The organism is Canibacter zhoujuaniae (genome assembly GCF_011752015.1).
GTDB classification, from domain to species: Bacteria; Actinomycetota; Actinomycetes; order Actinomycetales; family Microbacteriaceae; genus Canibacter; species Canibacter zhoujuaniae.
Map to the genome: position 1 here is coordinate 173,015 of NZ_JAAIKA010000002.1, position 57,671 is coordinate 230,685.

At 54.5% G+C, this 57,671-nt stretch carries 42 protein-coding genes, 1 tRNA gene and 3 rRNA genes (1 of these 46 cut by a window edge); 39 read left to right on the plus strand and 7 right to left on the minus strand.

What is annotated here, in order from left to right:
- Positions 1-420 precede the first annotated feature (420 nt).
- The 5 genes from HCQ99_RS05450 to HCQ99_RS05470 all read left to right on the plus strand — a co-directional run bounded on the left by HCQ99_RS05450 (position 421) and on the right by HCQ99_RS05470 (position 7,099).
- A 16S ribosomal RNA gene (locus tag HCQ99_RS05450) occupies positions 421-1,944 on the plus strand.
- Between the two features lie 497 nt (positions 1,945-2,441).
- Positions 2,442-5,554, plus strand: a 23S ribosomal RNA gene (locus HCQ99_RS05455).
- 128 nt (positions 5,555-5,682) lie between these two features.
- A 5S ribosomal RNA gene (gene rrf, locus HCQ99_RS05460) occupies positions 5,683-5,799 on the plus strand.
- Together the 16S, 23S and 5S rRNA genes form the textbook arrangement of a ribosomal RNA operon.
- Before the next feature lie 176 nt (positions 5,800-5,975).
- Positions 5,976-6,479, plus strand: a complete 504-nt coding sequence (gene tpx, locus HCQ99_RS05465) for a thiol peroxidase (protein ID WP_166987078.1) — start codon at positions 5,976-5,978, stop codon at positions 6,477-6,479.
- A gap of 59 nt (positions 6,480-6,538) precedes the next feature.
- Positions 6,539-7,099 (plus strand): hypothetical protein, encoded by a 561-nt coding sequence (locus HCQ99_RS05470; RefSeq protein WP_166987081.1) that lies wholly within the window; start codon positions 6,539-6,541, stop codon positions 7,097-7,099.
- Here HCQ99_RS05470 and HCQ99_RS05475 read toward each other — a convergent pair.
- Positions 7,096-8,718, minus strand: coding sequence for a helix-turn-helix domain-containing protein (locus HCQ99_RS05475; RefSeq protein ID WP_166987084.1), 1,623 nt, complete (start codon positions 8,716-8,718; stop codon positions 7,096-7,098). The two genes, HCQ99_RS05470 and HCQ99_RS05475, sit on opposite strands and share 4 nt — an antisense overlap.
- Positions 8,719-8,838: 120 nt before the next feature.
- Here HCQ99_RS05475 and lysA point away from each other — a divergent pair, with 120 nt between their 5' ends.
- From lysA to argH, 8 genes are all read left to right on the plus strand, one after another.
- A complete protein-coding gene (gene lysA / locus HCQ99_RS05480) occupies positions 8,839-10,146 on the plus strand; it encodes a diaminopimelate decarboxylase (RefSeq protein WP_166987087.1) in 1,308 nt (435 codons plus the stop codon).
- 57 nt (positions 10,147-10,203) lie between these two features.
- On the plus strand, positions 10,204-11,130 hold the full coding sequence (locus HCQ99_RS05485; RefSeq protein WP_166987090.1) for a transporter substrate-binding domain-containing protein: 927 nt from the start codon (positions 10,204-10,206) through the stop codon (positions 11,128-11,130).
- 2 nt (positions 11,131-11,132) lie between these two features.
- Complete coding sequence (locus tag HCQ99_RS05490; protein WP_243854525.1) at positions 11,133-12,083, plus strand: amino acid ABC transporter permease; 951 nt, start codon at positions 11,133-11,135, stop codon at positions 12,081-12,083.
- The gene (locus HCQ99_RS05495; protein WP_166987093.1) at positions 12,080-12,850 is read left to right on the plus strand and encodes an amino acid ABC transporter ATP-binding protein; all 771 of its coding nucleotides are present in this window, start codon (positions 12,080-12,082) and stop codon (positions 12,848-12,850) included. The genes HCQ99_RS05490 and HCQ99_RS05495 overlap by 4 nt, the downstream gene beginning before the upstream one ends.
- A 145-nt stretch (positions 12,851-12,995) precedes the next feature.
- Positions 12,996-13,901 (plus strand): transporter substrate-binding domain-containing protein, encoded by a 906-nt coding sequence (locus HCQ99_RS05500; RefSeq protein WP_166987096.1) that lies wholly within the window; start codon positions 12,996-12,998, stop codon positions 13,899-13,901.
- A gap of 214 nt (positions 13,902-14,115) precedes the next feature.
- Positions 14,116-16,020: a translational GTPase TypA gene (gene typA / locus HCQ99_RS05505; protein WP_166987099.1), complete on the plus strand. Its 1,905-nt coding sequence runs from the start codon at positions 14,116-14,118 to the stop codon at positions 16,018-16,020.
- Positions 16,021-16,107: 87 nt separating this feature from the next.
- Positions 16,108-17,040, plus strand: a complete 933-nt coding sequence (gene argF, locus HCQ99_RS05510) for an ornithine carbamoyltransferase (protein ID WP_166987102.1) — start codon at positions 16,108-16,110, stop codon at positions 17,038-17,040.
- Positions 17,037-18,467: an argininosuccinate lyase gene (gene argH, locus HCQ99_RS05515; protein WP_166987106.1), complete on the plus strand. Its 1,431-nt coding sequence runs from the start codon at positions 17,037-17,039 to the stop codon at positions 18,465-18,467. The genes argF and argH overlap by 4 nt, the downstream gene beginning before the upstream one ends.
- 213 nt (positions 18,468-18,680) lie before the next feature.
- On the opposite strand, the gene HCQ99_RS05520 is transcribed toward argH, so the two are convergent.
- Positions 18,681-20,768, minus strand: coding sequence for a hypothetical protein (locus HCQ99_RS05520; protein WP_166987110.1), 2,088 nt, complete (start codon positions 20,766-20,768; stop codon positions 18,681-18,683).
- Positions 20,761-22,617 carry an HSP90 family protein gene (locus HCQ99_RS05525; protein WP_166987113.1) on the minus strand — a complete coding sequence of 619 codons (1,857 nt, stop codon included), beginning with the start codon at positions 22,615-22,617 and terminating at the stop codon, positions 20,761-20,763. Before HCQ99_RS05525 ends, HCQ99_RS05520 begins: the two co-directional genes overlap by 8 nt.
- A 100-nt stretch (positions 22,618-22,717) precedes the next feature.
- Here HCQ99_RS05525 and HCQ99_RS05530 point away from each other — a divergent pair.
- From HCQ99_RS05530 to HCQ99_RS05540, 3 genes are all read left to right on the plus strand, one after another.
- Positions 22,718-22,790 (plus strand) — tRNA-Lys (locus tag HCQ99_RS05530).
- Between the two features lie 167 nt (positions 22,791-22,957).
- Positions 22,958-24,109, plus strand: a complete 1,152-nt coding sequence (locus tag HCQ99_RS05535) for a class I SAM-dependent methyltransferase (protein ID WP_166987116.1) — start codon at positions 22,958-22,960, stop codon at positions 24,107-24,109.
- A 53-nt stretch (positions 24,110-24,162) separates the two neighbouring features.
- Positions 24,163-24,801 carry a hypothetical protein gene (locus HCQ99_RS05540; protein ID WP_166987119.1) on the plus strand — a complete coding sequence of 213 codons (639 nt, stop codon included), beginning with the start codon at positions 24,163-24,165 and terminating at the stop codon, positions 24,799-24,801.
- Between the two features lie 153 nt (positions 24,802-24,954).
- Here the strand turns inward: HCQ99_RS05540 and HCQ99_RS05545 are convergent, their stop codons facing one another.
- Both HCQ99_RS05545 and HCQ99_RS05550 read right to left on the minus strand, forming a co-directional pair.
- Complete coding sequence (locus tag HCQ99_RS05545) at positions 24,955-25,911, minus strand: NUDIX hydrolase (protein WP_166987122.1); 957 nt, start codon at positions 25,909-25,911, stop codon at positions 24,955-24,957.
- On the minus strand, positions 25,908-28,019 hold the full coding sequence (locus tag HCQ99_RS05550; protein ID WP_166987125.1) for an RNA degradosome polyphosphate kinase: 2,112 nt from the start codon (positions 28,017-28,019) through the stop codon (positions 25,908-25,910). Before HCQ99_RS05550 ends, HCQ99_RS05545 begins: the two co-directional genes overlap by 4 nt.
- 56 nt (positions 28,020-28,075) lie before the next feature.
- Between HCQ99_RS05550 and HCQ99_RS05555 the strand changes: the two genes are divergently transcribed.
- From HCQ99_RS05555 to HCQ99_RS05565, 3 genes are all read left to right on the plus strand, one after another.
- A complete protein-coding gene (locus tag HCQ99_RS05555; RefSeq protein ID WP_166987129.1) occupies positions 28,076-28,390 on the plus strand; it encodes a hypothetical protein in 315 nt (104 codons plus the stop codon).
- A 146-nt stretch (positions 28,391-28,536) separates the two neighbouring features.
- Positions 28,537-29,676: a CAF17-like 4Fe-4S cluster assembly/insertion protein YgfZ gene (gene ygfZ, locus HCQ99_RS05560; protein ID WP_166987131.1), complete on the plus strand. Its 1,140-nt coding sequence runs from the start codon at positions 28,537-28,539 to the stop codon at positions 29,674-29,676.
- 56 nt (positions 29,677-29,732) lie between these two features.
- Positions 29,733-30,476, plus strand: coding sequence for a phosphoglyceromutase (locus HCQ99_RS05565; RefSeq protein ID WP_166987134.1), 744 nt, complete (start codon positions 29,733-29,735; stop codon positions 30,474-30,476).
- Positions 30,477-30,557: 81 nt separating this feature from the next.
- On the opposite strand, the gene HCQ99_RS05570 is transcribed toward HCQ99_RS05565, so the two are convergent.
- Positions 30,558-31,046: a CarD family transcriptional regulator gene (locus HCQ99_RS05570; protein ID WP_166987137.1), complete on the minus strand. Its 489-nt coding sequence runs from the start codon at positions 31,044-31,046 to the stop codon at positions 30,558-30,560.
- Between the two features lie 159 nt (positions 31,047-31,205).
- On the opposite strand from HCQ99_RS05570, the gene HCQ99_RS05575 reads away from it, so the two are divergent.
- The 3 genes from HCQ99_RS05575 to rlmB all read left to right on the plus strand — a co-directional run bounded on the left by HCQ99_RS05575 (position 31,206) and on the right by rlmB (position 34,261).
- Complete coding sequence (locus HCQ99_RS05575) at positions 31,206-31,700, plus strand: DNA modification methylase (protein WP_166987140.1); 495 nt, start codon at positions 31,206-31,208, stop codon at positions 31,698-31,700.
- A 129-nt stretch (positions 31,701-31,829) separates the two neighbouring features.
- Positions 31,830-33,278 carry a cysteine--tRNA ligase gene (gene cysS, locus HCQ99_RS05580; RefSeq protein WP_166987143.1) on the plus strand — a complete coding sequence of 483 codons (1,449 nt, stop codon included), beginning with the start codon at positions 31,830-31,832 and terminating at the stop codon, positions 33,276-33,278.
- Positions 33,275-34,261: a 23S rRNA (guanosine(2251)-2'-O)-methyltransferase RlmB gene (gene rlmB / locus HCQ99_RS05585; protein ID WP_166987146.1), complete on the plus strand. Its 987-nt coding sequence runs from the start codon at positions 33,275-33,277 to the stop codon at positions 34,259-34,261. The genes cysS and rlmB overlap by 4 nt, the downstream gene beginning before the upstream one ends.
- Here the strand turns inward: rlmB and HCQ99_RS05590 are convergent.
- Positions 34,258-34,647, minus strand: a complete 390-nt coding sequence (locus HCQ99_RS05590; protein ID WP_166987149.1) for an Rv3235 family protein — start codon at positions 34,645-34,647, stop codon at positions 34,258-34,260. The two genes, rlmB and HCQ99_RS05590, sit on opposite strands and share 4 nt — an antisense overlap.
- A 162-nt stretch (positions 34,648-34,809) precedes the next feature.
- Here HCQ99_RS05590 and HCQ99_RS05595 point away from each other — a divergent pair, with 162 nt between their 5' ends.
- The 17 genes from HCQ99_RS05595 to HCQ99_RS05675 form a co-directional block, all read left to right on the plus strand.
- Positions 34,810-36,309, plus strand: a complete 1,500-nt coding sequence (locus HCQ99_RS05595) for a sensor histidine kinase (protein ID WP_166987152.1) — start codon at positions 34,810-34,812, stop codon at positions 36,307-36,309.
- 13 nt (positions 36,310-36,322) lie between these two features.
- On the plus strand, positions 36,323-38,104 hold the full coding sequence (locus tag HCQ99_RS05600; RefSeq protein ID WP_166987155.1) for a proline--tRNA ligase: 1,782 nt from the start codon (positions 36,323-36,325) through the stop codon (positions 38,102-38,104).
- A gap of 152 nt (positions 38,105-38,256) precedes the next feature.
- Positions 38,257-38,547, plus strand: a complete 291-nt coding sequence (locus HCQ99_RS05605) for a WXG100 family type VII secretion target (protein ID WP_166987158.1) — start codon at positions 38,257-38,259, stop codon at positions 38,545-38,547.
- Positions 38,548-38,557: 10 nt separating this feature from the next.
- Positions 38,558-42,517 (plus strand): FtsK/SpoIIIE domain-containing protein, encoded by a 3,960-nt coding sequence (locus tag HCQ99_RS05610; RefSeq protein ID WP_166987161.1) that lies wholly within the window; start codon positions 38,558-38,560, stop codon positions 42,515-42,517.
- Positions 42,514-42,813 carry a hypothetical protein gene (locus HCQ99_RS05615; protein ID WP_166987164.1) on the plus strand — a complete coding sequence of 100 codons (300 nt, stop codon included), beginning with the start codon at positions 42,514-42,516 and terminating at the stop codon, positions 42,811-42,813. The genes HCQ99_RS05610 and HCQ99_RS05615 overlap by 4 nt, the downstream gene beginning before the upstream one ends.
- Positions 42,810-44,369, plus strand: coding sequence for an alpha/beta hydrolase (locus HCQ99_RS05620; protein WP_166987167.1), 1,560 nt, complete (start codon positions 42,810-42,812; stop codon positions 44,367-44,369). Before HCQ99_RS05615 ends, HCQ99_RS05620 begins: the two co-directional genes overlap by 4 nt.
- 72 nt (positions 44,370-44,441) lie before the next feature.
- Positions 44,442-45,437: a transcription termination factor NusA gene (gene nusA / locus HCQ99_RS05625; RefSeq protein WP_166987170.1), complete on the plus strand. Its 996-nt coding sequence runs from the start codon at positions 44,442-44,444 to the stop codon at positions 45,435-45,437.
- Positions 45,438-45,487: 50 nt separating this feature from the next.
- Entirely contained in the window at positions 45,488-45,748 is a 261-nt protein-coding gene (locus HCQ99_RS07055; protein WP_166987173.1) for a YlxR family protein, read from the plus strand.
- A gap of 76 nt (positions 45,749-45,824) precedes the next feature.
- Positions 45,825-48,539: a translation initiation factor IF-2 gene (infB, locus tag HCQ99_RS05635; RefSeq protein ID WP_243854524.1), complete on the plus strand. Its 2,715-nt coding sequence runs from the start codon at positions 45,825-45,827 to the stop codon at positions 48,537-48,539.
- A gap of 123 nt (positions 48,540-48,662) precedes the next feature.
- Entirely contained in the window at positions 48,663-49,145 is a 483-nt protein-coding gene (gene rbfA, locus HCQ99_RS05640; RefSeq protein ID WP_166987176.1) for a 30S ribosome-binding factor RbfA, read from the plus strand.
- A complete protein-coding gene (gene truB, locus HCQ99_RS05645; protein ID WP_166987179.1) occupies positions 49,135-50,145 on the plus strand; it encodes a tRNA pseudouridine(55) synthase TruB in 1,011 nt (336 codons plus the stop codon). Before rbfA ends, truB begins: the two co-directional genes overlap by 11 nt.
- Positions 50,142-50,507, plus strand: a complete 366-nt coding sequence (locus tag HCQ99_RS05650; protein ID WP_166987182.1) for a hypothetical protein — start codon at positions 50,142-50,144, stop codon at positions 50,505-50,507. Before truB ends, HCQ99_RS05650 begins: the two co-directional genes overlap by 4 nt.
- Before the next feature lie 33 nt (positions 50,508-50,540).
- The gene (locus HCQ99_RS05655) at positions 50,541-50,969 is read left to right on the plus strand and encodes a hypothetical protein (RefSeq protein WP_166987185.1); all 429 of its coding nucleotides are present in this window, start codon (positions 50,541-50,543) and stop codon (positions 50,967-50,969) included.
- Complete coding sequence (locus tag HCQ99_RS05660; RefSeq protein WP_166987188.1) at positions 50,962-51,894, plus strand: bifunctional riboflavin kinase/FAD synthetase; 933 nt, start codon at positions 50,962-50,964, stop codon at positions 51,892-51,894. The genes HCQ99_RS05655 and HCQ99_RS05660 overlap by 8 nt, the downstream gene beginning before the upstream one ends.
- Before the next feature lie 176 nt (positions 51,895-52,070).
- Complete coding sequence (locus HCQ99_RS05665; protein ID WP_166987626.1) at positions 52,071-54,161, plus strand: DEAD/DEAH box helicase; 2,091 nt, start codon at positions 52,071-52,073, stop codon at positions 54,159-54,161.
- A 52-nt stretch (positions 54,162-54,213) separates the two neighbouring features.
- Positions 54,214-56,940: a penicillin acylase family protein gene (locus tag HCQ99_RS05670; RefSeq protein ID WP_166987191.1), complete on the plus strand. Its 2,727-nt coding sequence runs from the start codon at positions 54,214-54,216 to the stop codon at positions 56,938-56,940.
- A gap of 1 nt (position 56,941) precedes the next feature.
- Positions 56,942-57,671: the 5' portion of a 6-phosphofructokinase gene (locus tag HCQ99_RS05675; protein WP_166987194.1), read on the plus strand. Its footprint extends 299 nt past the window's final position; 730 of the gene's 1,029 nt are visible here — the first part of the coding sequence; its start codon is at positions 56,942-56,944; its stop codon lies off the right edge, out of view.

Sequence of the window (57,671 nt, forward strand, 5' to 3'; positions counted from 1 at the left end):
CCGGGTGTTGGTGTTGTTTGCGTGGGGCCGGTCAGGGTGCGTAGAGTAGTCATCTGTTGGCCGAACGTCAGGAAACGGAAACACGGTCAGCGTCTTGGTGGGAAACACTGTTTACACATTTTATGGCTTTTGTTTGTTGGCTTTTTGTGTTATGGTTGTTTTTCATTGTTTTGATCCTGCGGGGTTCGGAGGCTTCTTGGTTGGAGCGTGTACGGGTTCTGTTTGGTCTTTGAGAACTCAATAGTGTGCACTTGATTGTCAAATGCCAAATTTTATTTGAACCTCGTGCCAGTTTTTATGCTGGTGGGGATTCCTTATTTTTGGATGAACATTCTTGATGATTTTTTGATTGTCAGAATCGTTTGTCAGGTCAAACTCGCATTCAGTGTTGTTTTCCCGATGCTGTTTGTTTTTTTGTTTTTTACGGAGAGTTTGATCCTGGCTCAGGACGAACGCTGGCGGCGTGCTTAACACATGCAAGTCGAACGATGAAGCCTAAGCTTGCTTGGGTGGATTAGTGGCGAACGGGTGAGTAACACGTGAGTAACCTGCCCCTCACTCTGGGATAAGCGCTGGAAACGGTGTCTAATACTGGATATGACCTTTTACCGCATGGTGATTGGTGGAAAGATTTTTTGGTGGGGGATGGACTCGCGGCCTATCAGCTTGATGGTGAGGTAATGGCTTACCATGGCGACGACGGGTAGCCGGCCTGAGAGGGTGACCGGCCACACTGGGACTGAGACACGGCCCAGACTCCTACGGGAGGCAGCAGTGGGGAATATTGCACAATGGGCGAAAGCCTGATGCAGCAACGCCGCGTGAGGGATGACGGCCTTCGGGTTGTAAACCTCTTTTAGTAGGGAAGAAGCGTAAGTGACGGTACCTACAGAAAAAGCACCGGCTAACTACGTGCCAGCAGCCGCGGTAATACGTAGGGTGCAAGCGTTGTCCGGAATTATTGGGCGTAAAGAGCTCGTAGGCGGTTTGTCGCGTCTGCTGTGAAATCCTAAGGCTCAACCTTAGACTTGCAGTGGGTACGGGCAGGCTTGAGTGCGGTAGGGGAGATTGGAATTCCTGGTGTAGCGGTGGAATGCGCAGATATCAGGAGGAACACCGATGGCGAAGGCAGATCTCTGGGCCGCTACTGACGCTGAGGAGCGAAAGCATGGGGAGCGAACAGGATTAGATACCCTGGTAGTCCATGCCGTAAACGTTGGGAACTAGATGTGGGGACTGTTCCACGGTCTCCGTGTCGACGCTAACGCATTAAGTTCCCCGCCTGGGGAGTACGGCCGCAAGGCTAAAACTCAAAGGAATTGACGGGGGCCCGCACAAGCGGCGGAGCATGCGGATTAATTCGATGCAACGCGAAGAACCTTACCAAGGCTTGACATATAGGAGAACACTGTAGAGATACAGGACTCTTTGGACACTTCTATACAGGTGGTGCATGGTTGTCGTCAGCTCGTGTCGTGAGATGTTCGGTTAAGTCCGGCAACGAGCGCAACCCTCGTCCTATGTTGCCAGCGGGTTATGCCGGGGACTCATGGGATACTGCCGTGGTCAACACGGAGGAAGGTGGGGATGACGTCAAATCATCATGCCCCTTATGTCTTGGGCTTCACGCATGCTACAATGGCCGGTACAAAGGGCTGCGATACCGTAAGGTGGAGCGAATCCCAAAAAGCCGGTCTCAGTTCGGATTGGGGTCTGCAACTCGACCCCATGAAGTCGGAGTCGCTAGTAATCGCAGATCAGCAACGCTGCGGTGAATACGTTCCCGGGCCTTGTACACACCGCCCGTCAAGTCATGAAAGTCGGTAACACCCGACGCCGGTGGCCTAACCTTTTTGGAGGGAGCCGTCTAAGGTGGGACTGGTGATTAGGACTAAGTCGTAACAAGGTAGCCGTACCGGAAGGTGCGGCTGGATCACCTCCTTTCTAAGGAGCATTTGTCGCCGCATGTTATTCAGGCTTGTGTCTGTTTTGTGGTGGTTGCCAGTTTAAATGCCGTGTGTGTGTTTGCTGGTGGCTCATGGGTGGAACGTTTGATGATTGATTGGGATTGTTTCTGGATGCTGTTTAGTACGCTTCATTTTTTTTGTGGGGTTGGAACGGGGTGTTTGGTTTTCGGTTCTGGTTGTTGGTGCATACTATTGGGGTTCTGGGAGACCGGGGCCAGGTTTTTCTGGTTTGGGTTTCTTGCACTCCTTCTGGTGGCTGCTGGTTTGATGGTGGTTGCTGGTTGGGTGTGTGGGTACGTTGGAAACTACACAGTGGACGCGAGCATCTGCAGTGATGCAAGCTTTATGGATGCTGCAATTTTTTGTTGTGGTGTTTGTTTTGTTTGTGTTGTTGTGATACTTAATTTTTTTTATGGTCTAGAGATGGATGCTGCAACTTTTTGTTGTGGTGTTTGTTTTGTGATTTTGTTTTGTTTGCAAGTTCTTAAGAGCGAACGGTGGATGCCTTGGCATCTAGAGCCGAAGAAGGACGTAGTAATCTGCGATAAGCCTCGGGGAGTTGATAAACGAGCTGTGATCCGAGGATTTCCGAATGGGGAAACCCAGCATGCGACTTTATGTTTGTGTGTTACTCCCGTCTGAATATATAGGGCGGGTAGAGGGAACGTGGGGAAGTGAAACATCTCAGTACCCACAGGAAGAGAAAACAATAGTGATTCCGGGAGTAGTGGCGAGCGAAACTGGATGAGGCTAAACCGTGCGTGTGTGATACTCGGTAGGGGTTGCGCGTGCGGGGTTGTGGGACGCATTTGATTGTTCTACCGGACTTTCGACGTGATTGTTAAGGATATAGGAGAACACCTTGGAAGGGGTGACCGGAGTGGGTGAGAGTCCCGTATCTGAAATGTTCTTACAGCGTTATGTGTATCCCGAGTAGCACGGGGCCCGTGAAATCCCGTGTGAATCTGCCAGGACCACCTGGTAAGCCTAAATACTACTAGATGACCGATAGCGGACAAGTACCGTGAGGGAAAGGTGAAAAGTACCCCGGGAGGGGAGTGAAATAGTACCTGAAACCGTTTGCTTACAATCCGTCAGAGCACTGTTTTTGGTGTGATGGCGTGCCTTTTGAAGAATGAGCCTGCGAGTTAGCGGCATGTGGCGAGGTTAACCCGTGTGGGGTAGCCGTAGCGAAAGCGAGTCTGAATAGGGCGTTTTAGTCGCGTGTCCTAGACCCGAAGCGAAGTGATCTAGCCATGGCCAGGCTGAAGCACGTGTAAGAGCGTGTGGAGGGCCGAACCCACTTAGGTTGAAAACTGAGGGGATGAGCTGTGGTTAGGGGTGAAAGGCCAATCAAACTTCGTGATAGCTGGTTCTCTCCGAAATGCATTTAGGTGCAGCGTTACGTGTTTCTTGCCGGAGGTAGAGCTACTGGATGGCCGATGGGCCCTACAAGGTTACTGACGTCAGCTAAACTCCGAATGCCGGTAAGTGAGAGCGTAGCAGTGAGACTGTGGGGGATAATCTTCATAGTCGAGAGGGAAACAACCCAGATCATCATCTAAGGTCCCTAAGCGTGTGCTAAGTGGAAAAGGATGTGGAGTTGCTTAGACAACCAGGAGGTTGGCTTAGAAGCAGCCACCCTTGAAAGAGTGCGTAATAGCTCACTGGTCAAGTGATTCCGCGCCGACAATGTAACGGGGCTCAAGCACACCACCGAAGATATGGCAGTTAACAGTTAGATAAGCCTTTGTGGTTCAGTTTGTTGACTGGGTAGGAGAGCGTCGTGTCGCGAGTGAAGCAGCAGAGTGATCTAGTTGTGGATGTGACACGAGTGAGAATGCAGGCATGAGTAGCGAAAGACGGGTGAGAAACCCGTCCTCCGGAAGACCAAGGGTTCCAGGGTCAAGCTAATCTGCCCTGGGTAAGTCGGGACCTAAGGCGAGGCCGACAGGCGTAGTCGATGGATAACGGGTTGATATTCCCGTACCGGCTGGTAACCGTTCAACACAATCCAATAAGTGCTAAGAAAGCTTTTCTGGATTTTTTCCCTTCGGGGTTGATTTCTGGTGTTGGTTTTCGAACCCGGTGTTGGTGCGTGAGCGTGAGGTGTGACGCAGGAAGGTAGGTAATCCCGGGCGATGGTTGTCCCGGGCTAAGCATGTAGCCTATCCCGTTGGTAAATCCGCGGGTGTTTGGGTGAGATGTGATGGGGAGCCGTTTTGGTGAAGTTACTGATCCTATGCTGCCGAGAAAAGCATCGGCGTGAGGTTGCTGGTTGCCCGTACCCCAAACCGACTCAGGTGGTCAGGTAGAGAATACTAAGGAGATCGAGATAATCGTGGTGAAGGAACTCGGCAAAATGCCCCCGTAACTTCGGGAGAAGGGGGGCCATCCGCTTATACCAACTTGCTTGGGAAAGGGTGTGGTGGCCGCAGAGACCAGTGGGAAGCGACTGTTTACTAAAAACACAGGTCCGTGCTAACAAGCAATTGGATGTATACGGACTGACGCCTGCCCGGTGCTGGAAGGTTAAGAGGAGAGGTTAACCCTTTTGGGTGAAGCTTTGAATTTAAGCCCCAGTAAACGGCGGTGGTAACTATAACCATCCTAAGGTAGCGAAATTCCTTGTCGGGTAAGTTCCGACCTGCACGAATGGCGTAACGACTTCCCAGCTGTCTCCACCATGAACTCGGCGAAATTGCATTACGAGTAAAGATGCTCGTTACGCGCAGCAGGACGGAAAGACCCCGTGACCTTTACTACAGCTTGGTATTGGTGTTCGGTGTGGCTTGTGTAGGATAGGTGGGAGACTTTGAAGCATGCACGCTAGTGTGTGTGGAGTCGTTGTTGAAATACCACTCTGGTCACTCTGGATATCTAACTACGGACCCTGATCGGGTTCTGGGACAGTGCCTGGTGGGTAGTTTAACTGGGGCGGTTGCCTCCCAAAGAGTAACGGAGGCGCCCAAAGGTTCCCTCAGCCTGGTTGGCAATCAGGTGGCGAGTGTAAGTGCACAAGGGAGCTTGACTGTGAGACTGACAGGTCGAGCAGGGACGAAAGTCGGGACTAGTGATCCGGCAGTGGCTTGTGGAAGCGCTGTCGCTCAACGGATAAAAGGTACCTCGGGGATAACAGGCTGATCTTGCCCAAGAGTCCATATCGACGGCATGGTTTGGCACCTCGATGTCGGCTCGTCGCATCCTGGGGCTGGAGTTGGTCCCAAGGGTTGGGCTGTTCGCCCATTAAAGCGGTACGCGAGCTGGGTTTAGAACGTCGTGAGACAGTTCGGTCCCTATCCGCTGCGTGCGTTGGAAATTTGAGAGGATCTGACCCTAGTACGAGAGGACCGGGTTGGACGGACCTCTGGTGTGCCAGTTGTTCTGCCAAGGGCATGGCTGGTTTGCTACGTTCGGGATGGATAACCGCTGAAGGCATCTAAGCGGGAAGCCGGCCTCGAGATGAGATTTCCTTACCCAATTTGTGGGTGTGAGGTCCCCTATAGATTATGGGGTTGATAGGCCAGATGTGGAAGCGCAGTAATGTGTGGAGCTGACTGGTACTAATAGACCGAAGACTTGTTAAACATTTTTTGGCTATAAGAAGTGTTGGGTTTTTGTTGTTTGCGTCTACTGTGTGGTTTCCGACGGATCCTTAAAATGTTGGTAATTTAATATTGGTTCCACTTTTTTGGGGAGTCCTGTTGAAGGGTTTTCCGGTGGTTATAGCGTCAGGGAAACGCCCGGTTACATTCCGAACCCGGAAGCTAAGGCTGACAGCGCTGATGGTACTGCACTCGGGAGGGTGTGGGAGAGTAGGTCACTGCCGGAATTAATTTTTTTCTTGTGGGGGTGTGTTTTCTTCTCTTACCGTTGTGGTGAGAGTGGGGAACATGCCCCCACTATTTTTTTATATATATACACACAAGAATTACGTCCACCCCGCAACCAACACAAGCAGGCAGCCGTTATCAGGTTGCTGCCATCTAGCGCAGCTAAACTTAGCGTATGACTGAAATAACACACAACGGTGACCCTGTAAATACTGTCGGCGCACTGCCAGAGGTGGGTTCTACAGCGCCGGCTTTTACTTTGGTTGATACAGACCTCGGTGAAAAAAGCCTTAGCGATTACGCCGGTAAGAGTGTTGTATTAAACATATTCCCAAGCATCGATACCGGTGTCTGTGCAACCAGTGTGCGCAAATTTAACGAGCGTGCTGCGGGCTCTGACGGCGTCGTTGTGCTGTGCATTGCAGAAGACCTGCCCTTCGCATTCGCACGTTTTTGTGGCGCAGAAGGCATCGATGGTGTTGAAACCCTCTCATCCTTCCGAAGCGATTTTGGCAAATCATACGGGGTCACAATGCAAGACGGCGTGCTGCAGGGCCTACTCTCTCGAGCTGTTGTTGTGCTGAACAGCGACCATGAGGTTGTGTACACAGAACAGGTGCCTGACCTTGGTCAGGAGCCAGACTATGACGCTGCGTTAGCCGCCCTGCAAGATAGTTAATTCTTGATTTTCTAGTTGATAGACAGCTAAGTTTCGCTACCTTTAGTAGGCTTAGGAACGTGAATTTTTCAGCTGCAGAGTTAGAAGCTCGTAAGAAGTTCTTACCTTGGATTATTGTTGCAGTAATCGCGGTACTGGCGTTGCTCGCGTCCTTTTTCGTGGTTAATGCGGTTAATAACAGCGGGGGTAATTCTTCCGAGACAACACAGTCTGATACTGCAAAATCAGAATCAGACGAGGAAAGCAGCGAGAAAAATTCTACGGCTAAACCGGCTGTGCCGAAGGTGCAGGAAGTGCCCGTGGCTGCAACCCCGCAGGCTGACCCCGGTCAAACATTCGAGCTTGATATTGCACAGCTCGGTCGCACCGTTGATATATCGAGTAAATTTGGCCGCAGTGTGCGCTATGAAATTCCTGACGGTACTCAGGTGATTCTGCGCTCTGACCTCATTGAGTCGCTCCCAGCAACATGCGCAGAAATGCGTGCGCAGTTTGGTTTTAAAGTTGCTGCAAACGGATCTTTCGAGGTGATGAAACCGGACACTGTGTGCTCTGCTGCTCCCGAGGTTTATAACGAAATTTGGGGTTTGCTTGAGGCTGCCGTCAAGACTCAGCGCTAAACAGAGTAATCTGCGGGCAGCTGTCGCAGTGTGCGCAGTTGCGCCCAGATCATAAAAAACTCGTCGGGATCGTCTAGCGCAAGCCCGTAGTGGTTGACAATCCGCTGCAAGCGACTGCGGACGGTGTTTTCGTGCACAGCCAAATCTCTGGCGCATGCGGCTACATTGCCGCGATTAGCGCACCAAATCATGAGAGTGTGGGCAACGACTGGCTCCTCCTCTATCAACTCACTCAACTCTTCACGAAGCAGCTGCGGATTCATCTCGTAGACTTGCGCGATTTCTTGATAAAGCATTATCGGGGTGAGCTGTGTCGGCGTGAGGATACGCCGCGGTGCTGGGGCAGGGTAGCGTTGATCCGCCCGAAACAGTTGATTCGCTAGCTTCGCCAAGTCGGTAACTGCGGTATCTGAGCGGCAGGTGCCGGGCAGAGCTGCGCGCACCCTATCGCCGAGCACCTTGTCGGTTATCTTTAGTAGCCGGGGGATTAATTTCGCTCCCGAAAAACTTTCGTTGTTGGGTAGGAGGATCCAAACATAAGGCCCGTCCACCGCAGTTACAACCTCAGGCAGATATGAAGAGATCTGGTTTTGTGCGGCGGCGTGCAGCTGGGCTAGCAGGTTTGGGTTGTCTTTCGCGTCGGGGTCTAACGCAATTAGCTCGACGCCGGGATCCGGAAAGAAACCCAGCTCGGCCAGTTCGCCGCCCTGCACACCGGTGCCACTGATGAGCGTGCGTAGACGCTGCTCACGGGGGATTTGAGTTGCCTGCCGATGGTGCAGCGCGTCAATAATATAGGACGCCGCAAGAGATGCAGCGGCCTGCAGACGCTCCTCTGTTTCTGCGATGTTGTGCTTTCCTTCCTCACGTGGGTCAATGGCCCAGATGCTGCCCAAGGGCACGTTGCCAGCGCGGATAGGGATAGCAGTGCGGGGCAGCTCAAGACCCTGCTCGCCGAAAAACAACACCGTCTGACTCTGCAGGAGCTCGCGATACTGCGGATTATTGAACGGCGACTCTGGCACTTTGCGCAGCAGAATGCCTTCCGTTCTTAAATGATCAATTGCCTGCCCGGGAACTGAAGAATAAGCGAGAATTCGTCGCCCAAGATCTTCAATCACCACTGAGCCGCCGAAAAACGACGCAAGCTCGTTTACGAGACCAAATAACGGTTCGCGTGAACGGTCTATCGAGACGGTTGCGGTGCGCGAGTTTTCGCCGATTAGACGATTTAAGAGAGCTTCAAATGTTGACCAGGAGATGCCTGTGGCTACCTGCAGCACGGAAAAGCTGGCGTTTTTGGCCAGCGCCTGAAATTCATCTTTGCGCTCCGACGTAATTTTGATTGCGACAGCGGCGCACTTGTGTTCACGTGCATATCTGAGCAGCTCAGAAAAAGCCTGACTTGTTAGTTCCTGTGCCATGGGGGCGAGCAGCAGGGTGCCGCTAATGCGGGGAGGGGATCCGAGTGTGTCATAGAGGTCGGTCTCTGTGACCAACTGATTAGGGTCTACGGGGGTGAACGGAGAAACTAAGTCGGCGCCGAGTGTTGAGAGTATTTCTGCGATTGAGACAGAGCCGGGGGTGTTGGTCTCGGTGAGAGTGCTTGAATCATCCATATTGTAGTTATACCTTAATTTTCTCGTAAAATTTATATTATTTCTACATGAATATACGCCCCAAAAGGTAATAGAGTGTTTATAACAGTTACAGTAACGAAGCTCTGACTCGGAGGATCAATGGCGAATAATCTCCAGCAACCTGCACCGCAAGGGACGCGCTTAGGCGAGCTGTGGGAAGTGTTTCCTGAGAATGCAGCTGCGACTGCGGACGGTGTATTAACACTCGGTGGCGTGCCTGTGACCGAACTGGTTGCAGAATACGGCACTCCGCTGCACGTCTTTGACGATCAGGGTTTGCGGGATCAGGCGGCTCGTTTTCGGCATGGTCTACACGAGCAATGGCCGAACTCAGATGTGCTTTTCGCATCAAAGTCACTGCCGATTGTCGCGATGTATCAGCTTGCGCATGAGGAAGGTCTAGCTATTGATATCGCCGGAGGCGGGGAGCTGCAGCTTGCGCTTGCGGCACAGGTCGATCCGGAGCGCATCTACTTCCACGGTAATGCAAAGACAGATGCCGAAATTCAAATGGCGCTAGATGCAGGTGTTGGCACAATTATTGTTGACAACTTCGCTGAGATTGAGCGTCTTGAGCGCCTGGTTAAAAAGCCACAAAAAGTTTTGTTGCGTTTAATTCCCGGCGTTGACGCAGAAACCCACGCCTCGCAGGCGACAGGCGGCAACGATTCAAAGTTTGGGCTGCCGCTTGACCAGGCGGCAGAGGCGATTAAACGCATGCAAGCGCATGAGCTGCTCCAGTTTGAGGGTGTGCATCTGCATATTGGGTCACAGATCCTCAACACCCACCAATTTTCTGAGGCAGTACGTAAAATCAGTGGCGTCGGCACATTTAACACCTACGACATTGGCGGCGGGCTCGGGGTGAAATACACCTATGAAGAAAAAGCGCCAAATGTTAAGGAGTATCTCGCAGCGATTACAGATGCGGCGCGTGAAGTGCTTCCAGGTGCAGCCCGTGTCTTGATAGAGCCCGGCCGTTCTCTGGTCGCGCGCGCTGGTGTCACGCTTTACTCAGTGGTCGCCGTGAAAGAGACCGGCAAAAACTTCGTTGCAATCGACGGAGGGCTGGCAGATCAGATGGACGTGGCCCTCACCGGGCAGCGCTATGAGGCGGTTGTTGCGAACAAACTGAACGAGCCGTGGACAAAATCAGCCGAACTCGTTGGGCGACAGTGCGAGTCAGGAGACCTGCTCGTAAGTGAAGCCGGATTCCCGGAGACCGAGGTTGGAGACATCGTGATGATGGCCACCACCGGCGCGTACTCCTACACAATGACCAACAACTACAACGGTGCGCTGCGGCCCGCCATTGTGTTTGTAAAAGACGGAGAGCACCGACTTGTTGCTCGTCGTGAGACCTATGAAGACCTGCTCAGGCTGCATGCTCCAGCCTTGGGCGAGTAACACGGTTTCGAAAAATCCCACCCACATAAACGCATTTCGATAGAAAGGCCTATAGAAATGAAGAAGAAATTTAGTTCCGTCATTGCGGCGGCGGCAATTGCTGGTCTGCTGCTCTCTGGTTGCGCAAACGCAGAGAACAACAGCTCAGAGGGCGCCAGCAGCGATGACGTCAACTCGATCCTGCCAATTGCGGATGAGCCGAGCACCAGCGCAAATTCAAAGCTGCACGATATGCTGCCGGAAGACCTCAAGTCAAAAGGCAAGATTGACATCGCGCTCGACCTGCCATTCCCACCGATGGAATATTACGATGAGGACGGCCGAATTATCGGTGTTGATGCTGAGCTTGGCCGTCTGCTCGGGCAAAAGCTTGATATCGGTGTCAGCTTAAACCAGCAGGCCTTTGACTCAGTTATCCCGTCTCTCCAGTCTGGCCGTCATGACATTACTCTCTCAGGTATGAATGACACAGCCGAACGTCGTCAGGCGCTCAGTTTTGTTGAGTATGTTAACTCAGGCTTTATCATCCTTGTAAAGAAGGGCAACCCAGAAAATATCAAGAACCTCAATGATCTTTGCGGTAAGAAGGTATCACTGCAGATGGCAACCCAGCAGGGTAACGTGCTGCGCGAGATGGACTGCAACATTGAGATGACAGAGCTGCCAGATGATCCGGCTGCGCAGGAGGCTCTGCACGCCGGTCGCGTGCAGGCATACATCGCGGACGCAGCTGTTGCAGCGTATGCAGCAGCTGAAACCGATAATGGCGAGGCCTTTGATGTGATAGAGGACCCAGAGAACCCAGCTGGATACGATCCGCTATTCGTTGGTATTGGCATTCTAAAAGAACGCACTGAGCTGATTGAGGCTGTTCGTGCAGCGTTGCAGGAGCTGATCGATGAGGGTGCGTATCAGAAGGTGCTTGAGCGTTACGACATGGGCAGCTTCGCTGTAACCGAAGCAGTGGTTAACGGGGAGCGTTAATTTTGAGCGCAAGAACCGGCAGCGTGAAGCTGCACGACGACGATGTAACGGCCATTCCGTTGCGCCGGCCAGGCCGCGCCGTGAGCGCGGTGCTGGTGGTGCTGGTAGCCGGATTGCTAGCCTGGTCATTCTTCACAAACCCAAACCTTGATTGGATGGTCGTGGGTCAGTATCTGTTTGACTCACGTGTGATCAGCGGTATCGGAGTAACGCTGGTGATGACCGTGCTTTCGATGCTGATCTCGACAGTGATCGCGATCGTCATTGCGGGCATGCGTCTTTCTGGCAATCCTGTGCTGGTGTCTGTCGCCTGGGTGTATGTGTGGGGCTTCCGCGGCACCCCAATGATGGTGCAAATCATCTTCTGGGGTTACCTTGCCTCGCTCTACCCAATGATTGGTATCCCTGGCACCCCGCTGTATTGGGATACCAACCAGCTGATTCCACTTTTCGTTGCCGGCCTCCTGGCGCTTACTCTAAACCAGGGCGCTTACTCCTCAGAAATTGTGCGTGCGGGTATGCTGTCGGTTGATGAGGGACAGCGCGAGGCAGCGTTTTCACTGGGGATGTCACCGCTCTACACTTTCCGGCGGGTGCTGCTCCCGCAGGCAATGCGTGTGATTATTCCGCCAATGGGCAACGAACTTATTTCGATGCTGAAGAACACCTCGCTGCTGTTCGTTATCGCGATTGTTGAGCTTTACACCGCGACATCTATGATTTCGTCACAGAACTTCAAACGTGTCGAGCTCCTGATTGTGGCAAGCCTCTGGTATCTCCTGATGACCAGCCTGTTATCAATTCCGCAGTACTACCTTGAGCGTCGTTTTGGTCGTGGCGCAAGCCGCAATTTACCGCCAACTCCGCTCCAGCGTGTGCGCAGTTTCATTCAGAGCCGTAAACCTGTGCCGGCTCCGCAACCGACAGAGGCAATTAAGGTGGTAGAACAGTGACAAACCCACTTGTAGAGATCCGACGTGTGCGTAAAAGCTTTGGCGCGCACGAAGTGTTGCGCGATGTGTCACTGTCGGTTAACCCCGGCACAGTGACAGTGCTGCTCGGCCCTTCAGGCTCGGGTAAGTCAACGCTTTTGCGCTGCATTAACCACCTGGAAACCATCGACGGTGGCCGCATCATTGTTGATGGTGAGCTGATCGGTTATCGCCAAAAGGGTGGCAACATCTATGAGATGCACCCGAAAGAGATTTCGAAGCAGCGTCAGAACATCGGTATGGTGTTTCAGCGTTTCAACCTCTTCCCGCACATGACAGCGCTTGAAAATATCATTGAGGCCCCAGTTGGCCTGAACGGTAAAAACAAGAATGCGGCAAAAGAAGAGGCTATGGCGCTGCTCAGCCGTGTCGGTCTGGCAGACTTTGCCAACCACTACCCGGCGCAACTGTCAGGTGGGCAGCAGCAGCGTGTTGCGATCGCCCGCGCGCTCGCCATGAAACCCAAGCTGATGCTATTCGATGAGCCAACCAGTGCGCTCGACCCTGAGCTTGTTGGTGATGTGCTCGATGTAATGCGAGAGCTTGCGGATGAGGGCATGACCATGATTGTGGTGACCCACGAGATTGGTTTCGCAAGAAATGTTGCCGACCAGGTTGTGTTTATGGACGGTGGCGTTGTGGTTGAGTCTGGTGACCCGGAAGAGGTTATCGGCAATCCGCAGCGGCAGCGGACGCGTAACTTCCTTGAGAATGTGAAACACGGCTAGAAACAGTCGCAGCCAAACATCTAAAAACAGCTTGAGACCCCTGTGATCCGCCCGCGCCGGCAGCATCGCGGGGGTTTCTTGCTAAAATCGGTGTTAGTTTTAGGCTTCAAGCCGCAAATGCATTTCGATAGAAAGGCCTATAGAAATGAAGAAGAAATTTAGTTCCGTTATTGCGGCGGCAATTGCCGGTCTGCTGCTCTCCGGTTGCGCAAACGCAGACGGTGCTAGCGATAGCGTCAACTCGATCCTGCCAATTGCGGATGAGCCGAGCACCAGCGCAAATTCAAAGCTGCACGATATGCTGCCGGAAGATATCAAGGCAAAAGGCAAGATTGACATCGCGCTCGACCTGCCCTTCCCACCAATGGAGTTTCATAATGAGGAGGGCCGAATTATCGGTGTTGATGCTGAGCTTGGTCGTCTGTTTGGGCAAAAGCTTGATATCGGTGTCAGCTTAAACCAGCAGACGTTTGATTCAGTTATCCCGGCGATGGAATCTGGCCGTCATGACATTATTCTCTCGGGTATGAGTGACACCCCCGAGCGCCGTCAGGTGCTCAGTTTTGTTGAGTATGTTAACGCTGGTTTTATCATTCTCGTCAAGAAGGGTAACCCCGACAACATCAAGAACCTCAATGATCTTTGCGGTAAGAAGGTATCACTGCCGCTGGCCACCCAGCAGGGTAACATTCTGCGCGAGATGGACTGCGGTATTGAGATGACAGAACTGCCAGACAATCCAGCTGCGCAGGAAGCTCTGAAGGCTGGCCGTGTGCAGGCATACATCGCGGACGCAGGTGTTGCAGCGTATGCAGCCGCTGAAACCGATAATGGCGAGGCCTTTGATGTGATCACCGATCCGGAGAATCCGGCTGGCTATGAGCCATTATTCAACGGTGTGGGCATTCTAAAAGAACGCACCGAGCTGATTGAAGCTATTCGTTTAGCGCTGCAGGAGCTGATCGATGAGGGCGTGTATCAGCAGGTGCTTGAGCGTTACGGTATGGGTAATTACGTTGTAACCGAAGCAGTTGTTAACGGGGAGCATTAACTTTAAATGAAAAAATAGGCAGTGTTAGCTGTACTGCAGAAGCGGACGCGCAGCTTCCTCGAGAGTGTGAAACACAGCTAGAGACAGTCACAGTAAAACATCTAAAACAGCTTGAGCCCCCTGTGATCCGCCCTCTCTGGGCAGTATCGCAGGGGTTTCTTGCTAGAATTGAATGTTAGATTTTCGGGCTTAAAGCCGCAAAAGTTAGGAACATATGGCCCTCGCCACTCGTGAAGATTTGCGCAACGTAGCAATTGTTGCGCACGTAGACCACGGTAAGACAACCCTTGTAGACGCGATGTTGAAGCAGACGAACAGCTTCGATGCACACACCGAGGTCGATGACCGAGTGATGGACTCAAACGACCTTGAGCGCGAAAAAGGCATCACCATTCTCGCGAAGAATACGGCGATTGCCTACGCCGGTGCGCACGCACAGAACGGGCCGGTGACCATTAACGTTGTCGACACCCCAGGTCACGCTGATTTTGGTGGCGAGGTGGAGCGTGCGCTGTCGATGGTTGACGGTGTAGTGCTGCTCGTTGACGCCTCTGAGGGGCCGCTGCCGCAAACTCGTTTCGTTTTGCGGAAAGCCCTTGAGGCGAAACTGCCCGTAATTCTCGCAGTGAACAAGACCGACCGCCCCGATGCCAGAATTGCAGAGGTTGAGGGTGAGGCGCACGACCTTTTGCTCGGGCTTGCTTCCGACCTGGTTGAAGACCACCCCGACATCGATGTAGACGCTGTGCTTGATGTGCCAACCGTATACCTGTCAGGGCGCGCTGGAGCCGCCAGCCACACCCGCCCGGTTGACGGTGAACTGCCCGATAATGACAACCTCGAACCGCTGTTTGAAACAATTTTGCAGCAGGTTCCCGCGCCGCAGTATGACGATGAGCATCCGCTGCAAGCGCACGTTACAAACCTCGACTCTTCACCGTTCCTCGGCCGTATTGCGCTTTTGCGCATTCACCACGGCAATATCAAGAAGGGTGAGACTGTCGCATGGGTTAAGCATGACGGCTCAACGCAGAACGTGCGCATTACAGAACTGATGCTGACCAAAGCGCTCACGCGATACCCAGCCGAGAGCGCAGGGCCGGGCGATATCGTCGCGATAGCGGGCATTGAGGATATCACCATCGGTGAAACCATTGCTGACACAGAAGATGTGCGTCCGCTCCCGGTTATCACTGTTGATGAGCCGGCTATCTCAATGACTATCGGTGCAAACACTTCGCCGCTCGTGGGCAAGGTTAAAGGGCACAAACTGACAGCGCGCATGATCAAAGATCGTCTCGATCGTGAGCTCATCGGTAACGTGTCGATTAGGGTTGTCGACACCGACCGCCCCGATGCATGGGAGGTGCAGGGGCGCGGTGAGCTGGCGCTTGCAATTCTCGTTGAAAACATGCGCCGGGAAGGCTTCGAGCTGACCGTTGGGAAGCCGCAGGTTGTGACCCGTGTTGTTGACGGCGAGGTACACGAACCGTTTGAGCACCTAACTATCGATGCCCCTGAAGAGCACCTCGGCGCTATCACCCAGTTGCTCGCAGCCCGAAAGGGTCGCATGGAGGGCATGAGCAATCACGGCACCGGCTGGGTGCGCATGGAGTTCGTTGTGCCGTCACGCGGTTTAATCGGATTCCGCTCAGAGTTTATGACCACCACGCGCGGCACCGGTATTGCCAACGCAATATCACACGGATACGGGCCGTGGGCTGGTCAAATAACCACGCGTCAGAACGGCTCTATCGTCGCCGATCGTGCGGGTGTTGCGACCCCGTTCGCAATTATGAACCTGCAGGAGCGCATGACCTTCTTTGTGCAGCCGGGTGAGGAAGTTTATGAAGGCATGGTCGTTGGTGAGAACAGCCGTGCTGACGACATGGAAGTGAATATCACAAAAGAGAAAAAACTCACGAACATGCGTTCGTCAACCGCTGACGTGATGGAAACCATGACCCCGCCAAAGCAGCTCACACTCGAAGAGTGTCTCGAGTTTGCGCGTGAAGATGAGTGCGTTGAGGTGACACCAGAGATCGCGCGCATTCGCAAGGTCGAGCTTGATGCGAACGAGCGCAAAAAGCTCGCAAACAAGCTCAAGCAACAGGGTTAACAGCTTGCGGATCGGCCGGTCGGCGTCTGTTTATTTGAACGCGAGCGGCTGATCCGCCCCTAATTTCTACAGTATAAGGAGCGGTGGATGCGCCACTTTCTGCGAGATGATGACTTAACTCCTCGGGAACAGGCAGAAGTGCTGCGTCTTGCGCGGGAGCTAAAGGCTGATCCGTATGCGCGTAAACCGCTTAACGGGCCTGCCACAGTCGCAATAATATTTGATAAAACATCGACCCGGACGCGCGTGAGTTTTGCCGCCGGAGTGGCCTCCCTTGGCGGCTATCCGCTGATTATTAACCCTGGTGAGTCACAGCTTGGTGAAAAAGAGTCAATCACCGACACAGCAAAGATGATTTCGCGCATTGCGAAGCTGATTGTGTGGCGCACCGGCGCTCACGAACGTATCGTCGAGATGGCCGAGAATTCGCAGGTTCCTGTTATTAACTCGCTGACCGACGATTTTCATCCATGTCAAATTTTGGCTGATCTGTTAACCATTCAAGAGCACAAAGGCGCGCTCGCCGGTTTGACAGCTGCTTATATCGGTGACGCAGCCAATAACATGGGGCAGTCATATGCGCTGGGCTTTGCAACAGCTGGCATGCATGTGCGCCTTGCAAGCCCTGTTGAGTATCGGCCACGAGCAGACATTATTGCAGATGCTGAGCGCATTGCCGCGGGCACTGGCGGAAGCGTGACGGTGCTGAGCGATCCCGTTGCGGCTGTGAGAGACGCAGACGTTGTGATTACCGACACCTGGGTCTCGATGGGGCAGGAATCTGAAAAGCAGCAGCGTGTTGCAACCTTTGGCGCCTATCGGGTAACCCCAGAGCTGATGGCGCAAGCAGCGGATGATGCAATTTTTATGCACTGCCTGCCCGCATACCGTGAGTATGAGGTTGCCGCAGAGGTTATCGACGGTGCGCAGTCGGTTGTTTGGGATGAAGCAGAAAACCGATTGCACGCGCAAAAAGCCCTAATGTGTTGGCTCTTGGAGCAGAAAGAAGAACAGCAATGACAAACGCACCAAGAACCGGAAACCGTGCTGGTGAATCTGGCGCTCTGTGGGGTGGTCGTTTTAAGAGCGGGCCGGCCCCCGAACTGCAACGCCTGAGTAAATCAACACAGTTCGATTGGCAGCTCGCGCAGTATGACATTCGCGGCTCTAAGGCGCACGCTGTTGCGCTGCACGACGGTGGTTACCTCACAGCCACAGAACTGCAGGGCATGCACAGCGCGCTAGATGAACTGGCGCGACGTGTTGCTGCGGGGGAGTTTCTGCCCGCTGCAGATGATGAAGACGTGCATTCGGCGCTTGAACGCGGCCTGGTAGAAATTGCTGGTCGTGAGCTTGGCGGAAAACTGCGCGCGGGCCGCAGCCGGAACGATCAAATCGCAACGCTTGTGCGGATGTATATGCTCGATGCGGCCGACTCAATCCGCACCCTGCTGGGCGATTTGATACAGGCACTATACGACCAGGCTGTGGCACACCCAGACGCAATTTTGCCGGGGCGCACACACCTGCAGTCTGCGCAGCCGGTGCTGTTGGCTCATCAGCTGGCTGCGCACGCTTGGCCGTTGCTGCGCGATATCGAGCGGCTGGCGGATTGGAGCAAGCGTGCTGTGCGCTCACCGTACGGTGGCGGCGCGCTCGCCGGATCTTCACTGGGGCTCGATCCGCGCTTAGTTGCCGCAGAATTGGGCATGGGCGAGCCGCTTGAAAACTCTATTGATGGCACCGCTGCCCGTGATGTGGTCGCTGAGTTTGCTTTTGTGCTGGCCATGATCGGCATTGATCTGTCGCGTCTGAGCGAAGAAATCATTGTTTGGAATACGGCGGAGTTTAATTTCATTAAGCTGCATGATGGTTATTCGACCGGGTCGTCGATTATGCCGCAGAAGAAAAACCCCGATATTGCTGAGCTGGCGCGCGGTAAATCAGGGCGTTTAATTGGCAACCTAACAGGTCTTTTGGCCACTCTGAAAGCGCTGCCATTGGCGTATAACCGCGATTTGCAGGAAGACAAGGAACCAATTTTTGACTCTGTCGCGCAGCTGCAGCTGCTTTTGCCGGCGTTTACCGGAATGGTAGCAACCGCAAGCTTTAACACTGAGCGCATGGCTGAGGTGGCTCCGCGCGGCTACTCGCTCGCAACTGATGTTGCGGAGTGGCTTGTAAAACAGGGGGTTGCCTTCCGTGACGCACATGAAATTTCTGGGGAGCTTGTGGCGTTTTGTGAAGAGCGTGAAATGCAGCTACACGAGCCGAGCGACGTAGAACTCGCTCAGATTAGTGCGCATTTAACCCCAGCTGTGCGTGAAGTTTTGACCATCGCGGGGTCTGTCAACAGTCGCACTGGTGTTGGTGGCACGGCCACAGAGCGTGTGCGAGAACAGCTTGCGCAGCTGGCCGATCGCTTAGAAGAGTTAAAACGAGTCTGATTTTGAGCGGAACAGAAACCGAAATTTATTCGATTATTCGTGTTTTTCTCCTGACCACAAGATAAATTAAACAAAAATATAAAACTTAATGATATTATTTATCACATGAGTCGGTTACGTCGGGGGGTGTGGCCGACTCATTCTTATAGCCCTTATATTGGCGTGGTTTCCGACCGCTTAAAAGCAGGTTTTTGATTTTAGGGTGCCGCGATATTAAAACTGACGCAGTATCTCTTGAGCCGCGCTGAACTCGCCAAGCTCTGTTAATAATTCTGCCGCCTCAGCGCGCAGTTTGAGCTCAAATTCCTGGTAGACGCCATCGTGCAGCAGCTCGGTTAGGATCGTTACCGCACGCTGTTTTTCGCCCAATACTTTCCAAGCGGTTGCTATACGGTAGCGCCCTAACTTCATCGTCTCATTTAGTTCCCGCCCGAGATACTGTGCAAATTCTATATTGGGAGATGCAGCCAGCGCAGCGGCCAGCTCAGCAGAGGTGTTGGAATAGGTTACTTCTGTATGCTGCAGGGTTTGCAGCGCAGCTTTAAGCCCTGTGTCAGAGTCTATGTTTTGCAGACCCCCCGCTAATTTAGCCAGCTCAGAAAAGAACTCTGCCACTGTGCCACATGCGCTAAAAGCAATCCGTGCGAGTTGCAGTTCGTGCAAATCGATGCTTTGTTTACTTAATGCTGCAGTTTGCTGCGCTAGCGAGTCTGCCTCAAATGAGCACAGCTGCGCGAAGCTCACAATATATTTTTCCAACTGGGACCAATGCGCAGCCGACTGCAAGTCGGTGAGGGCGTTAATCCAAAACTCGAAAAGCATTAGCAGCCTGAGCAGATCATCTGGCAGATGCTCGAGCACTAGATGAGAGTATGCGAGCTCGAAAGCGGTTACAGCGCTCACGCTATCGCGTGCTCTAATAAACCAAAGACCGCCTTCGGTAAAAGATTTTGCTGCCAGCTCTTGGTCGACCGCAGTCAACCTGCCACCCAAACTGACGTACATATCAGCGATGGTGGCTGCTTTAGCAGCGCTAAACTCATGCGACTCGTCGATGAGGGAAGCAATTTTTTGAAACTCTGCGGCAACATCAATTTGTTCTGCGGCGGGAGCCAACCTATCAGAAACAGTGTTAGTTTCTGGCGCAGCTGTCTGTTTTCGCTCTAACAGCAATTGCGCTAGCGTCTCAGACATTGCGTCTTCACTTGCGAGTGGCTCTGGCAGAGGCGTTGCAGAAAGAGTTGCGCTAAGCGCATTAGCAAGGTGCCGTTGATTGCCATCGTTGCCTGCCCGGCTGTCAAAACGTTCGGCCATCTCTTGTGTCACTGTTTTGAGGTGCGAGTGCAGATCGCCAAGGGTTTTAGCGAAGTGGGGTGTCGCAAGCCCGGTTTCTGTGTTCGGGTCTGTGCCCCCGTTCATAAGCGCTGAAATGCCAGCGAGCAGACCTAAGTGAAAGCGCAGCGATCCGAAAGTAGTCTGTGCGGTTTCTAAATGCTCGGCATCGTGTTTCTTGAGCTGAGATAGCAGCTCATTGAGCGCGCCACCACGCCCCAGTGCCTCAAGCACAGCGCCGCGAGCACCCGTAAATCCCTCCGCTGACAGAGACGTTTTAAGGCCGGCATTAGCGAGGCGATAGCAGCGCGCTGCAGCAGCAGGGTCACCCTGCATCAAATATGCGAGGGTTAGTAGATGGTTGGTTAGGGTTGGCTCGATATTACACTCATTATTCTGTCGCTCACCAACTGCGACAGCCTGCGCCCAGTCGCCCTGCGAGACGCGGTAATCAACCTCCGCACCAATCACACAAGCCGGGCAATCATCGAATTCGTCCGGTGGGGTAGAGCGCCAAATACTGAGCGCGCTCGCAGCTGCCGGATCATTGAGATTGCTTAAGTAGTGGAATCGCGCCGCACGTGGAGCGCACAGTCCCTTGCCTGCAACCTGATAGCGACGCTCCATATCGTCGAGAAAAGCCTCAGCTTGGGCGCGGCTGATGTTCGGGAAGAGAGTTAGACTGCCGGCGATCCACTTGAACTCCCAAAAAAGCCCAAACTCGTCTTCAGCATCGAATAACTCCGGGCGGGTATCCCAGAGCTGTAAAACTTTTACAAAAGTGGTTAGCGCTCGCTTTGAATCACCGCCGAAGTCGTAAGCCTCCACCAAGCGCAGCAGCGCATTCGGTAGCTCATGCTCTGGCCCCTCCCGTTCGATCTCGCGCACAATTTCTGCGGTCTGCTGTGTGCGAGCTGATCCATAAGGCATATTGGCGAGCGCGGCAAGCCGCATAAGTGAACTAGCCATTGCTGTTCCCGTCTTGTGAGGTGCTGAGTGCGTGCTGCAACAGGGTTTCGAGAGCGTGAGATAGATCCGCGCTCTCACCGCTGCTCAACCCCTCACCTGCGAGCGCTAAAGCTGAGCTGTAGAGGGCGACAACACCCGCATCAAAAACTTCACCGTGTTTGGCAGCTAGTAGTGTTTGCACAACCTCGGCGCTGTCGTTGAGCACGAGTGTGCGGCTCTTAGCTTCCCCCGTTTTGATGAAAGCGTCAAGGAGGCCACCCCAGAGATCCTGGGTAGACTCTCTAACTTCACTCAACTCATGCTGAAACTCTGCGTCTGCATCGCGTAACAGCATGGCGGGTATGCTCTCTGGCTCAAATCTGCGCAGCAGGACGTCACAGTCTACCTGCCCAAGCAGTGTGCGAGCTTTTGCAATTGCGTCGCCTGTTGCCATCTCGCGCTCAAGGCTGGGCTCGGTTAGCGCCTGAGTGAGATCAGCGCTTTCAAGCTCGCGCACACTCCACTGTAGATCGCTTTTTAACTTTGCAATTAGGTCGGCGTCATAGGCGTAGCCGCCGTTTACCACGGTGATGCCGGCCGCCCGTGCGACAGGGGAAAGACGGCGAAAAGCTGGCACAGTGGTGGTGTAGAGCAGCTCCCCGGAGGCAACAGCCTGCCGCAGGGTGAGAGCTCCGTCCGTGGTTTCATAGGGCACGGTGTCGGCTACCACCTCGAGCATGTCGCTGTCTTGCACCGCAACTGCGCGCAGCGCTAGATGATGTGTCTGGAGAAATTCGGATCCGTAAAATCCCTCTACTGCAACATGATTGCGGATCCAATCTTTTAACTGCTGCCCAAGCACCTCGCGGGCGATCAGCAGCGTTTCATCCTCATGCAGCTGTTCACGACTAGCGGTTGGTTTCAAGCTATCAGTATCTATCACCGCTCGTACAAAGAACGCCCAATCGGGCAGCACATTATCTAAGCGATTGCTGAGCAGCATGCGCTTGAGATACACACGATGCTGCCCAGAGCCCGGTGCAACCTGCTGGGGCAGCACGTATGCAACTCCAGTTATACCAAGTGCGGGCACATTCAAATCTATGATGTGCATCGGTTTAAAACCGAACAGCTCTTTACCGAACTGCATTAGAGCCTGCGTGCGAGATGCTTGATCAGAGTAGGTTTCCATCCAGGGCAGGTAGCGGCGGTTAATGATGCCTTCGCCAACAAGCTCTATCGGAAGCGGCAGCAGATCGCCGTAATTGAGCGCGAGCTCTTTGACCGTGCTGCGTTCTAGCCAGTGCAGGGTATCGCTTTTCGCAACAAGCTGCACCGCTGTGCCACCAGCGCGGATAATTTCTGGGAGTGTGCTTGAATCAGTTTCGCGCACCACAAAGGTGCCGTCGGCTCTGCCCACCCATTCAGTTGGGGGAGGGAGCGTGCCGTCAGGCGCTGTGACGCGAGATTGGGTCAGCACTCTGATCTCGTCAGCGACCATAAACGCGGCGAGCATGCCAATTCCGAACTGGCCAAGAAATTCAGCGCGCCCCTCACCCAATTCGCTGTCGCGTTTTGAAGACCGGCCAATCGTGGACAGCAGTTCACGCGCCTGAGCTGTTGTTAGACCCACCCCCGTGTCGCAGATCTGGAGGGTGTTATTGCCGGCAGCTGTGCTGTTACAAGAAAGTTGAATCAGTTGCGGGGTTTTAGGGTTGAGAGCCACGGCAGCGGTGAGCGCATCTACTGCGTTTTGTAGCAGCTCCCGCAGATAGACCTGCGGGCCGGAATAAAGATTTTTAGAGAGCAGATTTACGACACCTGAGAGGTCGACCTGGAATCTTTCGCTACCGCTGTCTTTTAAACCCACCTTTTAAGACTAGGCAATCGAGTCGACACCCGCTACTTTGACTCACTCACAGACGAAAGTGTGCGCTCTGGTTCTTTTTCAGCTAAACTAAACAGCTGGAGGGCCTCTAGCTCAGTTGGTAGAGCATCGGACTTTTAATCCGCGGGTCGCCGGTTCGAGCCCGGCGGGGCCTACAAAATAGTGGTTAATCAGGGTTTTTGTTTTCCTGTGTGAGCAGTAAGCCCGGTTGACTGCAATATCGGCACATAAGGTGGGGCTTTCGAGCCTCGGCTTTAAGTCTCCAACGGTATCGTTGAAGACTTACCGGACTGTTTATTCCAGTTATTCCAGAGATGAGCCCATGACCTGTGATTTAGACCGCATCAGCGCACTCGATCGCCGTATCATTGCTGACGCGCAAAGTTTGCTGCTCGCGCACTCGGCAGCAGATATCCTGGTGCTGAACGACCCTACCGGGGCACTCACCGATTGGGCGACCCGCGCAACAGCGGGCAGAGTGTTTGTTCGGGAGGTTAGCTATGCTGCGGCGCGCACATTACGCATAAAGCACCCACATATTTTCATTTCCGGGCTAACCGTTAACGGAGCTGCAGACTACAGCACGATGGCGCTGGGCGATTTTCTTCGAGCACATGGCTTTACCGGCTCGTTAGCTTTGGGACGGCTCCCAAAAACTCACAGTGCCCTCGCCGAGTTGGCGCGCGAATTTTCCGAATATCAAACAGATCGCGGCTCTCAAGCTGAGCTGTTGCTTGGTGGCAACACAAAGCATATGGTCAAAACCTTTAATGACACCATTGCAAAAAGCTTTGCGCAAGTGCGAGGATTGCGCGGTAAGGGCAAACATCGCTGCGTGCTCGCGTCAGATCCGCGGGCAGCTTCCGACAGCACCCGCAGTGCGTCTTATCATTCAAACGACGCCGTAAACGCAGGCACTTTTGAGGGTGCAGATACGAATCAGCTCGCTGCCTTTGGAGGAGTTTTCTCTGGTGGCAAACCAGATCAGGGAGGCGCTCTGCTCGCTGCTGCCGCTGTTAACTGGCTTGAGAAACATGCGGCAAAGCAGCAGACAGTTTTAGATCTGGGGTGCGGTAACGGATCCGTGAGTGTTGAGATTATGGGTCGCGTTTCAGATCTAGTGCGCAAGTTAACTGCAACTGATATTGATATGGACGCGGTGCGCAGCACGCGGGTAAACCTGGCGTCTGTAGGCAACGCAGAAGTGCTGTGGGATGATGCGGCGAGTGGTCTCCCCGCTAATTCCGTGGATCTTCTGCTCCTAAACCCGCCGTTTCATAGCGGGCACGAAATCGATATGACTCTCGTAAAGCCGCTACTGCACGCAGCGAAGCGAGTGTTAAAACCGGGTGGCACTATGTTGCTTGTGCATAATTCTCACGCGCGCTACCGAAAACAGGTTGCTGCTCTTTTTTCTGGTGTGATGCAGCTGCAGCGGAACCGCACTTATACCCTCTTACAGGCTGATCCTTAACACCTGATTGCTGCTGACCAAGGCAGCGGTGCTGTTTACTCTATGCTGGTGGAGTGCCTCGTGAGTTTGATCGTCCAGTGAAATTGGCAGCGACGGTGTTTGACAATATGCCCGGCGGGACTGATCCGGCGTTACAGCAGGAACTCGCTGAGCGCACTGCTTGGGCACTTCTGGGCCGTGTTCGTGATGCGGAGCGCGCGGGCGATCGGGAAGGTATCGAGCGCGTAATCGCACACGCTGCAGACAACGGCGTAGACGATATTGCTGAGCTTTGGTCACATGCGCACAGCCGATCACTTGCGGGTGTGCTCTGGCGCCTCTACCTGGTGCGCGCCGCGATTGGCTCAAAACTTGGGTTTGTAACCACACTCTATCGCCTTGCGGTTGACACCGAGCTCAGCGTAAATCCTGCCGTTGTGGGCATATCTGATCCGGCAACACCTGAGGAAATAGAACACCTTGCTGATGAGATATTGCGAGGAGTTTTTGTCGGTGATTTCGCTGCTGCGTTAGAACGAGCCGCCGCTTACTGTAGGGTGATAGCGCTCGGATCAGCTTTACACGCTGAAGAGAGAGCCGAATTTAACGCCGACGAGGCCCGCGACCTAACCGCTCGGGGGCTTAGATACTCCATCTTTGGTGATGACTTCCAAGCCGCGGCTACTGCCTGGCGACAGGGACAGCTCGATTAAGGTGTTTCTCTGCTTTCTACGCTACGATTAACTTGCTAGGTCGTTGCTAACCCCGGGCTCCAACTTTCGCCGCTGCGAGCGGCCTTTCGCCGAGAGGCGTTGCACGGCCTAGCTTTTTCGTATCGGCGGTCACCGAATCTTATCTGTTGCAGGCTATTTAACCCGCAAGGGGTAGCTTTCAATGTTCACAAGCCGAGGATTTTTTGTGCGGCGCGTGATGTGAAAAACAGTAAATCCGGCAGGCGGCAGCGCAGTCACCTCATCGAGATAGGATCCGGTTGGGGCTTTACAACTAAAAGCTATCTCTCTTGCAATATCGGGTAGCACTGGACGATGCGAGCAGAGCAGCACGCTCCCACGCGCTTTTAGCGTTTCGGCAACTAAATCTCGCATACCGCTTAGGTCTCCCGCATCCCAACTGTCTTGACTGATCGCGGGGGTTATAGCTAGCGGGATTTTGCAGTTCTTTGCAGAAGCAGCAGCCGTTGCAACACAGCGGTTAGCGTCTGATGAGATGACGCGTTTAGGCGCGAAAGCCTGCAGGGATGGGGTGATCGTTAGCGCCTGATCCCTGCCAAGTGCGGTGAGGGGGCGCAGGTGATCTATTGGGTGCAGAGCGCCACGCGGCTCAGCCTGTGCGTGACGCAAAAGAATAAGCGCGAAGGTGTCTTGCACACCGTGCGTCACCATGTCTTGAAAAATCTGTAACAGTTCCCTGTCGCGTTGATAACTCAACTGGCTCATCGCTTCGTCTAACGGGGCCCATTTGAGATCAGCAATCTCACTATTGGGCTTAAATTTTTGTGCCTGCAGGCGACTTTTTGTGGCCTTAGCCGCCCAATATGCAACAACCTTTGGTGTGCCGTCTTTGAGCTTGTAATTTATGGTGCCGATATTGGCGCCCAGTTTTAGTTTTAAACCGGTTTCCTCATGTGTCTCCCGCACCGCAGCCTGCGGGAGGCTCTCACCCTTATCTAGCTTCCCCTTCGGGAAGGCCCAGTCTTTATATTTTTGCCGGTAGACAAGCAGCACCTCTATCTCTTTTTTGCCCCGCTTGTCGCGCATAAGGCGCCACGGTATCGTGCCAGCAGCGTAAATTGTTTTGGTCATCGACGCCTCTTTGCCCTCGCAACCGCACGGTTGGTCATAACAAGATCCTGCAGGTCGGGCAGCCGGTTGCCCTCTTCGTCAGAGGTGATGCGCTCCCAAGTGTCGTCAGGGCCGAGTTGCCAGATGATAACCCCCTCCGTGAAGGCGTATGCAAAGAAGGTGTCGATGCGCTGCTTGTGCTCTTCAGAGTCGATTCGCACAAGCACCTCAATACGACGATCGAGGTTGCGGTGCATAAGATCTGCTGAACCGATAAACAGTTCACGATCCGCCCCCTCACCGAAAGAAAAGATGCGTGAGTGTTCGAGATAGCGGCCGAGCACTGAGCGCACTCTGATATTTTCGCTTAAGTCTTTAACTCCGGCGCGAATAGAGCAGATACCCCGCACCCAAATATCGATCTGCACACCCGCTTGGCTCGCAGCGTACAGTGCGTCGATAAGCTCTTCATCGACCATCGAGTTGCATTTGATGCGAATACTAGCTGGCTCTCCCGCCAGGGCGTTTTCAGTTTGCTTCTGAATTCGAGCAAGCAAACCCGAGCGTAGCTGCAGCGGGGCAACGAGCAGACGATCGTACTGCTTCTCGATTGCGTAGCCGCTGAGCACATTAAACAGCCGGGTAACGTCTTTGCCGACTTCGGGAGAGGATGTAAACAGCCCGAAATCTTCATAGATGCGGCTGGTGCGCGGATTGTAGTTGCCGGTGCCGATGTGGCAGTAGTGGACGAGCCCGTGCGCCTCCTGGCGGATAACGTGCACAAGCTTACAGTGCGTTTTTAGCCCAGCAAGACCGTAAACAACGTGCACACCAGCCTGTTCTAGTTTGCGCGCCCAACTAATGTTCGCGGCCTCATCGAAACGCGCCTTCACCTCAACAAGTGCGAGCACCTGCTTGCCGGCTTCAGCGGCGCGAATCAGCGCGGCCACAATTGGGCTATCGCCCGAAGTGCGATAGAGCGTTTGTTTAATTGCGAGCACGTTCGGATCGGCAGCCGCCTGCTCAATAAAGCTTTGCACAGTGGTTGCGAACGACTCGTACGGGTGGTGCACCAGCAACTCACGACGGGCTATCGCGCTGAAAATATCAACCGATTCGTTACCGTTAGTGGGCGCAAATTCTGAGCTGGTGACAGGAATATGGGGCGTGAATTTGAGGTCGGGGCGGGCGATCTGCGTCAGCGAGAAAAGCCCGCTGAGATCAAGCGGAGAGGGGAGAGCGAAAATCTGGCTGTCATGAATATCCAGTTCATCCCGCAGCAGCTCGCGCGTATCATCGTCCATATCATCGGTAATCTCAAGCCGAATCGGTGGGCCGAAGCGCCTGCGCAGAAGCTCTTTTTCGAGCGCCTGAATTAGATCCTCTGTTTCGTCTTCTTCAATCACCATATCTTCGTTGCGGGTGACACGGAAAACATGGTGATCGATAACCTCCATGCCGGGGAAGAGACCATCAAGCTGATTGGCGATTAACTCTTCAAGCGCAAGATATCGCACGTTGTCGACCGACTCACGACTGTCAACACGAATGTAGCGCGGCATCATCTGCGGCACCTTTAGGCGTGCGAATTCTATTTTGTCGGTTTTCGGGTTGCGGACGCGGATCGAAAGGTTTAGTGAGCGCCCCGCAATATACGGGAACGGGTGCATTGGGTCTACGGCGAGCGGCATTAGAATCGGGAAAATATTCTCGTCGTAGTAGTTTTTTAGAACTTTTTTGTCAGCCTTATCAAGCTCTTGCCAGCGCACGATTCTGACGCCGCTTTCAGCCATCGCCGGTAGCACTTGCTGGTTAAAGCAGGCAGTGTGACGCTCCTGTAGCTCGTGCGCGGTTTGCAGCACCTGATTGAGCAGCGCGGTTGGGGCAAGACCGACGTTGGTGGGCACCGCGAGCCCTGTCACAATGCGCCGTTTCAAGCCGGCGACGCGCACCATAAAAAACTCATCTAGGTTGGAGGCAAAAATAGCCAGAAAATTTGCGCGCTCTAGCACCGGCAGTGCGGTGTCTTCGGCCATTTCGAGGACACGCTTATTAAAGGCAAGCCAGCTGAGTTCACGATCTATATAGCGGGCTGGGGTGGCTGCTGTGAGTTCGACGCTGTTGCTCATAAATTTATTCTCGCAGGTTTTTGGGATCAACCCTTGGCTCGTGTCAGAATAAGGGTATGAGTCTGCCTGCCGGTGCTGTGAATAACGGTGCAAAACCGCGTCGCTCTAAACTCACCCAAAAATGGAGTATCGCTGCCGTCTGGGCTGCGGCGCTCCTGGTCGGGGCGGCAACTGCGATGAGCGGTGGTGCTGTGCAGCAACAGTCTGGTTGGTCTGTTTTTATAATTGGCGCTGTTGTGTTGCTAACCTTTCTCTTGCAGTTGATGACGGCCGAGCGCGAAGGGTTTATTGTGCGCACTGCGCTGAGCATCTCAGGAGCTTTGGCGATACTTTTCGTGATCAACGTGCTCTTCTGGGTGCAAGCAGGGTAGCTAAAGAGATAAACTAGAGACATGGATAGCGTTGTAGCATTTGAGATTTTCTTCCTCGCACTCTTAGGTCTTTGTACGCTTGCAATTGGCGGCACCTCAGCCGCAGTTTTGTACAACCTCTTTAAGGGTCAGCGCTAGAGCTTAGCGTGCTCTTTGCGAAATTACCTGGCGCGGTGCTAACGCCCGCTGGGGATGCCGTGCAACACTTCGGATCCCCGCTGCGCGAGGCGCGAAACTTTGACTCCGGGCGGGCGGTAGTTAGCCTTTCAAACTTCGGGGTGCTTGAGGTGACCGGCGCAGACACTTTGCGGTGGTTGCACTCTCTCACATCTCAACACCTGCTGGATCTGCAACCGGGTCAGGCGGCAGAAACTCTGCTACTCGATCCGAACGGTAAAATCGAGCAGCAGTTTAGCGTGCTGGCGACAGCAGACGGCGCTCTGCTTGTAACAGAAAATTCTTACATCGAGCGGTTGCACGAATTTCTTGAGCGGATGCGTTTTACGCTGCGGGTTGCGGTCGCAAACGTGTCGCGCGATTGGCTCGTGTGCGCGGTAACAACTCCGCCGGATGCGACTCTCGAAACGCTTAACACTGCATCGCAGGCTGCCGAGGCGATCTGTGCTGCTGCGCCTGCGGCACTGCCACTGTTTGACCCCTGGTCGTGGCGACCGGAGGGGGGAGTGCAGTATGCAGCAGGAAAGCACCCAGCTGCAGTAAACAACGGTGTTGTGAAGCTGCTTGTGCCTGCGCAGGCCGCTTGCGCACTTGAAGATTTGGTGCGCAAAGGTAGTTTGAAAGCTGCCGGCATAAACGCCTTAGACACCGTTGAGGTTGCGTTATGGCGGCCGGCTCTTGCAGAATTTGATGATCGTGCACTACCGCATGAATTCGATCTGCTGCGCAGCTCAGTGCACCTAAACAAGGGTTGCTATCGCGGGCAGGAAACAGTTGCGAAGGTGCACAACCTCGGGCATCCGCCACGCCGCTTAGTTGCTGTGCACATTGACGGCTCGGGCGGGGAGCTGCCGAGCGTGGGAAGTCGAATATATGTTGAGGGCGCTGAAAAGCCAATAGGCCGCATAACCCGTGCGGTGCTGCACTATGAACTAGGCCCAATCGCACTCGCATTGGTGAAACGTGCCGCCCCTGAAACCGGGCAGTTTTGGGTGGAACTCAGCCACGGCGGGCGTCTTGCGGCTACGCTGGAGACTATCGTCCCGCCAGATGCGGGAGCGGTCAACGCGCTAACGCCTGAACAGCGACGTGCCTTTCGCGGTGTTTAAGCAGTAAAGCCTGGGTTTGCGCGGATCCGCAAGAATTAAAAAATGGAGGAGAAACTGTGAGCAACAAACTTATCCTGCTACGTCACGGACAGAGCGAATGGAATGAGAAAAACCTATTTACGGGTTGGGTTGATGTGCGCCTCACCGAGAAAGGGCGTGCTGAGGCTGCCAAAGCGGGTCAGCTTCTGCGCGAACACGGGGTGCTGCCAGATGTTTTGCACACATCGCTGCTGAGCCGCGCGATCCAAACCTCAAACTTAGCGCTTGAAGCCGCTGATCGACTGTGGATTCCTGTGCGTCGCAGCTGGCGCTTGAATGAGCGTCACTACGGTGCACTGCAGGGCAAAGATAAAGCTGCAACCCTCGCCGAGTTTGGTGAGGAGCAGTTTATGCAGTGGCGCCGCAGCTTTGACACCCCACCTCCGGCGCTGGCTGACGACTCTGAATTTTCACAGGCGGCGGATCCGCGCTACGCCGAGATTGACGGCGCAGCACCGCGCACCGAATGCTTGAAAGATGTAGTCGAGCGTCTGGTGCCGTACTGGGAGGGTGAGATTTTGCCGGATCTGAAGGCGGGCAAAACTGTGCTTGTGACCGCGCACGGCAATTCACTGCGCGCTCTCGTGAAGCACCTTGAAGGAATTAGCGACGCTGAAATTGCTGAGCTGAATATTCCAACAGGAATGCCTCTGGTCTACGAAATCAACGACGATGGCACCGCTAATGGCAAGGGTGAGTATCTCGATCCGGAAGCAGCCGCAGCAGGGGCAGCCGCTGTGGCCGCGCAGGGTAAAAAGTAGCCAGGAGTAAGCGTAAGTAAATACGTAAAAAGCGCGGGCGGTCAGTCGGTGATCACCCGCGCTTTAGTGTTTATTAAAAAATTATGCTGTCTCTTCGAGGACTTTATCGATTAGCGCGGCGGCGTGATCGTCGTCACTCTTTTCTGCCAGAGCAACCTCTGAGGTGAGGATCTGCCGTGCCTTTGCCAGCATCCGTTTTTCACCGGCGGAAAGGCCGCGATCCTGTTCGCGACGCCACAAATCACGCACAACCTCAGACACCTTAATAACGTCACCGGAGGCGAGTTTTTCAAGATTTGCCTTGTATCGCCTGGACCAGTTTGAAGGTTCTTCTGTGAATGGGGCGCGTAACACGTCAAACACCCGCTGCAAACCTTCTTCGTCAATCACGTCACGCACGCCAACCATTTCGCAGTTCTCGGCAGGAACTTCAATGGTGAGGTCGCTCTGATTGACTTCTAGCTTCAAATACAGCTTTTCTTCGCCGTCAATCTCGCGCTGGGTAACCTCAACAATTGTTGCTGCGCCGTGATGCGGGTAAACAACGGTTTCGCCAACTACAAACTGCATCTAGAAGGGGCTCCTTTTCAGTCGAACTTTAAGAATAACACAAATAGACACGCCGATATAAGGATTTGGCCTGGCTGTGGGGGCGCTGGAATTTCGGTATGATGGAGGAAACTTTAAGCTTTTATTCAGCCCCAATCTGAAATGACCCGGAGGTCGTCTGTGAAGACCAGCATCGTAAAGTCACTTGGTACTGCGGCAGTGGCATGTGTGGCCCTAACCGGTTGCTCATTGGTAGCACCGGTTGCAACTCAGATGTCATACAACGCGAGTGACGGTGTGAGCGTCGCGGCTGATTCAGTTAATGTGCGCAACCTGCTGCTCGTCGGTGACGAGAAGGGCGTTTTTAACGTTGTTTTCACCGCTGTTAACAATGCAGACAGCTCAGCTCTGATCCATTTCGACTTCCTCTCAACTGATGGCGCTACCGCTCATGCCCACTTCATGGTGGAGCCAGGCACCACCCGCACCGGTAATCTTGCCGAGGGTGACCCTGTCGAGGTGGTAGAGCTCCCGGGCCAGGCCATCGGTTCAACCGTGCAGGCTGTGGTTACCGTTAACGGCGTAGAGACAGAGCTGTCTGTTCCTGTGCTCGACGGCACGCTGCCAGAGTATAAGCCTTACATTGTGACCGCTGAGGAAGCCGCGAAGCACTAGCGAAAAACAGACAGATTCCGGTATTAGGAATAGTCGTATCGCTGCCGCTAGGTTTACGAGCTGCTGCTGTAGCTGTAAGAGAGCAACGCGCTACGGTCGTTACCGGACAGTAGCAGGTAGGGTAGACGTGTGACACTGCACATCTATGATTCCAAAGCTAAAACGCTATTGCCCTTTGAACCGCGTAGAGCGGGGCACGTCGGAATGTATGTTTGCGGCCCGACGGTCCAGTCTGCTCCGCACATCGGCCACCTGCGTAGTGCGCTGGTCTATGACCAGATGCGAAATTGGTTCACGGTGTGTGGGTATGAAGTCACCTTCGTGCGTAATGTCACTGACATTGACGATAAGATTCTGGCTAATGCCAAGGCAGCGCAGGAAGCCGGCGGCACCGAACCCTGGTGGGGCCTTGCGATGCGGGTCGAGCGGGAATTTAGCGCCGCATACAGAGCAATCGGTGTTTCTGAACCGACATGCGAACCGCGCGCGACCGGCCACATCAGTGACATGGACGCGCTTATTACGCGCCTGTGGGAGCTGGGTTATGCATACGAGACCCCCGACGGCAGCATCTATTTCGATACCTCAAAATGGGAACGATACGGCGAGCTCACAAATCAGGATCTAGCTGCGATGGCGGCAGCGGAAGAAGCTGCGCCGGGTAAGCGCAATCCAACAGACTTTGCGCTCTGGAAGGCTGCTAGAGACGGTGAGCCGGAAGACGCCAAGTGGCAGATCAGTCGCGGTGGCAGAGGGCGCCCGGGCTGGCATATTGAATGCTCCGCAATGTCAACGCGCTTCCTCGGGTCTGCCTTTGACATTCACGGCGGCGGCAGAGACCTGCGTTTCCCGCACCATGAGAATGAATTGGCTCAGTCGGCAGCTGCCGGTGACAGTTTCGCAAAGTATTGGGTGCACAACGGTCTGGTGAACGTGGGAGACCAGAAAATGTCAAAGTCGCTCGGCAATTCACTTTTTGCGAGCACGCTATTGGCAGAAGCGTCTGCTCTTGTGGTGCGCTATTTTCTAGGCGGTGCGCACTATCGCTCAACCCTTAACTATCGTGATAAATCACTGCTGGAGGCGCAGGCAGCTATCGACCGCATTGCAGCCGCCCTCAACCGTGCAGAAAATGAACTCGGCACGAGGGTTCTCGCGCCGCAGGCACCACATGAGAAACTGCTAGAGCTAATGCCCGCTGAGTTTGTGGCGGCGATGAACGATGATTTTGCTGTGCCGCAAGCACTGGCTGTTGTGCATAATGTGGTGCGTAATCTAAACACTGAATTAGATAAGGGCAACCACAATTTCGCAGCTGTTGCTGCTGACCAGCTTGTTGCGATGCTCGCCGTTTTGCATCTTGATCCGCGACATCCACATTGGACGGGGGCTGCTAGCGCAGACAGCAAAGCTGCAGCAGCGCTTGATATTCTTGTAACAGATTTAATCGAAAAACGCGCTGCAGCCCGTGCTGCGAAAGACTGGGCAGCCAGTGATGAAATACGAGACCGACTCGCAACAGCGGGTATCGCGCTGAAAGACACCGCCGAAGGTGCGGTTTGGAGCTTTATAAAATGAACGTGAAAAGACGCGGGCGCCCAGCTGGCGCCTCTGTGCGAAAGAAAAGCAAAGGTAAAGCTGTCGGATCGGGCGGCCAAAGGCGTGCAGCGCTGGAGGGTAAAGGGCCAACTCCGAAAGCGGAGGATCGCGTCTATCATCCAGCCTACAAAGCAAAGCAACTGCGTGAGCGGGCAGCCGCAAACCGGCGCAATCGCACCCAGCAAACCGGTTCAAGACGCCCGGCTATTAATGACACTGAGATTGTCACCGGCCGCAACTCTGTGTTAGAAGCGATGCGCACTAAAGTGCCAGCCACCACGCTCTATGTCGCAGCTCGTGCAGAGTTTGACGAGCGAATGCGTGAAATTATCGGCATCGCCAACGGTCGTGATATTCCGGTGCTTGAAATCATGCGCTCCGAGATGGATCGTATGGCGGGGCGCGACACAGTGCACCAGGGCGTGCTGTTGAAGGTCGCTCCTTACGAGTACAAACACCCCGCAGATTTACTGCAGCGCGCGTTTGATAGCTGCGAAACTCCGCTGTTGGCGCTGCTTGATGGGGTTACCGACCCGCGCAACCTGGGTGCGGTTATTCGCTCAGTTGCTGCCTTCGGCGGCCACGGTGTGATTGTGCCGCAGCGACGCTCTGCCGGTGTTACCGCCGCAGCGTGGAAAACCTCTGCCGGTGCGGCTGCGCGCTGCCCGGTTGCGATGGCCACCAACCTCACCCGCACTATCAAGGATTTGAAAGCTGCAGGGGTCTTTGTTGTGGGTCTAGATGGTGACGGAGAGGTGCCGCTGCCCGGTCTCGAGCTTGCGGATCGGCCGCTTGCTGTTGTCGTAGGTTCAGAGGGTGCCGGCCTGTCAAGGCTGGTTGCAGAACAGTGTGACGCTATTGTGTCTATCCCAATCTCGGCGGCAACTGAGTCGCTGAATGCGGGAATTGCGGCGAGCATCGCCTTCTATGAGGTGGCTAAACTGCGGGCTGAAGCCGCTTAAAGAACAGCAATATCTGTCACCCACCAACGATTTTCACGTCGGCGCAGCCTGACTGAAACCGCGATAACGCGGTTACGGGTTGGAATTAAAGCGACACAGTCTTCAATCTCTGGGGTGTGCTGAAAACGCCGCAACCTCCCAAATTCGTTTGGGGCGCATAGATGCGGTTTAACGGGGTGTGGTTTCTTGCGCGGCAGGTAGTCATAATTTTGGGATTCTTGGATGCACTGTTGGGCTTGCAGCCGAGCTAGCACAGCAGGTGTCGCCCATCGTGCGATGTGTTGCACAGGGCGCCCAATGTGCACGATTTCTATTGCGAACCGTGCCAGCCGCAAGACGAAGAGATCTTCGGGAAAAGTTGATTGCAACAACGCTGTAGCATTCACTGTTCTCTGCTTTCACGAGGGGGAAGGGGAGTGTTAGGGAATTTCATGATAAGACCTGCAGAGGGCTAGTCCAACAGGTAATTAAGCGCAGGTCTAAATACCCAAATTTATTAACCTCGTGTGCCGACAGAAACACACAGTTCACGATGGTTTAATGAGAGTGTGCTATCACTGCGAGGACTCTCTGAGAAATACACCCAGCTCACTAAGCCAGAGATTGATTGGCTTGAGCTCCTAGTCATAGACTGGTCGCTGCTTGCTGACCTTGCGCTTGCCGATGCGGTGCTGTGGGTGCCCACAGGGGAGGGTGAGTATCTCGCTGTCCGGCACAGTCGCCCAACCGGCCTTTTCACAATGTTCTATCGTGATGTCGTTGGTGATTTTATGCGTCGTGACTGGGCTGAGATTGCTGACGCGGTTATCGGTGACAACACCGTTGTAGTGGCTAAAGAACTGACCTGGTATGAAGAAGCGCCGATGCAGTTAAGAGCGTATCCGGTTAGTCGGCGGGATCCGCAAACTGGCAAACGCATAGGGCCTTTTGCGGTGGTAACTCTGCATGCAGCGCCGGGTGATACGCTGGCTGCATCGCGTGCCGGCCAGGCATATCGTGAGAGCGCAGCAGACCTATTGGCGATGATCGGCGAAGGCCTATTCCCGCATCAGGGCAGCCAGAAAGGACGTTTGCGGGGTGCTCCGCGAGTCGGCGACGGAATTATGCGGATCGACCCCAACGGAGTGGTGGAGTTTGCCAGCCCAAACACCCTAACCAGTTTTTCTCGCCTCGGTTTTCGCACCGAGCTTGAAGACGAAGTGCTGACCGATGTTGTCGCCGATATCGTGGCGGGCGCGATGGATACAAACGAATCGATTCCGCTGGTCGCCGGCGGAAAAATTGCAAGTCGTGTTGATCTGGAAGCGCGCAACAGCACGATTACTATGCGCTCTATCCCGGTTGTTGTGCGTGGGGAACGCTGTGGTGCAATTATCCTCACCCGTGACATTACGGATATTAAACAGCAGGCGCAGGAACTGATTACGAAAGATGCGACCATTCGCGAAATTCACCACCGCGTAAAAAACAATCTGCAGACCGTGGCGTCCCTGTTGCGAGTGCAGTCTAGACGGGCTGAAAGTGATGAGGCGAAGCAGGTGCTCGGTCAGGCTATGCGCCGGGTTGCGGCAATTGCGGTAGTGCACGACACTCTCGCATCCGGAGTCGCACAGATCGTTAACTTTGACCAGGTTTTTGAGCGGGTGCTCGGCCTGGCCGTGGAAGTTGCGAGCATGCACAACACCAAGGTTGCTTTAGAGACAGAGGGCAAATTTGGTGAGATCCCGTCTGAGTATGCGACGCCGCTTGCGCTCGCGCTCACCGAGGTGGTGACCAACGCTGTTGAGCACGGACTCGCCGACCGCCCGGGCACAGTGCGCATCGAAACCAGCCGCTATGAGAATAATATGCGTGTGCGAGTGAGTGATGACGGTATAGGACTTCCGGATAACGGTGTCGGTAACGGGCTCGGCACTTCAATTGTGCGCACCCTGATTGAGGGTGAGCTGGCCGGAAGTATCCTGTGGCGCAACCAGGAAAACAGCGGGGCAGAGGTGCTCATCGAAATCCCGCTGCGGTGGTTGACCGATACTAAGGTCTCTGAGTAGCTAACATAGAAGGGTGCTAGATCGCCTTTCAAACTATTTTCTGAAAACCCTGCGTGAGGATCCAGCTGACGCTGAGGTTGTGAGTCACAAACTGCTGGTGCGTGCGGGGTATATTCGCCGCCAAGCTCCGGGTATATTCGCCTGGCTGCCCCTGGGTTTGCGTGTGCGAGCAAAGCTCGAAAACATCATTCATGAAGAAATGCGTGCTGCGGGCGCGCAGCAGGTGCACTTTCCGGCACTGTTACCGCGCGATCCTTACGAAGCAACCGGGCGCTGGGAAGAGTACGGCGATGGGATTTTCCGTCTGCAGGATCGCCACGCGGCAGACTACCTGCTCGCCCCAACCCACGAAGAAGTCTTTACGCTGCTTGTAAAAGACATTGTGAATTCTTACAAAGATTTACCGCTCGAAATTTATCAAATCCAGGATAAGTACCGAGATGAAGCGCGTCCACGAGCTGGGCTTTTGCGTGGGCGTGAGTTCTCAATGAAGGATGCTTACTCATTCGGTATCTCTGATGAGCAGCTTGCAGACTCCTATCAGCGGCAGCGTGACGCGTATGAGCGTATTTTTAACCGCCTCGGCGTGGAATATGTCATAGTGGCCGCTGACGCGGGCGCGATGGGCGGCTCAAAGAGCGAAGAGTTCCTGCTGCCGATTGCGATCGGTGAAGACACCTTCGTGCGCTCAGCCGGTGGCTATGCCGCAAACGTCGAAGCATATCGTGCGCCTGCGGGTAAGGAGCGCCCAATCGCTGAGTTGGCTGCGGCAGAGGTTTTTGACACCCCGGGAACTAACACGATTGAAACGCTTGTTGCGCACACTAATGAGGTTGTGCCACAGCTGCTCGGGCGTGCGTGGGAAGCTGGCGACACACTAAAGAACATTGTTTTAGCGCTGACCGATGCGCACGGTGCGCGAGAGCTTGTGGTTATCGGTATTCCGGGTGACCGGCAGATTGATGAGAAACGTCTCGAAGTGGCTTTTGCGGGCTATGAAATTGAGCAGGCGACCGAGGCTGATTTAAAGGGGCACCCAGAACTGATTGCAGGCTTTATAGGCCCTGCTGATGGCGCGACGCGTCTGCTTGGGGTGGGCGGTCAAAGCTCACTCAAATATCTTGTGGATCCGCGTGTTGTTACCGGCACAAGCTGGATCACCGGCGCGAACGCCGCTGATAAACACGTGCACTCTCTCGTGTGCGGCCGTGATTTTGAGCCGCACGGTGTGATAGATGTTGCAAACGTTGTTGACGGGGATCCCGCGCCGGACGGCTCCGGCCCGATTACAACAGCGCGGGGTATGGAAATTGGTCACGTCTTCCAGCTTGGACGGAAGTATGCGGAAGCGCTTGGGCTAAAGGTGCTTGACGAGAATGGCAAGCTGCAGACTGTGACTATGGGCTCATACGGTATCGGTGTGACTCGAATTCTTGCGGCGCTCGCAGAGTTGAATAATGATGAGCACGGTCTAATCTGGCCAGCTGCTATTGCACCGTATCAGGTGCATTTAGTTGCGACCGGTAAAGAGTCTCTGCCGTTTGAGAAGGCTGAAGAAATTGCTGCGGAACTTGACGCAGCCGGAGTTGAAGTGCTTTTCGATGATCGTCCGAAAGTGTCGCCGGGTGTCAAATTTGGCGATGCAGAACTCCTCGGCATGCCGTTTATCGTAGTTGTTGGCCGCGACGCAGCAGAGGGCTTTGCTGAAATCCGTAACCGTCGCACGGGTGAGCGCGAAAAAGTGGCGCTGACTGAGGTGGCCGCGGTGGTGCAGCAGCGGCTTGCAACTGCGTAATCTCTACAAAAGTAGACCGCTAGCTTTAATCTGTGGATAATCGCTTTAGGCTGCGGTTATCCACAGATTTTATTTTGTCTGCTGCACAATTTTTGGCGCTGTTAGATTGATGTTTAACCAAACGGCCGTGCCCTCGACCGTAAGGGAAACTAATGAATATTAGTGTGAGCTATGAAGAGCTTGAAGCGGCTGCCGCACACTTGGAAGCGGGGCGCGCCGAAATAACCGACAGGTTAACCGCACTGCGATCTCAGGTGCAGAACTTGATCACATCAGGTTTTGTCACGGATGTGGCGTCGGGAAGATTTGCTGCAGCGTATGAATCATATAGCGACGGTGCCCGCACAGTAATCGAACAGCTGACAGAAATTCAGTCGTTTTTGCGCGAGACCGCGATGATTATGCAGGAGACAGATCAAAACATTGCAGCGCGCATAGCTTAAGGAGGCGCTTATGCGATGCACGGTGTTTTTGCGAAAAGCATCCGGTAATCTAGAGCCTGTGCTGCTTGAGTTTGCAGCCAACACTACTGTTGCAGACGTTAATCAGGCTCTTGTGCAGCAGAGTTTAGGTTCCGAATCAGGATCCGGCTTAAAACTGGCAGTACCGGCAGGGCAAAACTGCTCGGAAGAATTCCCTGCCGCTCTTTTGGGGCACGGGCTTGTGGTGAAAGATCCGGGCTCTGGCAATAGCTATTGTGTGAGCGGCGCGAGCCTCGTAGCTGATCATCCTTGGCTTAGTGGTTTTGAGATTAGTCTGCCCGATTCTAATAAGGTCCCGCCCGGTGTGCGGTTGATTGGCGGTGCGCTCCTGACGGTTTCTGAAACTGAATCGTACCTGCTGCCAAAAGGAAGCTTTACCGTCGGTTTTGGCAGAGGAGATATTGATGTTGCCCGCACCCTGATGCCAGCTGCAGTAACAGCAGCGGCTGACTGTGATGCGGTGCCAGCTATTGTCGCTGAGATTAAAGTCGGCACTGCAGTTAAGATACGACTGTCTAACTCAATACCTGTGAGCGACTTACGCGCAGATTTAGACGAAGCTGACAGCGCCAAGCTATCTCTGTTCGAGGTTGCCGGTGTTAGGGTGGCGGTTGAGCCGCTAGCGGATTTCGACACGCAACAGCTAGTCTCGACAGAGTTTCAAGATAGCAGTGATCTGCCACCCACAGCAGCTGCTGCGTCGCTACCAGTCTTGGAACTCCCGCGCATAGCGGAGGTGGCAAAACCGAAAGGTATGCCCGTATACGCGTGGGTGGCACCACTGGTTCTTGCGGGTTTATTGTGGTTGGTCTTGCAAACCCCGACGATGCTGATATTCACAGCTCTCTCACCAATTATGCTGGTTGGGTCGCTGCTAGAGAGCCGTAGACGGTTTAAACGGCAGCACAGGGCGGTGCGAGAAAAATTTGCTGCTGAGTGGCAACTGTTTTTGTCGACACTAGACCGCGGTGTCGAAACCCTCGTCAGGAGAGATGAGCTTGATCTCCCTGCTCTCAGCAAATTTTTAGAGGCAGAACCGGTTAAGCTGTGGCGTAAAACCACTGAGTGTGGCCCGGTTGCCTGCTCGCTCGGCCTTGTAGAGAAGAAACACCCGCAACTGCCTAAACTGCTTAAACAGTCGGGAATTGAGCCTGAGCTGCAGAGTCTAATAGATGAGACTTTGGTGGGCAGAAAAACCGTATGCCGACAACAAACTTTGAAACTTAAAAATGAGACGAAGTTAGCTGTTCGAGGCGCAGAATGCGCGCGTGCAAGTTACATTGCAGAGCTTGTGTTGCAACTCGCAGTCGCGTATGCGCCGAGCAGAGTTGGGTTTCAATTCATCGGCTGCGAGTCTCTGCTAGAAAAATATTGGTTTTCAGCTCTGCCGCACACTGCTAAGTGGCGTGAAGCGCAGCTACTGATTTGTTTTATAGGGGATGCGGCGTTTGTGCCAAAGTGTGAGGAGCTTGCTGCTCTATCAGGGCAGAGCCTAGTGATTGTGTGCTGCGCTGAGAAAGCTAGCTCAGCGTTCGGTAACAGTGTTTGGCTGGGAGAGACCATCAATACCTTGGTATTAGAGGAAGAGGACTACCAAACCCGCCAGTTTTTAAGTCGTAGCATCACCGATAACACCGTAAAACAGGTCGTGCGCAGTCTGAGCAGGTTAGCTTGGTCGGAAAATGCGGATACGGAGACTAACCCGGGGCAGCAGAAAGCGAACTCTGCATTAGAACTGTTGGAACTGACTGATTTTAGTACAGCAGGCGTTGTTAGTGCAGTGAGCGCCCGATGGAAAAACAAAAAACCTGATTTACGTCTATCTGTGTTGTGCGCCGAGAGAGGAGTAAGCGGCTTTGATCTTGCAAAAGTGGGCCCCCATGCGCTGATCGCGGGAACAACCGGATCCGGTAAGTCAGAGTTGCTGCAGTCTCTGCTGCTCGGCATGGCGGTCAGAAATTCGCCAGAGATCGTACAGTTTTTACTTGCAGATTTTAAAGGTGGTGCGACCTTTGGTGAGTTACAGGATCTGCCGCACACTATAGCGCTGGTGACGGATCTCGCTAACGATGGTGGAGAGCGACTGCTTGGCGGGTTAAAACGTGAAATAGTGCGCAGAGAAACTCTGCTGCAGCGCGTGCGGGCAAGTGATATAGAAGTTTTTAATAGCAGATCTGCTGAAACACTGCCGATCTGGGTGGTAGCAATTGATGAGTGCGCTGCCCTCTTGCAGCAGCACCCCGAACTGCAGGTTTCACTACAAGATCTCGCACAGCGTGGACGCTCACTCGGTATTCACCTAGTGTTAGCGACACAAAAACCGGGAGGTGTTATCAACGACCGAACAAGAGCTAACATCCAACTTTTGTTTGCTATGCGTGTCGCCTCTGAGGGTGATAGCAGAGAGTTGCTCGGCGGAGCAGAGGCTGCGCGGCTCACAGAGGAAGACAAAGGTGTGGGCTTTGTGCGCGCTGCCGGAGGCAGTATGGCCGGGTTCATTAATTTATCGGTGAATCACCTCGTCTTAAATGGAGTATCGCTGGCTGCGGCCCTAGTGCGAGTGATGAGCAGACTGTCTGACACAGAATTTCAGCGACCGGAAAAATTGACCTGGGTGCAGGAGATGCCGCTGTGTCTCACACGAGCAAAACTTCAGGAGATTGCTGGTGCTGCATCAGGAATCCCCGAAGACGCTATCGGCATCATCGAACTGCCGGAAGAGCGGCAACGTAAGATCATGACATTTTGGGAAGGCTTAAGCGGCAACTGCGCTGTCGTAGCAGAATGTGCTGCCGCGCGAGCGACTGCGCTGCAGGCGCTCCTTGCAGCATCGCAATTAGAAAGACGCGATGAACTTCGTGGTGCCATCATTCGTGGCCAGAGTAGTGCCATGAAAGTTCCGGCGTCTAACTCGCGCATCGCTTTTGCTGAAGCTGATGATGCACACCAAATTCTGCGACTTTTAGATTGGATCAAACAACAGAATCAGCTTTGTGTGGTTGTAATTGAGGATCTCAATCGAGTGCTTGAAAACGCAGGTGCTGCCTTTGAGCTTATTATCGAAGCACTGCAGAGTCTGCTTTCTGATCCGACTAATCTAGTGCTTGTTGGGATGCGCAGCACGCACAGTATCCCCGTAAGATTACGAGACAAACTAAGACACATATTTTTGCTGCAATCGAGCACGGTAGACGTTGCGCTCGCGCACCTGCTGCCACCTAAATTGCGTGGCAGTGTGGCAAATCTGCCAGCGCAGCGGGCAATTTACCTGCCGGATGTAAAACAGATACAGCTCAGGGAGCCAGAAGGATGCGGCAGTTGGCGATCCACCCCCACACCACTCTGGCCGCTTCTTAAAGCTACGACAAAACTTGGTGATGCGCTGCAGTTTGAAGCTCTGGGAGCTGCGCTTGTGGCCCATGCGGTAACCGGTTTTCCGCGTCACGGATTAGTGCATTTTGGGGGTGCGCCCAAGCTACAAGAAAACTTCGTGACAGCGTTAATTGCACACCACTGCTTGAAACCAGAACACGTTTTTGAAGTGTCTAGCGTGGAGATGCCACCAGAGTCTGCGCGACTGGTGATAGTAAAAGAAAACCTCTTGAGCGCAGGAATTCTTACAAGCGACTGGGTGCGTCAGCTGCGAGAGGCGCGGCGTTTAGAACGCACAATTATGCTCATTTGCACAACCGCAGGGCGACTACCGTACGGCTTGCTGCCAGCCGGAGAAGAGCCCGATTTTCGGGTGTGGATTCCGCAAAGCGAGACTAGCGCACCGCCGGAGTGGGTGAGCGCCAGAATTGCAAAACAGATTGCTTTAATCCCCGGAGGGGCAGTGGTGCAGGCGGGGCGCAACAGTGGCGCTGCGGGGGCTGACGATCTCGTAAAAGCTGTCGTCTTAACGGCGGCCGTCGTAGGGGAGCGCGTATGAATGGCATCTTTTTAGACCCAGAGATGTTATCGGGTTATGTGCACCGTATGCGTGATGGGGAGGCATCGCTTGGCTGCACTCAGTTTTCCTTTGAAGGGCTGGGCTCTCTGCTGTCAGAGGTGCTGGATGCTAGTTTGGTGTCGCAGTTAGATCAGTCGTTGCAGAGCTGGATACAAGCCTTGACCGAAGCTATGCAGGGGTGCGCGCAGGTCGTGGAAACTGTGCTTGCAGAGTTCCATACAGTTGACGTGGCGGCTGGCGACAGTGTCACAGCTAGGTTGGAGACGCGTAAATGATCGGTCAAGACTGCGCAGTCGTGGGCGCGCTTCCAAACTCTGCTGTTATTGGTTATGCCGTTACAAATCGAGAAGAACTTTGCCGCTTGACTGACCGACTTTATGAGGCGGAACTGCAACAGCGCTGGGCGGTTGATCTTCTCACCGGACAGCGATCCGTAGCTATTGGAGAGCTGCTGGAAGTGCATGAGCGTGAGATCACATCAAAAATTGAGTTATTCATGCACTCGATTGAGCAGCTTGCGAGCGCACTTGAGGTCTTTATCGACTCTGTTGAAAACTTAGTGGCTAGGCGGCTAGCTGCTGAATCAGGGGCTGCGGTCGAGCTGGAAATTGTCGAGGCGATGCAAATTAGTGCCGAGTATCGTGGCGCGGTTGCGCAGCTGTTGGCTGCTGTGAACGCCCAGGATTTTGGTCGGATCCCCGCACAGATCTTCCCCGTTCAGACTAATACCGGCACCCGAACAGCAACCGCACTGGCTCGCAGCGAAAATCTCAGCACCAGCACTGAAACTCCTTTAACTTTGCTACTGCGGGCATTGAGTGATCCAGGGCGTGCGCACCGAGAGATGGGATTCAGCGGCACAGGGCTGAGCGAAATAAAGTTTAAAACTGAGTTAAGGGCACTTGCGCAGCACTTGCGAAACAATCCCGATGCAAATCTGCTGTCTCTTGGGCGGCAGAATCGGCAACTTGTTGGCGCGGTAGCCTATGGGAACTTGGAAACAGCGGAACGGATTGTGCTTATTGTGCCAGGTATGGGCAGTAACCTGGCGGGCATAGACAATCTGGGAGACGCAGTGCGTTCACTGCAAGCGGAGGAGCGGCTCAGCGTCGCAGAAGCAAGTGGGTGCACAAGCTATGTTGCATGGCTGGGGTATGACTCACCGGATCTTTTTGAAGAACCGGGCATGACGCGGGCGCAGGTTGGTGGGGTTGGGCTCAGCAGGTTTTTGAGCGATCTCGCCTCTAAAAACCCGCAAGCGCAGCTGACGATCGTGCCCCATTCATACGGCACTACTGTCACCGCGGAGGCGTTACAGCATGAGGGGAAGCAAATCGCCGCAGTTTTTACCATCGGTTCAGCGGGTCTAGCTAGGGGAGTGAAACGAGAACAGTTGCGCACCGAGAGGCTGCTGTCAGCCACAGCCGAACCCAATCCAAAAAACTGGAATGCGAAGAACGCTACACGAGAGCAGACTGCAGAAAGCGCAAGTGACCCGCAATATTGGAGGCGCCGCCAAGCTCCGCCCGCAGATGTCATCGCTCCAATAGGCAGAACTTTCGGAAGCCATCCAACCGATCCGCGAAATTTGGCTGATGCGCCAGAGATTAATGTGAACGCCTGGGGCGACAGTAATTCGGTGCGATCACACTCACTGTATGTTGGTGAGGTCGGTGGCGGGTATCTAGATCGTGGTAGCCCCGCGGTGTCGGCGATCATCGCGGAAGTGCATCGAAACTCTAAGGGAGCAGCGCCGGCAAACACGCAGACTTCAGACTCATCCGGCCGCGAGACTGAGAGCCCGCAGGCGAGTCTGACAGCACGGCATTAAAACTATTTTGCTAGACTAAATCTTTCAATTAGTCTCGCGAGCCGAGGTTTACAGCTGAATAAGGGAGGCGTTATGCGCATTGAAGTTACAGAACTACGAGCAGTGGCTACTGAGACAGAGATTCCAATCGCAGAACTGGCAGAAATTATTGAGCAAGCAGTGGCCTCCGCTTACATTAAGCACCTGGTTAACAACAAACTCGACGCACCAAAAGACTCTGATGTGCGTGCGCAGCTAGACCAGAAAACCGGCGATCTTGGTGTTTTCCGGAAAGAATACAACGAAGATGGTGAGTACACCGGTGAGGTTGTTGCAGATGTGGAAGGCTTTGGTCGGATCGCGGCTAACGCAGCCAAGCAGGTAATCGCATCGCGCCTGCGTGAACTGTCAGATGACGCCGTGTTGCGACACTATAAGGATCGTGAAGGTCAGCAGATCTCTGGCGTTGTAAAGCAGGGGCCAAATCCGCGCATGGTACATGTCGATCTGGGAGATGTTGAGGCGATTCTGCCACCAGAGGAGCAGGTGCCGGGTGAAGAGTATCCGCACGGGCGTCGGATCCGCGTGTACATTACCGGAGTTTCAAAGGGTCTGCGCGGCACACAGGTAACTGTTTCACGCACCCACCCGGGGCTGGTGAAGCGTTTGTTTGAGCTTGAAGTGCCAGAGCTGGCAGAGGAAATCGTAGAGATTGTTTCGGTTGCCCGTGAAGCTGGCTATCGGTCAAAGGTTGCGGTGCGCTCGAACCGACCTGAGGTGAACGCCAAGGGATGCTTTATCGGTGAAATGGGGCGTCGTGTGCGCGCCGTGATGAGCCAGTTGGGTGAAGAGAAGATCGATCTGATTGACTATTCGAGCGACCTTACTGAGTTCGTCGCAAACGCTCTGTCGCCCGCAAAGGTCTCTGATGTCTTCATGCTTAACGCTGAGGAAAAAAAGGTGCGCGTGCTGGTGCCAGACTTCCAGCTGTCGCTCGCTATCGGTAAAGAAGGGCAGAATGCGCGTCTTGCAGCGAAACTCACAGGCGCCAAGATTGATATTCAAGCCGACTCTGTGATGGAGTCATAAAGGCAGAGACTGCTGGGCCGTCCAGCTAAAGGTTTGCGGGGACTGGTAAGATGGAAGCAGTTCGCACGTGCGTGGGGTGCCGAAAACGGGATGACCGTTCCCGGCTGTTACGCGTTGTTGCGCGCAATGGAGCGCTGGTAATCGATGAACGTGGCGATGCTGCGGGGCGCGGTTGCTGGCTGCACCGTAGTGCACAGTGTGTGAATCGAGCACTGTCTCGCCAGGTTTTCCAGCGGGCTTTGCGAGTGCCGCAGATAGACGACACTACCCAATTAGAGAACAGGTTGAAATTGATCATGGATCACTCATGAACGGTTCACGATGAGTTCCGTCAATAAGAAATAAAGGTTCTCGCCCTGTCTGGGCGCGAACCCAGACAGGAGAAAAGTGGCAAACCCACGAATTCACGAAATTGCTTCCGAGCTGGGTCTCGAAAGCAAAGTGGTGATTGCGAAGCTGAAAGAGCTTGGCGAGTATGTAAAATCACCATCGTCAACAGTGTTACCTCCGGTGGCAGCGGAAGTTAAAAAGGCTCTCGCTACCGAATCGGCCGCGGCTAAAGCTGCAACCGACAGCGGAGACAGCGGTGACAAGCCTGCGGCGCAGAAGCCCGAGGCAAAAACCGCGGCAAAACCGGCAGCAAAGAAGCCCGCGCCAAAGCCGGGCGCTATTAAGCCGGGCCCTGCAAAACCAAAGCCTGAGAAACCGGCCCCCGCGAAGGCAGCAGACACGGCCACAGCAAAGCCTGCGCCAGCTGCTAAGCCGGGAGCTAAAAAGCCTGCTCCGGCGCACCCAAAGGCGAGCCAAGCAGGTGCTGCAAAGCCTGGTGCACCGCGTCCGGGCAATAACCCGTTTGCATCCAGCCAGGGTATGGGCATTCCGCGCCCGCCGCGTCCGGGCAACAATCCGTTTGCGTCCAGCCAGGGCATGGGGCAGCGCCCCAACCCGGGTAGCATTCCGAAGCCAGCGGCGCCACGTCCCGGCAGCTCCGGTGTTGGTCGCCCAGGTGCAGGTCGCCCGGGCGGTGTTGGCCGTCCAGGCGCTGGTCGTCCGGGTGGCGCAGGTCGCCCAGGTGGGGCTGGCCGGCCGGGCGCAGGTGGTCCGGGCGGCGCAGGAGCTCCCCGGCCAGCTGGTGGTTTCGGTGGTCGCGGGCGTGCCGGCCGTGGTGCCGGCACCGCAGGCGCGTTTGGTCGAGGCGGCTCAAAGAGCAAAGCGCGTAAGTCAAAGCGGGCAAAGCGGCAAGAGTTTGAGATGCGGGAGGCGCCGGTAATTGGCGGCGTTAAGGTACCGCGCGGTGACGGCAATACTCCGATCCGTCTGCGCCGTGGTGCTTCTCTCGCAGACTTCGCAGAGAAGATCGAAACCAGCGCATCAAACCTGGTAACTGTGCTCTTCCACCTCGGTGAAATGGCAACCGCAACAGAGTCACTTGACGAGGCAACCATCGAGATTCTCGGTGAAGAGCTCGGCTATAAGGTGCAGGTTGTTTCCCCAGAGGAAGAGGATCGCGAACTGCTTGAGGGCTTTGACATAGACCTTGAGGCAGAGGCGCTCGAGGATGACGAAAATCTGGCACCACGCCCGCCGGTAGTAACCGTTATGGGTCACGTTGATCACGGTAAGACCCGCCTGCTCGACGCCATCCGAAACGCGAACGTTGTTTCGGGAGAAGCGGGTGGCATTACGCAGCACATCGGCGCTTACCAGGTTGCGACCGAGCATGACGGTGTTGAACGCAAGATTACCTTCATCGACACCCCAGGTCACGAGGCGTTCACCGCTATGCGTGCCCGTGGTGCAAAGGTCACCGATATCGCAATCCTTGTGGTTGCAGCTGACGACGGCATCATGCCGCAGACAATTGAAGCGTTGAACCACGCGAAGGCGGCCAATGTGCCAATTGTGGTTGCGGTAAACAAGGTTGATAAACCTGAAGCAAACCCACAGAAGGTGCGCTCACAGTTAACCGAGTTTGGTCTTGTTGCAGAAGAATACGGCGGCGATGTTATGTTCGTTGACGTTTCTGCAAAGAACAATGTCGGTATCACTGAGCTGCTGGATGCTGTTCTGCTCACCGCCGACGCCGGTCTTGACCTGCGTGCAAACCCTGATAAAGATGCACGCGGTATCGCGATTGAAGCGCACCTAGATAAGGGTCGAGGCTCGGTTGCCACCGTGCTTATCCAATCAGGCACCCTGCGCGTAGGTGACGCTATCGTGACCGGCACCGCCTACGGTCGCGTACGTGCGATGCTCGACGAGAACGGTAATCGGGTTGCTGAGGCTGGCCCGTCACGCCCCGTTGCTGTGCAGGGTTTGAGCTCGGTGCCGCGTGCTGGTGACACCTTCATCGTGACCGATGAAGATCGCACAGCACGCCAGATCGCTGAAAAGCGTGAGGCTGCTGAGCGTAATGCACAGCTTGCGAAGGCACGTAAGCGTATGAGCCTTGAAGACTTCACCAAGGCACTTGAAGATGGCAAGGTTGAGTCACTCAATCTCATCATCAAGGGTGATGTTTCTGGTGCGGTTGAAGCTCTTGAAGAGTCACTGATGAAGATTGAAATCGACGATACGGTGCAGCTGCGTATTCTGCACCGTGGCGTTGGTGCGATTACCGCTTCTGACGTTGACTTGGCGACAATCGATAACGCTATTATCGTCGGATTCAATGTGCGCCCAGATGTGAAAGCTCGCGAGCTCGCTCAGCGTGAGGGCGTCGATATTCGGTTCTACAACGTTATTTACAACGCGATAGACGATATCGAGAACTCTCTGAAGGGCCTCTTGAAACCAGAGTTCGAAGAGGTGCAGTCGGGTGTTGCCGAGATCCGCGAGATCTTCCGCTCAAGCAAGTTCGGCAATATCGCAGGTGTTATCGTGCGTTCGGGCACCATCACCAGAAACGCGAAGGCTCGCGTTATTCGTGAGGGTGTTGTGATCGCCGACGGTCTAGCGATTGAGTCACTGCGCCGCTTTAAAGACGATGTCACCGAGGTGCGCACCGACTTTGAAGCAGGTATCGGTTTGGGCAAGTACAACGATATTCAGGTGGGCGATGAAATCGAGACCATCGAGATGGTTGAGAAACCACGCAGCTAGCGACTCCGAGCGCTAAGCGCAGAGAGGGCTCCGCGGATCTAAACAATCCGTGAGCCCTCTCTAGCTCTTTATGTCACCAAATCATCAGATACGAAAAACTGGCAGATTGATAGGCTTAAATTTATGACTAACCCGCGTATTGGAAAAGTTGCAGATCGCATTCACCAGATTCTTGCGCGTCGCCTCGAAAAAGGCCTGCGCGACCCACGGCTGGGCTTTGTGACGATCACTGAGGTGCGTGTCACAGGTGACCTGCAGCAGGCATCAGTTTTTTACACCGTTTACGGCACAGATGCTGAGCGTGAAGATAGCGCGAAGGCTCTGCGAGCAGCAACCGGTATGCTGCGCAGCGAGGTTGCAAAAAACTTGGGCACTCGCTTAACCCCAACGCTGGAGTTTATTCCGGATCAGCTGCCAGAAACCGCTGCGCACCTGACTGATTTGCTCAACACTGCTAAGCAGCGTGATGCTGAGGTGGCTGAATTAGCGGCCAACGCTGAATACGCTGGTGACGCCGATCCATATAAGAAACCTGCAGGTGAGGCAGAACAAACAGCGTCTGTGGATGGTGAAACCGCAGTAATCGACGCCGACGATGCCCGTTAATTCACTTTCGGAGGCAGTGGGCTCCGGTGCGATCCTACTCGTTGATAAACGAAGCGGCTGGACAAGCCACGATGTTGTTGCCCGCACCCGCAGAGCTTTTTCGACCCGCAAGGTGGGTCATGCCGGAACGCTCGACCCGCTAGCTACGGGCCTGCTCACAATCGGTATTGGCTCGGCAACGAGGCTGCTCACTCATCTCGTCGGGTTAGACAAGGTTTACACCGCAACAATTCGCTTGGGGCAGGCCACCGTTACTGATGACAGTCTTGGCGCTGTTACAGGAAGCGCAGCGCCGAAAGATATCGCAGCGTTGACTGCTCTCGTGAAAACCGACGAAAGTCGCTTGCGTGAGCTGCTGAAGCGCGCGATGGCTGATTTTACCGGTGAAATTATGCAGGTGCCGACAGCTGTTAGCGCTATTAAGGTGCAGGGAAAACGAGCATACGATCTGGTGCGTCAGGGGAAAGAAGTTAACCTTAAGGCTAGGCGGGTTACTGTGCACCGTTTTGAACTCGGTGGTGTGCGAGAAGCGCAGACAGAGAACGGCGACGCTGTGCTCGACATTGATGTGACAGCTGAGGTTTCAAGCGGGACCTACATTCGTGCACTAGCACGCGATCTGGGAGCTGCGCTCGGTGTTTACGGTCACCTTGTTGCGCTGCGTCGCGAAAGCGTTGGCCCGTTTAGTGTAAACAGCGCAGTGTGCTTAGACACTCTCGATGCTGAAGCGCAAAAAGTGGCTGCCGGTAAAGCAGCAGACCCAGCAAATCTGCCCTGTTTCTCACCGGCGGAAACTGCTGCACAGCTATTTCCGGTTGTTAAGGTGCAGCAGGACGAAGCGATAGCGCTTGGGCACGGCAAACAATTAGAGACGACAGCGCCTGACGCTGAGCTCGCAGCAGCAGTAGCGCTGACCGGTAGACTGGTGGCGCTGGTCGCGATCCGCAAGGGAAAAATGCGGGTGCTTACCGGGTTTTTGCAGCAGGAGGTTGTGCGGTGATTGAGTGGTTTGCAGTAGCTCAGATAGTCGTTGCGCTGCTGGCTGCGCTTGTGTGCGTCGCTGCCTGCGTGTTAAAGAAAGCTCCCAACGATCTGACTATGGGGCTCACGCTTTTAAGCGCAGTAGGTTTGCTTTGCCAGGTGGTGATAGCGCTGGTGGCTCCTGCTGTGGGTAACCCTCCTGCGGGAGACCTGCTGGAGTTTTGGCTTTACCTAATTGTGGCGTTTGCGCTGCCGATCGGCGCTGGTGTTTGGGCGCTTGTTGATCGCACCCGGTGGGCGAACGGGGTGCTTGCAATTGTCGGTGTCTCTCTTGCGGTAATGGTTTACAGAATGGCCGTTATTTGGGGCATCTGGGCGTGATCCAGCACTAAATTCAAGGCTAAGATAGAACTTATGGCATCTCACGAAGCGAGCTTAGACGCGGCTAAAATCGGGGGCTTGGGCAAACTTATAAAGATTATTTATGTGATTCTCGCGCTTGCGGCAACCGGGCGTTCTGTCTACCAGATCATTTCAAAATTTGAGGAGGCGCCGCTGGCATACAGCCTCTCGGCTGTGGCGGCGGTTGTGTATGTGCTAATCACGGTTGCTCTCTTTCAGCGTGGGCGTGTGTGGCGCAATATTGCCCGAGCGGGAGCGATCTTTGAAATTATTGGGGTCGTTACGGTGGGCACACTAAGTCTTTTGATGCCGGAATTTTTCGCCCACCCCGCAGTGTGGTCGCACTTCGGCAGCGGGTATCTGTTCCTCCCAGTGATAATGCCGATTTTAGGGCTTAACTATCTTGCCAAACTCGACCGGCTGGAGCGCGCCGATGCGTAGTTTTCGCAGTTTTGAAGCTCTGCCGGCAGACGCTTTTACGCATCCGACAGCGGTCACGATCGGAAAGTTTGACGGTATTCACAAAGGACACAGAGCAATTATTGAGCGACTGCTCGCCGTCTCTAAAGAACACAGCCTAGAACCTGCTGTTTTCACCTTCACAGAGAACCCTCTTAAGGTGTTGAATCCTGCAGCCTGCCCGCCGGCGCTGAACAGCCCTGAGCAGCGTTTCGAACTGCTTGCAGGGCTCGGCATCAGCGCGGCACTGATGGTTGACTTCACACGTGAACTGTCAGAGTTTTCGCCAGAGGAGTTTGCTCAAAAGGTGCTGCGCGAAGGGATGAATGCGCGGCAGGTGCTGATGGGAGCAGATTTCCGTTTCGGACGGGGAGGATCCGGTGACGTCGAGTTATTAACACAGCTCGGCCGAGAGCTTGGCTTTGCAGTGCATATAACAGAAGACGTTGTGTTTGATGGTAAGCGGGTCTCAAGCTCCAGGATCCGTGCGCTGTTAGCCGCTGGGGATATTGCAGCTGCCGCACAACTACTGGAACGGCCCGTGCGGATTCGCGGCCTGGTTGTGCACGGTGCCGAGCGCGGCCGCTTGCTGGGCTTTCCAACTGCCAATTTGCAGCCGAAGTATGAGGGGCTCGCCCCCGCTGATGGTGTCTACGCTGGTCTTGCGCATGTGGCTGGCAAGACCCATATGGCAGCAATATCTATCGGCGGTAACCCTACTTTCACCCCAGATGCGCCAAGTCAGGTTGAGGTGCACCTGCTCGATTTTAGAGGAAGCATTTACGGCGAGCTGATGACCGTTGAATTCAAACATCGACTGCGTGGGATGACAAAATTCACAGGCATTGACGACCTGGTAAAGCAGATGGAAGCAGACATCCAGCAGACTCGCGACCTGCTAATATAGTATAAACCTGCGTTTCTGGCGTGTGATTTTCAACGGCTTTCTCTGCCGTTCACGGCCCGCAGATATATCAGAACACTTGCGCTAAAACTGCGCGGGTGCTTGTTTACGAAACAGGAGATGTTTTGGCATCTACAGTAAAAAGCCGCTCTGTGCGCACCTCGAAGTCTGGGCACAGCATGAAGCGCAAACACGCCCACAATGAGGGCATTATTCCCCAGTTAGCGTTAGCGGTGCGCGAGGTTGAAGCGTCTGCGCAACGCGGTAAGGCCAGCCCCGCCAATCGCACCCGCTTTCACGTCGTGGCGTTGATCATGCGTGATGAGCGCGCCCGCGTCCGTGACGACCAAGAAATCTCTGCAGCAGACCGCGCCGAAACCTTGAAGCGCCTTGACGGCATCGCGGGGATCCTCGCCAAGACCGTTGCGCAAGATCCGAGCCTGCTGCCTTTGCTAGAGCCGGAAGCTCCGATCACTGAAGCAACTATTGCCCTGAAGCGGAAGATGCTGACCCAGGCCGGGCTTGAAGCTCCGGAAGAGGAGCCAACAACGCCAGCGCAAGAGTCGATTACAAAAATTGTTGCGCCTGAGCTGGTTGACAGACAGGTTGTGCCCGCACGTGTTTCTGCGCGCAAACTGGCAAACCCGTTTTTGGCGCCGCAGTTAAACCGGAAGAGCCAAGAGGTGCCGGTTGTGCGTCTTGCCAACTGGGAGCTGATTTCACCGCTGTTGAAAGCTTTTGAGCAGGGTGGTCACGGTATGGCGAGTATGGAGCTGCCAGAAGCTCCCGTTCGCGATCGCATAGCCCCCGCAGATACTGAGCTCATGCCGCACCAGGCAAAACTGCTTGCCGCCGTCCGCGACGGGCATCGACGGTTCCTGCTCGCCGATGAGCCGGGTTTGGGTAAAACTGCGCAGTCGCTGCTGGCGGCGTCGGTCGCTAACTCGTATCCGCTGCTTGTTGTTGCGCCGAACGTGGTCAAAATGAACTGGGCGCGCGAAGCTGAGAAGTGGACCCCGAAACGTCGCGTCAGTGTTATCACAGGCGATGGTGAAGACGTTGATGTCTTTGCAGATATCTTTGTCATTAACTACGACATAGTGGGCCGCCACCTGTCGTGGCTCGGTGATTTCGGCTTTAACGGTCTGGTTGTTGATGAAGCGCATATGATTAAAAACGTCACCTCACAGCGGTCGAGAAGCGTGCTTGCGCTTGCCGATCGGGTGCGGAACGCAGCCCCCAGCGGTGATCCACTGCTCGTCGCGTTGACCGGCACACCGCTGATAAATTCAATCGATGACTTCCGCGCTATCTGGCAGATGCTCGGCTGGACCGCCGGCGAAAAACCCGGCCCAGAGCTGCTTTCAGCTTTGGAAGCAACCGGTTTAACCCCGGCTGACGGCGCTTTCTACGGCGCGGCACGACAGGCGGTTATCGACCTCGGGGTTGTGCGCCGCCGGAAGATTGATGTTGCGAAGGATCTTCCAGCCAAGCGTGTTATCGACCTGCCGATTGAGCTTGATGATGCGGCGGCTCCCGGGGTGCAGGAGGCCGAACGCAAGCTTGCTAACAAACTTTACGACAGCTACAAACGCATGCGTAAAGTGGCAAAAGAACACGATTACAGTGACGAACAGCTCATTCGCATGGTGTGCGCTAGAGAACTTGAAGCAGACGAGCAGGGTGATGGCGTAAACGTATTTAGCATGGTGCGGCAGATCGGTCTCGCAAAAATCGATCTGGCGGTTGACTATGCTGCGCAGCTAGCCCGTTCTGCCGGTAAAGTAGTGTTTTTTGCAAAACACAACGACGTTATGGATCGCGCCGAAGCCGCCTTTGCCGAACACGAACTCAAAACCACCTCAATTCGCGGGTATCAGAGTGCGACTGAGCGGCAGAAGGCGATTGATGCCTTCCAAACCGACCCGGAGGTGCACGTGATTGTGTGCTCTCTCTCAGCTGCGGGCGTGGGAGTTAACCTGCAAGCATCGTCAAACGTTGTGCTTGCTGAATTGAGCTGGACCGACGCTGAACAGACACAGGCTATCGACCGCGTGCACCGCATCGGGCAGGAAGAGCCGGTGACCGCATGGCGCATTATTGCTTCAAAGACGATCGACCAGCGGATTGCTGAGTTGATCGACTCGAAGGCGGGCCTTGCCGCACGCGCACTTGACGGTGGTGCAGCCCAGGCTGACGACGCTGATTCAGTGCAGATGCGGGTATTGATGAGTGTCTTAAGACAGGAGATCGAGAGCCGCGAAAGCTAAGCTGCAATCGCCCCGTAGAATTGACTTCAAAGATCAATCACTAAGGGGTGGTATGGCAAAGGCGGCGCGCAAACGTTTTCGAAACTTCGCGATCATCACAGCCAGCTTGCTAGCAGCTGTTGTTGCGGTAGTCGCTGGTGGTGTGGCGGTGGTTGTGCACGCCCCGCTGCCGCAACACGACGGAGTTGTGAAGCTTGCCGGGCTGTCTGGCGACGTTTCCGTAGAGCGCGACAGTAACGGCATCCCGCACATCTACGCAAACAGCGACACCGACCTATTTTTCGCGCAAGGATACACACACGCGCAAGACCGTTTCTTTGAAATGGACTATCGGCGGCATCTAACCGGGGGTCGTCTAACCGAACTCGTTGGCGGGAATGATAGCGCGAAGCAGGCGGATGTTGTGATCCGCACTATGGGTTGGCGCGCGCTCGCTGAAGAAGAATGGAATCTCATCTCGGCAGAGTCACGATCCTTCTATGAGGCGTATGCGGCCGGGGTGAACGCCTACATAGCGGGGAAGCAGCCGTGGCAGATCGCTAATGAATATGCCGTTTTAGGTCTTAGCGTGCCGGTTCAAGATATCGAACCCTGGCAGGGGGTTGACTCTTTAGCCTGGTTAAAAGCGATGGCTTGGGATTTGAAAGCTAATATCGAAGATGAACAGCTGCGGCTGCAAGCCTTCCAAAGCATGCAGGATGTTGCGGCTGTTGAGAAGCTCTTCCCCCCTTATCTTGAGGATCGCCACAAACCAGTGATTCCAAGCCAAGACGGCAGCAATCTACGGCCGCGCGAAGAATACCCGATTGCGGATCCGCTACAGGTGGCCGTGCCGGCCCCTGTGAAAAACACGGTGGTGTCGTCTGCTGCAAAGACAGTGAGCGATGAGGGCGCAGACAGTGCAGCTGCCGCACAGGCTGAACTACTCGGCCGCAGCAGCGCTGCAGCTGTAGACACCGCTCACTCGGTGCTGAGTAGCATTCCGGTGATTCTCGGCCGCGGCCAGGGCGTAGGTTCAAACTCTTTTGCAATCTCGGGTAAGCACACCGCGAGCGGGGCGCCGATAATCGCAAATGATCCGCACCTTGGCATTGACTATCCGTCCGTGTGGTATCAGATTGGCTTGCACTGCGTGGGATCTGGCGCAGACTGCACTATCGATGTGAGCGGCTTTTCTTTCTCCGGTATGCCCGGGGTGATTATCGGCCGCAATGCCGAACTGGCGTGGGGGTTGACCAACCTGGGCGGTGATGTTGCAGACTTTGTCGTCGAAAAGAATCTCGATGAAAATACTTATGAACGAGACGGGGCTGCCGTGCCTTACGAGGTCTGGACAGAAACCTTCAATGTGGCCGGCGGTGAAAGCTATGACGTAACCGTTGGGCGGAGCGTGCACGGCCCAATTGTGTCAGACCTGTTAGTTCCAAATGAAAGAGTTGCAAAGCTCGATGCGACACCCGAAGATTTCTCTGTTGCGCTCGAGTGGACTGCCTTGAAACCGGACATTACCGGGGATGCGATTTTTGCGATTAATCGTGCCACTAACGTTTCTGAGGTGCGAGAAGCGGCACGACTGTTTGCTGTGCCGGCGCAAAATATTCTCTTCGCCACAAAGAGTGGGGACATTGGTTATCAAGCGCCCGGAAGGTTCCCCGTGCGCCCGCATATTGCAGAAACTGACGCGCAACTTACGAAGATTCCAAGCGCTGCTAATCTCGGTGCGGACGGCCGTTGGCCACGTCCCGGCTGGGATTCGCGTTATGACTGGCAGGGATACTATGCTGCCGCAGACATGCCTGCGCTGTTGAACCCGGCCGAAGGGTTTATCGTCCCAGCAAACCAGCAAATCACACCGAGCGACCTCGGCCCCTATCTCGGCTCATACTCAGATCAGGGATACCGTGCGCAGCAGATCCGCGAAGGGATCGAAGAGCTGATTGCGAAGGGGGATATAACTCTTCATGATGCAGAAAAAATTATGCTGCTCGACCGTTCGCCATACGGTGCTGAACTGAGTGAGCATTTCATCGCAGCAGATTTACGTGATGCGCCCAAACGGCAACAGCAGATGCAACAGCTGTTGCAGGCCTGGGTTGCAGAAGGATCACACACAACAGTAGATTCGGTTGGCGCAACTATTGCGGCAGCGCTGTATGCGCACCTTTTAAATAACACTGTGGCAGACGAGTTCACAGGCTTTCAGCCAAACTCTGGTGCGCAGAATATGGAGCTGTTGGTGCGCGCTTTCGCAGACCCTGAAGCTGAACTGTGGGATGACAAAGCAACTGCTGCGCGAGAAACTGCGCCCGATATGGTGCTGCGTGCGTTTGCGGCAGCTGAAGCCGATCTTGTGAAACAGCTTGGCGCAGATATTAACGCGTGGGAGTGGGGCAGAGTGCATGTGGAATCCCCCACGCACAGGGTGATGGGTGCTGACAGTATCCCGGGTGTGATCCGCAGTTTCTTTAACGCCGATCCGGTCGGTGTGCCGGGCGGGGCGACTATTCCGAATGCGATGAACTTTTCACCCGCGGTGAATGACGGCAGCGTTAGTTTTGAGGTAACCAGCGGGCCATCGATGCGCATGGCGGTGGATATGAGTGATCCAAACAGCGCAACCTGGGTGATTTCATCAGGCGCTTCGGGGCATCCGCGGTCCCCAAATATTAAAGATCAGCTGCCGCTGTGGGCCGCTGGCGACAGCCTTAAGTGGGCTTTTACCCCGGAAGCGGTGGAAGAGCGAAGCATCAAAATTTTAAGACTTGTGGCAGGAGAATAAAATGCGAGTGGGTGTGCTTGTCTCCGGCGGAGACTGCCCGGGATTAAACGCGGCGGTGCGGGGCGCAGTGCTGCACGGGGTGGAAGTGTACGGTCACGACTACCTCGGCTATCGGGACGGCTGGCGTGGTGTGGCTAAGAATGATAGCTTCATCCTGAACCGCAACAGAGTGCGCGGTATTGCTCCTCTCGGCGGCACCATTTTAGGCACCAGTCGTTTCAGCCCATTCGGTGATGAGGGGCCCGGTATTGCAGGCCTAAAAGAGATTATGAAGCGGGATCAGCTCGATGGCTTTCTCACGATCGGCGGGAACGGCACGCAAACCGTCGCACAGATGCTGCACGAAGCGGGTATTAACGCAATTGGGCTACCAAAAACTATTGACAACGACCTTGAAGAAACCGACTATAGTTTCGGCTTTGACACTGCGGTGCATGTTGCGACTGAAGCGATTGACCGACTGCGCACTACAGGGCAGTCACATAAGCGCTGTATGGTGCTCGAAGTGATGGGGCGGGATGCTGGGTGGATCGCGCTACACGCTGGAATCGCAGCCGGCGCGCACGTGATTTTGCTGCCCGAGTTTGCTGAATCTCTCGATCAAATATCAGAATGGGTGCGGCATGTGCATGAGCGCGGCCGTGCGAGCCTGGTGGTTGTTGCTGAGGGGTTCAAATTCAAAGGTATGAGCGAGGGCGTCACCAAGGGCGGTGATGATGGTTTCGGGCGCG

Bases quoted from the DNA above. Each gene is read 5' to 3' on its own strand.
- tpx (WP_166987078.1), top strand. From the start codon at position 5,976: ATGACTGAAATAACACACAACGGTGACCCTGTAAATACTGTCGGCGCA.
- truB (WP_166987179.1), top strand. From the start codon at position 49,135: ATGCCCGTTAATTCACTTTCGGAGGCAGTGGGCTCCGGTGCGATCCTA.
- HCQ99_RS05670 (WP_166987191.1), top strand. From the start codon at position 54,214: ATGGCAAAGGCGGCGCGCAAACGTTTTCGAAACTTCGCGATCATCACA.
- HCQ99_RS05610 (WP_166987161.1), top strand. From the start codon at position 38,558: ATGCGATGCACGGTGTTTTTGCGAAAAGCATCCGGTAATCTAGAGCCT.
- argF (WP_166987102.1), top strand. From the start codon at position 16,108: ATGCGCCACTTTCTGCGAGATGATGACTTAACTCCTCGGGAACAGGCA.
- argH (WP_166987106.1), top strand. From the start codon at position 17,037: ATGACAAACGCACCAAGAACCGGAAACCGTGCTGGTGAATCTGGCGCT.
- HCQ99_RS07055 (WP_166987173.1), top strand. From the start codon at position 45,488: ATGGAAGCAGTTCGCACGTGCGTGGGGTGCCGAAAACGGGATGACCGT.
- HCQ99_RS05655 (WP_166987185.1), top strand. From the start codon at position 50,541: ATGGCATCTCACGAAGCGAGCTTAGACGCGGCTAAAATCGGGGGCTTG.
- typA (WP_166987099.1), top strand. From the start codon at position 14,116: ATGGCCCTCGCCACTCGTGAAGATTTGCGCAACGTAGCAATTGTTGCG.
- HCQ99_RS05500 (WP_166987096.1), top strand. From the start codon at position 12,996: ATGAAGAAGAAATTTAGTTCCGTTATTGCGGCGGCAATTGCCGGTCTG.
- rlmB (WP_166987146.1), top strand. From the start codon at position 33,275: ATGAACGTGAAAAGACGCGGGCGCCCAGCTGGCGCCTCTGTGCGAAAG.
- HCQ99_RS05570 (WP_166987137.1), bottom strand. From the start codon at position 31,046: ATGCAGTTTGTAGTTGGCGAAACCGTTGTTTACCCGCATCACGGCGCA.
- HCQ99_RS05665 (WP_166987626.1), top strand. From the start codon at position 52,071: ATGAAGCGCAAACACGCCCACAATGAGGGCATTATTCCCCAGTTAGCG.
- HCQ99_RS05520 (WP_166987110.1), bottom strand. From the start codon at position 20,768: ATGGCTAGTTCACTTATGCGGCTTGCCGCGCTCGCCAATATGCCTTAT.
- HCQ99_RS05620 (WP_166987167.1), top strand. From the start codon at position 42,810: ATGATCGGTCAAGACTGCGCAGTCGTGGGCGCGCTTCCAAACTCTGCT.
- lysA (WP_166987087.1), top strand. From the start codon at position 8,839: ATGGCGAATAATCTCCAGCAACCTGCACCGCAAGGGACGCGCTTAGGC.
- HCQ99_RS05475 (WP_166987084.1), bottom strand. From the start codon at position 8,718: ATGGATGATTCAAGCACTCTCACCGAGACCAACACCCCCGGCTCTGTC.
- nusA (WP_166987170.1), top strand. From the start codon at position 44,442: ATGCGCATTGAAGTTACAGAACTACGAGCAGTGGCTACTGAGACAGAG.
- HCQ99_RS05550 (WP_166987125.1), bottom strand. From the start codon at position 28,019: ATGAGCAACAGCGTCGAACTCACAGCAGCCACCCCAGCCCGCTATATA.
- HCQ99_RS05615 (WP_166987164.1), top strand. From the start codon at position 42,514: ATGAATGGCATCTTTTTAGACCCAGAGATGTTATCGGGTTATGTGCAC.
- HCQ99_RS05660 (WP_166987188.1), top strand. From the start codon at position 50,962: ATGCGTAGTTTTCGCAGTTTTGAAGCTCTGCCGGCAGACGCTTTTACG.
- rbfA (WP_166987176.1), top strand. From the start codon at position 48,663: ATGACTAACCCGCGTATTGGAAAAGTTGCAGATCGCATTCACCAGATT.
- HCQ99_RS05555 (WP_166987129.1), top strand. From the start codon at position 28,076: ATGAGTCTGCCTGCCGGTGCTGTGAATAACGGTGCAAAACCGCGTCGC.
- HCQ99_RS05605 (WP_166987158.1), top strand. From the start codon at position 38,257: ATGAATATTAGTGTGAGCTATGAAGAGCTTGAAGCGGCTGCCGCACAC.
- HCQ99_RS05535 (WP_166987116.1), top strand. From the start codon at position 22,958: ATGACCTGTGATTTAGACCGCATCAGCGCACTCGATCGCCGTATCATT.
- HCQ99_RS05545 (WP_166987122.1), bottom strand. From the start codon at position 25,911: ATGACCAAAACAATTTACGCTGCTGGCACGATACCGTGGCGCCTTATG.
- HCQ99_RS05485 (WP_166987090.1), top strand. From the start codon at position 10,204: ATGAAGAAGAAATTTAGTTCCGTCATTGCGGCGGCGGCAATTGCTGGT.